The organism is Pyxidicoccus fallax (assembly GCF_012933655.1).
Taxonomy (GTDB): Bacteria; Myxococcota; Myxococcia; order Myxococcales; family Myxococcaceae; genus Myxococcus; species Myxococcus fallax.
Window position 1 is genome coordinate 1 of the sequence record NZ_JABBJJ010000063.1, and the last position, 44579, is coordinate 44579.

Consider the following 44579-nt stretch of genomic DNA (forward strand, 5'->3'; position numbering starts at 1 on the left):
GACCCACAGGCTCACATGCCCCGGCATCGTCGGATGTGTATGAGGTGCATCGCCGCCTCCCGGTGCGCTCCGTTGTACAGCTCCACCCTCCCCGCAGCCGCCGCGTAGCTGTTCATCGCGTAGTGGCACGCCGTCTTCCCCCACCCCGGCGCGTGCCTCCACACGCACCCGTACTCCTCTCCCCGGTGCCACTCCTTCCCCTCCTCCCACCTCACGTGCCTCCTCTCTCCTCCGCTCATGGCGCGCCCTCCGACGGCTCCACGGGCGGCAGCGCCTCCGGCGGCACGTACCGGGACGGCACATCCGGGCGGAGGCCCCGCGCGTGCGCCAGGTGGAACAGCGCCACGGCCTCCAGGCACACCCGTGCCTCGGTGTTCGCCGCGTCTGGAGGCAACGCATCACGCAAGCGCTGCTGCTCCAGCTCGCCGTGCCAGTCCTCCACCCGCGCCTCCAGCGCGGACTCGAACGCGCGCACGTCCCCCGCCACCAGCGCCTCCAGCACCTCGAAGCGCGCGGAGGACACCCCGACCCGAGACGCCTCCTCGAGCACCGGCGCCAGCGCCTCGCCCTTCACCTCGCACGCCAGCGCATGGAAGAAGAGGAAGTCCGCCCGAGGCTCCATCCGCCGCGTCCACCGCGGTGTCACCCGGAGCGCCACGGCTCGCGCCAGCGCCCCATGGCCCGCCGCCAGCGCGTCCATCAGGGGCAGCGCGCGGCTGGCGCAGAGCGCGTACGGGTCCAGGTCCTGCCGCCGCTCGCGCGCCACGAGCAGGCCGAGGTACGCCTCCGCGCCTCGCGCCAGGCTTCGCCGGAAGCCCTCCACGTCCAGGTCCGCCAGCAGCAGCCCGCAGGCGAGCCGCCGGTGGCTCTCACACAGCGTGAGCACCCGCCCCGCGTCCAGCGCGCCTTCCGCCACGCTCCGCCCGTCCCGCCCCAGCGCGTGCAGCAGGTTGGCCAGCGTCAGCTCCAGGTCCAGCATCGTCATGCGGCCCCCAGGTGCTTCTGCTTCCTCCATCCAGGCTACGGTTACGGTCCGGTCACCCTCGCCGCCGCGAGATGCCCCGCGTCACCCTGCGAGAACACGAGCGTCGAAGGTCCCCGCGCATCGCCGCGGACGAACGCACGCGCCGCCGCGCACAGCGCCACGGCCCCGCTGGCCGCCCCCGTGTCCCCCAGGCTGGACGCGGGCAGGTGCATCGCCGCGGACACCCCGGGCCGCGCCTCGCGCACCGGGACACAGGCGTAGCCCCACGCCGCCGCGCGGTGCTCCTGCCCGTTCAGGTCCCCATATACGTCCCCGACCTCCACGTCGGCCGGCCACACCGCCAGCAGCAGCTCCGCCAGCCGGCGTCCCAGGGCCGGAGGCCCGTCGCCCTCGGGAGTCCCGACCTCCACCGCCTCGACGTAGCCCTGGACCGACGCCTGCCTTCGCTGGGCCCCGCGCTCCGTCTCCAGCACCACGGCCGCCGCGGCCTCGCCAGGCATGAGCCCCACCGGCCGGTCCGGCGTCTTCAGCCAGCGTCGCGCGCTCAGCCACGCCAGCGACTCGGGCGTCACCAGGCTGTCCACGCCCAGCACCACCACCCGCTCCGCCTCACCGGACTCCAGCAGCCGCGCCGCCTCCTTCACTCCTGCCAGCGCCGCCGCATGGCCCCGCCAGAGTGGCGCGTGCCACCGCACCGGAAGACCGGACAGCACCCGCGCCATGAGGCCATCACGGAGCCGCTCCGCCAGCCACGTGTCGAAGACGCCCTCGTCCTCCACGCGCACCGGTGACAGGCAGGGCAGGAGGACGGTGCCACCCCATGCCTCGGGCGCGGAGCTCTTCATCCCCGACGCGCCCGCCGCCTCCTCGAGCGCCCAGCCCCCCAGCCGCACCAGCCGCGACGGCAGCGGCAGGCCCGCGAGGAGGCGCAGGGGATGCCCCGTCACCCGGTACGCCTCGGGTGTGTCCTCGTCCACGCCCTGCCACTCCACGGGAGCGGGGCGGCTGACTCCCGCCCGCAGGGCCGCGCATGCCGGCGCCGCCCCGTATCCGATGGCCGACATCAGCCCCAGCCCGGTCATCGCCAGGCGCATCCGCGACCTCCATGCCGCGGGAAAAGCCTATGGGCGGGGCGGGGACGTCCACCACTCAGTGCACCGTCGAGCCGCCCCCACCGTCCGGTCCACCACGTTTCGGCCACGGCGCCATCCCAGGCCTCCACAGCCCCATCGACTGGGACTCCTTCATCAGCCGCTCGGTCAGCTCACCCGCCATCTCGAGCACCGGCCCGCAGACCGCGTCGCCCCACAGCTCCTCCAGGAGGCCCTCGCGCATGCGGAGCCCCGCGGGAGTGAGCACGGTGAGGCGGCAGCGCGTCCCGGAGGGCGGCGGCGGCCTGGGATGGCGCAAAGGGCCGGTCGCCTCCACCAGCGGCCCGCAGACGCGCAGCAACCGCCGCATCTCGTCCACCATGAAGGGGGCGGGGTCCGTGAAGCCCGTGAAGTCGCCCCTCCCATCCAGCCACCGCGCGGTGCCGTCCCAGTAGGCGCACACCACCTCCGGCCGGCCCTGGCGCGAGTGCTCGATGACGAGCCCCAGGATGCGCGCGGCGACCTCCGGCCCCGGCGCCTCCCCGAGCTGCCGCAGGTAGTTCCAGAACTGGAAGCAGGAGCGCGCGTCGTGTCCCTCGTCTTCCAGGAGGCGGTACAGCTCCTCGATGGCGAGCGCCCGGTGCTCCCGCGCCACCCACGCGGCCACCCGCGCGAGGCGCCGACAGTCGGAACTCACCTGCCCGCCCATCGCCTCCTGCTGGAGGACGAAGCGGGCCACGGACTCCAGCGACTCATCCGCGAACAGCTGCTCACGCAGCGAAGCGTGCGGGTCCCACACCACCGCCGACCCCAGCGCTCCGTTCTCGCGGCCGGTCCGCCGCCTCAGCAGCCGCCGCAACCCATTCATCCAGCGCATCATGCCCCGCGAATCCAATGAAACCTCCGGACACCGTAGACCGGCCCCCACGCCGAACGCGACCCCAGTGGTTGCCTCGGAAACGCCCCACCCCGCAGAGCCTCCTGCTCCGGGGCCCTGCCTGACACGGACGGAGACCCGTGCCAGGGGAGCGGACGTGGACCGGGCCCCTCCGCCGACACGCCGCGGCAATCCCGGAGTCGAGCCCTCGCCCCTCCCGTCGACGCAATGCATTACAGGCGCGCCATCCCCCAATAGGCATGGCGCCATGCGTGAATGACGCAATGCATTGTCACCCCCTGCCCCGTGACTCATGGGGTCTGAATGACACATGACGCACGGCACAATGCGATAACACGGCGCACTGTATTGACTCAGAAATCAATCCCCGGCACTAGCACCCCCGGTGTTCGGGATTCGCCGCGCCGTGGGGAAGATTGAGACACGTCTTGGATTAACTTCACGCGCGGCTCCCGGGCCTTCTGTCTCCCCTGCTCGAAGGAGCTCTCATGAAGCAGCTGCGTACCGTGGTCCCGGCACTCCTGGCCCTGGGTCTCCTGGGCCTGTCGCTCCCCGCCTCCGCCGCGGCGGAGCGCACGACGTACCCCGTGGTGTTCGCGCACGGCCTGGGCGGCTTCGACGACATCCTCGGCTACGACTACTGGGGCGACGACTTCGGCACCTTCGTCGGTGACCCGTGCAACGAGTTCCTCGAGACGAGCTGCAACGGGGACCTCCACAGCGCGCAGCGCTCCTTCATCGCCCAGGTGCAGCCCCTGCAGAGCTCGGACCTGCGTGGCCTGGAGCTGGCCAACGACATCGAGGGCTACATGGCCACCGCGGGCGTGTCCCATGTGAGCATCGTGGGCCACTCGCAGGGCGGCCTCGATGCCCGCAAGGCGGCGCGCGTGCTGCGCGAGCGCAAGGGCTACTCGGTGGTGAAGGTGCTCCTGAGCATCGCCTCGCCCCACCGTGGTTCGCCCGTGGCCAAATACATCCTCGACCTGGGCCCCGGCATCACCAGCGTCATCGACGCGCTGTTCCGCATCTACGGCAGCGTCGTCTACGGGCCGGGCAATGACGGCTACGCGGCCACCAAGGCGCTCGTCTACAACGACTACGACCCCAACGACGGCAAGACGACGGGCGCCAGGGTGTTCAACACGACCTTCCCCGTCAGCGCGGACTACGCGGCCCACTACGTGTCACTGATGACGGCCCAGTCCGGCCTCAGCGTGAACCCCGCGCTGTTCCTGCTGCGCAGCTTCCTCTACGACATCGACGGCGACGGCTACTGCGTGGACGACTGCGACAACGACGGCGCCGCGGGCAGGGGCGACGGCATCAGGGCCGAGGACGATGACGACGGCCTCGTCGGCATCAACTCGCAGCAGATGGGCTACCGGCTGCGCTACACCGAGCAGCTGTTCAGCCTGGACGCCCTCTCGGTCGACGCGGCGCTGGGCTACGTCTCCAACCTCAACGCGCCCAACGCCGCGCAGATGACGTCGCTGTCGTCCGTCATCAACCAGGACCACCTGGACGTCATCGGGCTGGGGCCGGACACCTTCGACGAGATGGAGTTCTACGCGTCCATCTTCAACTACATCGCGAAGAACGACTAGCAACGCCAGACATCAGGGGATGGGGGCTGAATGCGTACGCGGATGAAGATGATGCTGGGAGGCGCGGCGACCCTGCTCGGGCTTGGTGCCGGTCTGTGGCTCTACGCTCCGGGGCAGTCGGTCGTGAGCGCGGCGTCCTCCTCCCGTCAGCCCCCCTCGGGCGCCTCGACGCGCGCGGCGCCCCTCCCCTCCTCCGGGCCGCTGGCCGCTGCCAGCGCGCCCGCCCCTTCCACGCCCCTGGCCTCCGGGCCGGACGCCGGGGACGCGGAATGGGAGGCGCTCGCCACCGCGCTGCGCGAGCGCTACGGCGCGCGGCTGGACGAGCCCTCCGTGCAGATGCGGATGGTGGAAGAGCTGATGCGCTACTTCCAGAAGCGCAACCCGGACCGCTGGCGCGAGGAGCTGCTCGACTTCCTGAAGAAGTCCTTCCCGGAGCGCTACGAGGAACTGGCCGCGCTGCTGCGCAACCGCGAGGACTACGAGAAGTGGGTGAAGGACAATGACGCGTACCTGCGCGGCCTGGGCGACAAGGAGCGCCGCGCCGCCCTGTGGGACGCGCGCAACCGGCTCTTCGGCAAGGACATCGCCGAGCGCCTCTGGGCCTCCGAGCTGAAGACGCAGGCCCTCGCGGACACGCTGCGGGCGCTCGACACGACGGAGGGCGCCAACCTCCAGCAGAAGCTGTCCGCGTACAAGCAGAAGCTCCAGGAGGTGCACGGCCCCGCGGCCGACGCGTACGTCGCGCGCCACCAGCAGGAGCTGATGAACCGCTTCCTGGACCTGTCCTCCATCCAGCGCGAGCTGGGCGCGATGACGCCCGAGGAGCGCTCCGTCAGCCTGCGCGCCGTCCGCAAGGAGATGGGCCTGGACGACGAGGCGCTCGCGCGCTGGGACACGCTGGACCGGACCCGTGACACCCGCTGGGACGCGGGCGCCCGGTACATGGCGGAGCGCGCGGCCCTGGCGAAGGAACACTCCGGCGCGGAGCTGGAGACGAAGCTCCAAGAGGTGCGCGCGCGCTACTTCGGCACCGAGGCCGACATCATCGCGCAGGAGGAGTCGAGCGGCTTCTTCCGCTTCGAGCGCCCGCGCGTGTGGGGCCGTAACTGAGCGGAGCCGGGTCGCGGCCACCCCATCCCGGGGCCACGAACAATCCTGGCTTCCGCGCTGGTAGGAGACATAGCCTCCGCGGCACGGTTGTACCGGGGGGCGCCGGGTTCTTCATCCGAGCGTGTCTGTCATTGCGCGCCCTCCCTTTCACCCGGGAGATCCATGCCCCCCGCCCCCTCACGCGTCGCCGTCCTGCCGCTCCTCGTCGCGCTCGCCCTGGCCTGCGCGCCCGACGCGAGCCCGCCTCCAGCACCCGCCTCCGAGGCACGCCAGCCCCAGGCGCTGTCCTCCTCGGAGCCCTTCCTGGTGCAGGACCTCCAGCCGGGGAACCACAGCTCGAATCCGTTCGAGCTGACGCGGGTGGGCAACACCGTCTACTTCAGCGCCAACGATGGCCTCCATGGCCGCGAGCTGTGGATGAGCAACGGCACCGCGACGGGCACCGTCCTGGTCCGGGACATCACCCCTGGCGAGGCGTCCTCGGATGTCGTGCCGTGGGGCACCGTGGGCGACGTCTTCTTCTTCATCGCCAGCCGCCAGCAGAACCCTCGCCAGTACCAGCTCTGGAGGACGAACGGCACTCCGGCCGGGACGTTCCCCCTCCAAGCGGACACGCTCACGGGACTGCGCGGCTGGTATGGCCCCGCCGAGCCCGTGGCCGAGTTGGACGGTGCCCTCCTGTTCCTGGGCAGCGGGAAGGACACCGGGGGCTACCAGCTCTGGAGGAGCGATGGCACGGAGGCGGGCACCTTCGCCCTCTCCGGCAATCTGCCCTACACGGAGCCCTACTTCCTCTCGGCGGTGAACGGGCAGGTGCTCTTCCTCGTCAAGAATGGATTCGGCGCCCACCAGATCTGGAGGAGCGACGGGACGGCGCAGGGCACCCGCCACATCGGTGACACCTCCGTGGACATGACGAACGCCATGACCTACCCGCACTACGAGCACGTGCCCCAGGCCATTGGAAGGCTGCTGTACTTCGTGGTGCCGGACTACCAAGGCGCCCAGCTCTGGCGGACCGATGGGACGGCGGAGGGAACCCAGCTGCTCGCCCGCCAGGGGTCGTACAGCTCCATGCGCGCGCTGACGGGGGTCGGCGAAACGCTCTACTTCCTCCTGGGCTCCGAGCTCTGGCGGTCCGACGGCACCCCTGGAGGCACCGTCGCCGTTCAAGGGGTTCCCCCCATTGGCATTTCCTGGTTGCTCGAGTGGCGCGGAGCGCTGCTCGTGGGCGGGCACAATGCGCTCTACCGGCTCGACGGTACCGGTACGTGGACCCGGCTCCTGAAGCTGGATTCCGGCTCGGGCCACGCCGTCCGGGCGGACTCGCACGTCTACTTCACGGCGTCATCCACCGACGAAGGCGGCAACACGCTCGCGGGGCTCTGGAAGACCGACGGCACGACAGAGGGCACCGTCCATGTCTCCCCCATTGCCCGGGGCATCCTGAGCAGCGAGGACCCCACCCTTCCCTTCCGTTGGAACCTGGATGAGTGGCGACCGGCCACCGCTGGCGACTTCTTCTTCTTCTGCGGGACGGAGAACCCCGTGGACCAGGAGTTGTGGCGCAGCGACGGAACGCGGGCGGGAACCGTGAAGCTCCGCGACATCAATGCCATCGGCTTCGACGCCTCGCCCCGGACCCTGACGGCCGTGGGAGACACCCTCTTCTTCTTCACCTCTTTCGTGAGGGAGCCCTACTCGTGGCTGTCGCTCTGGAAGACCTCAGGGACGGGAGCCACCCTGGTGCACGCTCTCGGTGAGAAGCCCCCCCTTCCGCCCCCAAACCTGCTCGCGCCCTTCAACGACAGGCTGCTGATTTCCTCCCATGCGGGGCTGTGGCTGAGCGATGGCACGGCGGAGGGAAGGGTGATTCTTCGCGGTCAAGGCACCTCCGCGCTCCTCGTCCGCGATGGCACCCTCTCCTTCACCCATGGCGAGTCCCTGCTCTACCGGAGTGATGGCACCCCGAGCGGAACGGTGTTGCTCAAGGAAACAAGCCAGCCCAATGACCTGGACTGGCTGGACCAGCAGCTCGTGGACGTGAACGGGACGCTCTTCTTCGTGGGCAGGGACGTCACGGGGTCAGAGCTGTGGAAGAGCGACGGCACCGGAGCGGGCACCGTGAAGGTGAGGGACATCAATCCCGGGGAGCAGGGCTCCAGCATCCATGGAATGATGTCTTTCAATGGCCGGCTCTTCTTCACTGCCGTGGACGTCTCGCAGACGCGACGGCTCTGGACGAGCGACGGCACCCTGTTCGGGACGAATACCCTGGGCGTGGAGGCCAACACGCTGACTGCCGCGGGCGGGAAGCTCTTCTTCGTGTCCGGACCGAGCCTGGCGACGAGCGATGGCACGACGCCTGGAACCCGGATGGTGAAGCGCCTGTCCACGGGAGAGACGGCCCGCATCCAGGAGCCGACCGAGCTGGGCGGCAGCCTGCTCTTCGTCACGAATGACGGCACCTCGGGCGAGGAGCTGTGGAGGAGCGACGGCACGGAGGCGGGCACCGTGCGCGTGAAGGACATCCACCCGGGCCCGGGCGGCTCCAGCCCCCAGTCGCTGACGAACGTGGACGGGGTGCTCTACTTCCTGGCCGCCGCGGACGGGACGGAGTTCGAGGTGTGGCGGAGCGACGGCACGGAGGCGGGCACCTTCGCGGTCTCCACGCGACTGGACGCGCGGAGCCGGCGCCAGTTGGAGCCGGGCGAGGCCGCGCCGCGCATGGCGCGGGTGAAGCGGACGCTCTACTTCACCGCGCGAGACGCGGCTCACGGTGAGGAGCTCTGGGGCCTGCGCCTGCCACCCCTGACGTGTCCCCAGCCCCAGGTGGTGGAGGCAACGAGCACCGCGGGGGCCGAGGCCCGCTACCCGGCGCCTGTCATGACGCCCGACGTCACCGGGACGCCGAGCATCACCTACGAGCCTCCCGAGAGCCGTCCGCTCCCGCTCGGGACGACGCAGGTGCGGGTCAACGCGAACGTTCCTTCCGAGGGGGACTACTCCTGCGGCTTCAGCGTCACGGTCCGGGACACCACGCCGCCCAGCGTCACCTGCCCCGGGCCCCAGGTCGTGGAATCCGCCGCCGCGAACGCCGCCGTGTCCTTCCCCGCCGCCACCGCCACGGACAGCGTCACCGCCGCGCCCGCGCTCCACTACAGCCACGCCTCGGGGAGCAGCTTCCCGCGTGGCGGCACGGAGGTGACGGTCTCCGCCACGGATGAAGCCGGCAACACCGCGACGTGCGCCTTCACCGTCACGGTCCGGGAGGCACCCACGACGCCCCCGCCCGATGGCGAGGAGCCGAAGACGGACACGAGTGGCTGCGGCTGCGGCGCGACGTCCCCGAGCGCGGTGGCGCTGGGGCTCCTCGTCCTGCTGGCGCCGTTCACCCGGGCTCGGCGGCGCGAGTCGCGCCGAGCCTCACGGTAGGCAGGCGGGCCGGAAGACGGCGTGCTCCAGGCGCGGTGGCCCGGGGCACGTCACCGCGAGCGGGAGACACGGGCGGCCGGGCGCCAGTGCACGAAGCCCGGCCGCATCGCGCGCTGCTCACGCCGCCTTGTTCAGCCACTCCTCGTAGGCGCGGAAGTCGTAGTCGCGTCCGAGGAAGGCGTGCACCAGCTTCGCGGCGTCGGCGGAGCCACCCGGCTCCAGCACCTCGCGGCGGTAGGCCTGCGCGGGCGCGGGGTCCAGCAGCCCCTTGCGCTGGAACACCGTGAAGAGGTCCTTCGCGATGACCAGCGACCACATATACGTGTAGTAGTTCGACGAGTACCCGTCGAGGTGGCCGAAGGACAGGTGGAAGTACGTGCCCTCCACGTACGGGAAGGGCGTGTACTTCCCCTGCAGCTCGCGCACGAGCGCGGTGGCGTCCACGCTGCCCGGCTCGCGCCGGTACAGCTCCAGGCTGAGCGCGGCGTAGAACATCTGCTGGCGCACCCACAGGCCCTTTCCGAACTCGTCCGCGCGGCGCATCTTCGCCACCACGTCCGCGGGAATGGGCTCGCCCGTCTGGTGGTGCCGCGCGAACGTCTGAAGGCTCGCCGTGTCGCGCGCCCACTCCTCCAGCATCTGCGAGGGCGCCTCCACGAAGTCCCACTCCGTGCGCACGCCGGACACGCCCGACCAGCGCGTGTGGCCGCCGAAGATGTGGTGCAGGAGGTGGCCGAACTCGTGGAAGAAGGTCTCCACGTCGCTGTGCTGGAGCAGCGCGGGCTCGGCGCCGGGGCGCGGGAAGTTGCAGATGAGCACGCCCTCCGGCAGCCGGCGTCCCGCCTTGCCGCTCGTGAGGGTGAACTGGGCCGCGTGCTTGTACTTGTCGTCACGCGGGTGCATGTCCAGGTAGAAGCGGCCCTTCAGCGCGGAGCCCTCGAAGACGTCATAGGCCTCCACGTCCGGGTGCCACACCGGCGCGTCCGGGACGCGGCGGTAGGTGACGCCGAACATGCGCGCCGTCAAATCCAGCACGCCCTGCTTCACGCGCGTGTACTCGTAGTAGGGCCGCACCACCTGCGAGTCGAAGGCGTACTGCTCCGCCTTCACGCGGTCCTCCAGGAACGCCTGGTCCCACGGGTTCACGCGCGTGGCGCCGGGCACGTCGCGGCGCTTGCGCTCCAGCAGCACCGCGTAATCGCGCTTCATGCGCGCCTCGGAGGCGGCGGCAATCCTGGCGATGAAGTCCGCGGCGGCCTGCTCGTCGCGAATCATCTTGTCCTCGGTGGCGTAGGCCGCCCAGTTCCGGTAGCCCAGCAGCGTGGCCAATTCGTGGCGGCGGGCCACCATGCGCTGGAGGACGTCCTGGTTGGCGGGGTGCCCGCGCAGGCGGAACAGGCGCCACATCGTCTCGCGGGCCTCCGCGTCGCGCGAGTACGTCATGAAGGGGACGATGTCCGGGTAGTCCGTGGTGATGCGCACCTTGCCGTCCGCGCCGGGCGGGTGGGCGCGCACGTAGTCGTCCGGCAGCCCCTCCAGCGCGGAGGGAGGCAGGGCCTCGCTGCGCGTGTCCTGTCGGATGTTGCGGCTGAACTCCTGGCCGATGCGGACCAGCTCCTCCTGCAGCTCCTTCACGCGGGCGCGGGTGGCCTCGTCGCGGTCCACGCCGGCGCGGCGGAACTCGCGCAGCACCTTCTCCATCCACTTGCGCGTGGGCGCGTCCTCCCTGGACAGGTCCAGCGAGGCGAGCACGTCATAGACGGCCCGGTCCATGCGGATGTCGTTGCTGAGCGTCTCCAGCGCCTGCTCGGCGGCCTCGCCGGCCTCGCGCATGGCGCCGTCCGGGTGGGCGTGGCGGGCCACGGAGGCCCGAGAGCTGGCGTCGTCGAGCGCGCCCATCGCCTCGTCGTACAGCTCCAGCACCTGGCGCGTGCCGTACGGCGCGCGCAGGGCCTTGAGGCGGGCGATTCCATCGCGGGCGGCGGCCATGGCCTCGTCGCTGGAGCGGCGGAACTCGGCCGGCGAGCAGGTAACGAGGCGGGCGGCGTCGGGAACGAGGGTCTCTGCTGACACTGTCTGCTCCTGAACCTGGAATGAGGGGTGCCAAAGGTAATGCGCACGGCGCGCCGCGGCAGCAGGCTTGTGAGGCGGAAATGCGAGAGGCCGCCCCGGCGTGGGTGCCGGATGCGGCCTCCTGGACGTCTCAACGGTTCAGTGGGCTACGGCTGCTCCGTCCCACTCGCCCGGTTCTGCGGCTGGCGGGCGGTCCGCGGCACGAAATCCACTGAGTTGTTGTCCGTGTCGGAGCCATTGCCACGCCCCGCGTCCGTGCCCCCCGGGGCCATGGAGGCCTGGGTCGAGGAGGGCAGCGCCTTGCGCTCGATGCTGCCACCATTCGCGGGCGGCGCCGGCGCCGCAGAGCCTTCCGGGACGACGCGGCCCGAGCCGTACGCCAGGGTGTCGACGACCCCGGTGGTGTTGCTCGGGCTGTCTGTCATCGCCGCCATCCCCAGCCGCAGGTTGCCGGCCGAGTTGGACAGGTTGACGGCGACGGTGGTCGTCCACGTGAGGTCCGCCGCCACGGCCGGGGAGCTGTTCGTGTAGGCCGGGCTCGCGATGAGGTAGTAGCCGTGGGCGGGAATGGAGGTGTTGTTCGGGATGGTGACGACCACGGTGTAGTTGACCGTGCTGCTGGTGGTGCTCGCGGTCCGGTACTGGAGCTTCCAGCCTCCGATGTTGACGGGAGCGTCCGTCGGGTTGTGAAGCTCGACGAAGTCCTGGTCAGTGGAGGGGGAACCGGAGCCCGAGGCCGCGCCGGACACCTCGCTGATGACGACGTGGTCGGCCACCGGAGGCGGCGGCGGCGCATTCACCGTCACCGTGCCGAACTGCGCCGGGTTGTTCGGCCCGACGACGCCGTCCCGGTCGCAGTACACCCAATCCAGGTTCCCCGTCCCGCCAGTGAAGCGGTAGCGGAAGCCGTAGTAATAGGCCCCCGGCGCGGTGATGCGCAGGGTGCCCAGCATCTCATCATCGTTGCTGCCTCCCGGCACGCTGTAGCTCGCGTTGAGCGTGGCGGGCTCCCAGCGCCAGGTCTCCGGAGCGCTGGCATTCGAGCCAAAGCCCACCTCGGCGACGACGAACGGGAAGTGGTCATTGCCATACGGATTGCGGGTGGTGACGTCGCCATCGAAGAAGCGGCTGGAGACGGTCTGCGGCGTGTTGACGAGGATGGGGGCGGGGAAGTCCACCGGAGGCTGGATGTTGCAGAAGTCCACCGGCGGGTGGACCTCCATGAGGCACGTCTCGTTGGGCAGGCCCGGCGTGCCCCGGTCACCGCCCGGGAGGAACTCGCTGGCGTCGCACCAGTACCAGGAGAGCTCCCGCGCTTCCGAGGCCCCCAGCATCATCGGCACGAGGTTCATCGCGCGGCCCGGCGAGCGGGGGAAGGCGGTCGTGTAGACCAGCTCGTCCACCACGGTGGTGCCGGCCTGCACGGTGAGCCGCCCCGTGTTGTCCATGGCGAACGACCCTCCGGCGTAGCTGTAGTCGGCCGGCACGCCGCCGTTGGTGGCCACGTCCGCGTTCTCCGCCATGACGAACGTCCCGCCGCCCGGAACCAGGACGGGCAGGCCGCTGGAGTTCACCATGAAGCCCTCCTGGCGCCCCGCGCCGTTGTCGTAGCTGATGAGCAGGTTCGCGACGTTGAGCAGCCGGCCGGTGGTGCTGGTCAGCTCGATGTACTCGGTCGTCCCGAAGCTGGGGCTGTGCATCACCTCGCTGATGGCCAGCTCGTTCATCATCGGCGCCGAGGCCGTGGTGCACGCGCCCTGGAAGCAGACCGCTTCCACCCCGGGGCAGACCTCCTCGGTGGAGGTGTACTCGCACCGCGGCTCGCCGGCCCGCACCACGCACGCCCCCGTGTACGTGATGAGGCTCAGCCGGGTGGACGAGCACTCCGCCGGCCGGGGCGCGCAGACGACCCCGCCACACGGGCCGGGGACCTCGATGGAGGCCGTCACCAGCGTGCTGGCATTGCCGACGCTGTCGATGACGCGGAGGCCGAAGTACCAGGTCGCCTGCGCGGGCGGGAACTCGATGGTGGCCGACTCGTCCGCTCCCGGCGCCTGGGGCTGGCCGGTGGGCGCCTCCGTGGCACTCCCGAAGTTGTCCGCGGTGAGGGGCTCGGTGCTGAAGCGCAGCTCGTAGCGGGCCGCCCTGCCCTCGTCGTGGTCATCGCCCGTGGCGCGCCAGCTCAGGCGAACGGTGCGGTTGTCCACGAGGCTCGCGGCGAACGCGGGCGCCGGGGCCGGTGGCTGGTGGTCCTCGATGGTGAGCCGGGTGTCCACCGAGGTAATGCCGGGGTCGTCCGTGGCCGCGAGGAGGACGAAGTCGCCCTCCTGGTCCACGGTGAGGTTGGAGAAGGTGGCCACGCCGTCCACCGGGGCCACCCTGCGCGTGCCGCCCAGGGTGGTACCGGCCGGGCCGCCAGACAGGGACAGCGTCACCTCCGGCATGGAGACCCGGGCGGTGTTGCCGAACGCGTCGCGCAGCTCCACCCGCGTCTGGGCGAGCGGCTGGCGCACCTCGCCGCTCGCCGGCGCGGTGGCGAAGACGAGCCGCGTGGGCGGCGCCGAATCGACGGTGACGTCCTCCGAGCCGGACACGCCAGCCGCGGCGTCCGTGAAGGTGACCCGCTGCGCGCCCGCCGTCTGGAGGTACACGCGGAACGTGAACTCGCCCTGGTCCGCCTCCGTGTACACGTGGGACTCCAGCTCGCCCGGATTCGGGTCCGTGGTGGTGGTGACCACCGAGCCGGTGTAGTCCGTCTTCACGTTGCCGAAGCGGTCCCTCGCGGTGACGACGAAGAGGTTGCCCTGGCCCGCGACGACGGGCCCCGGCACGCGCGCCACGCCCAGCGCCGAGAGCAGGCCCGGCCCCACCGTGACGGGCGCCTCGATGCGCGGAAGCGTGCCCGCGGTCTCCCGCGCCTCGACGGCGCGGTCCCCCACGGCGGCCAACGTCACGCTGAAGGTGTACTGCCCAGCGTCCTCCTCGGTGAAGGCATGGCTCTCCGGCGCGATGACGGCCTGCGCGTCCCCTGGGACGTGGAGGCCCACCGTGCCCCGGTAGCCGGTGGCCACGTTGTTGAATGGGTCGAGGACGGCCACCGTCGCATTCACGGCCTGACCGGCGCTCGGGGTGGTGTTGGAGAGCACCAGTGTCATCCGCGTCGCATCCGCGGCCGCCACACGGGTGCTCGCCGTCACGCGCCGCCCCGTGCCCCGCTCCTCCACGGTGATGGACCGCGAGCCCGCCGTCCGCAGCTCCACCGGGAACTCATGCTGGCCGGCGTTCGCCTCGGAGAAGGTGAAGTCCGCAGGCAGCTGCGCCAGCGGGTCCGTCGACGTGAAGCGCACCGTGCCGGAGTACCCCGTGACGAGGTTGCCGTGGCGGTCCCTCGCGCTGACGGTGAGTCGTTGGGAGACGCCCGCCGTCACGTCCTCGGGCAGCCCGGTCAACTCCAGGTGGTCCGCCGTGTCGCTGGCCACCTCCACCTGGAGGTCATCGGTGAGCAAGGCATTGGCCACGTCCACCACCTCCACCCGCCGGGGCCCCGCGGTGCGCAGCACCACGTCCTCGAAGGAGCGCTGCCCCTCGTCCGTCTCCAGGAAGGTGAAGTCGTCCGGCAGGTCCGCCTGGAGGTCGTCCGACGAGAAGCGCACCGTGCCCCGGTAGCCGGTGGCCACGTTGCCGAAGCGGTCATACGCCGTGACGGTCAAACTGCCCGCCACTCCCGCGGTGACGGGGCCCACCAGGCCGGTGAGCGCGAGCCGGCTCGCCGCGTCCGCCTGGATGGTGATGAAGTCGCTCGTCACCGACAGCCCGCCAATGCTGGCGACGAACTGGTACCGGCCCGCCACGTTGACGCGCAGCGTGTCGAAGCGGGCCACGCCGTTGACGGCGGCCACCTGCACCGGCTCGAACTCGGGGTGGTCCACGAGGCCCAGCGTCACCGGCGCGGTGGCCGTGGGGACGACGTCGCCATTCTCGTCCCTCAGCTCGACGTGGACCGCCGGCAGCAGCGCGCCCGCTGTCCCACTGACGGGCGGCACGGAGAAGGCCAGCTGCGTCACCCCCGCGTCCTGCGTCTGCACCATCACGCTGGCGGAGCGGGCGGAGTTGCCGTGGTCGTCCGTCACCCGCAGCGCCACATGGTAGGTGCGGCGCGGGCGCAGTCCGGTGAGCGTCGCGGACTCGGCGACACCGGGCTCGGCGGGACGGCCGAGCGCCGGCCCCTCGGAGGCCGCGTCGAACTCGGCGTCGCTGGTGATGGGGCTGTCCGAGATGCGCAGCACCTGGGACTGGGCCCGGCCCTCGCCGCCATCATCGCCCACGGCGGTCCACGTCACGGTGGCGCTGTCGGAGGTGGACGCACCCGCCCGGAGCGACGGTACCGCCGGAGCCACGTCATCCACGATGTCGATGGCCGCGCTGGTGGCGTCGGCAAGCCCCTGCGCCGAGGCGACGAGCTGGAACGGGCCCTCCACGCTCAGCCGCAGGTTCGTGAAGGTGGCCACGCCGTCCACCGGGGCCGCGCTGGTGACACCCTCCAGCCCCTGGCCCCGCACCAGCCGCATCGTCACCAGGGGCGTGCCCACGGCCGTGCGGTTCCCGAAGGCGTCCCGCAGCTCCACCGTCACCGGAGCCAGCGTCGCGCGCACGGAGACCCGCGCCGGAGGCGCCTGGAGGAAGGCCAGCCCCGCGGCCTCACCGGCCAGCACGCCCACCTCCTGGCCGGCCGTCAGCGCCGCGCTGGCGCCATCCCGGACGGTGACCTGATGGGTGCCCGCGCGCTTCAGGGTGATGCCCGAGAAGGTGAAGCGGCCCGCGTCCGCCGCGGTGAAGACGTGGGAGGCCGGCAGGTCGGCGGTGGCATCCGTGGACGTCACGGCCAGCGTGCCGGTGTAGTTCGTGGCCACGTTGCCGAACGCGTCGCGCACCGTCACCTGGGCGCTCCCGGCGGCGCCCGCGGTGAGGACGGTGGGCAGGCCCGACAGCTCCAGCGAGGCGGCCAGGGCCGGAGCGACGGTGAACACCGGGCTGGTGGCGCCCTCCAGGCCGGGGGCCTCCACCTTGAGCTGGTAGCCGGTGCCCGCCTTCTTCAGCACCACCTCCGGGAAGCGGACCACGCCGTCCACCGCGCGCGCCTTCAACGTGCCCTCCAACACGGCGTCACCCGGCCCCGTGGCCAGCGACAGCGTCACCTCGTCGGTGGCGCTCGTCACGGTGCGGCCTCGCGTGTCCCGCAGGCTCACCTCCAGGCCGCCGATGGGCGCGCCGGCCGTGGCCGTCAGCGCGGTGGCGGCGAAGAACAGCCGCGTGGCGACGGGCGCGGTGAAGGCGATGTCCGGGCGCGAGGCCAGCACCACCGCGCCGCCCTCGGCGTCCACGGAGGCCGTCACCCGCTTCGTCCCCTCGCGCGTGGACACCACGGAGGCCGTGGCCCGGCCCTGCGCGTCCGTCACGCCCGCCGGCTGCGTCACGGTGTTGCCCTCGCCGGACACCTCCACGCGCACCGTGCGGCCCTGCATCGCCGAGCCGTCCGCCTGCTTCACGGTGACGAGGATGTCCACCCGCTCCTCGCCATCGGCCAGCACCCCCGACGCGCGGCTCACCTCCACCGTGGAGCGCGACGCATCCGGCAGCGGCTTCAGCGGCGACGGAGGCTGCGGCGTGGACTCACCGCCACAGGCCAGGGATAGACCCAGGCACAGCACACTCAGCCCGAGCAGTCGGGCGAGCGACAGGGGACGACGGGACATGGATGTCTCCGGGAGCAGGTCCACCCCGCGCGAAGAACACCACTCGCGGGGTTGCACTGCTTTCTACCAGACATCCCCATCCAGGACGTAGCCCACGGCCGGAAAGTTGCGGTGCCAATGAAACATGACCGAGCCGTGAGCGTCCCGTCAGCTCCTCGTCACGGAGCTACATGAGGGCGGCCATGATGGCGCCGCCGCCGAGCAGGGACTGGCCGCCGTCGCAGACCATGATGGAGCCGGTGATGTACGAGGCGGCGGGCGAGGCGAGGAAGAGCGCCAGTTGGGCGATGTCGTCCTTCTTGCCGAAGCGCTGCAGCGGCAGGGCGTCGATGATCTTCTGCTTGCCCTCCTCGCTGGGCGCGAGCCGGCGCATGCCCTCGGTGTCGTCGATGGGGCCGGGGGTAATCGTATTCACGCGCACGCCGGAGCCGCCCCACTCGAGGGCCAGCACGCGGGTGAGCATGTCCACGCCGGCCTTGGCGGCGCACACGTGGGCCTGCATGGCCATGGGCAGGTAGGCCTGGGGGGCGGAGATGTTGATGACACAGGCGCCCGGCTTGCGCAGGTACTCGAAGGCGGCGCGGCTGATGTTGAAGGTGCCCAGCACGTCGATGTCCATGACGGCCTTGAAGCCGTTGGAGGACATGCCCACGGCGGGGGCGGGGAAGTTGCCGGCGGCGCCGCACACGAGGATGTCGAACTCGCCGTACGCGTCGCGCACCTTCTGGAGGGCCTGGGAGACGGCGGCGTAGTCCCGCACGTCGGCGGCCACGCCCATGGCGGTGCCGTGGGCCTGGAGGCTCTTCACGGCGGCCTCGAGCTTCTCCACGTTGCGGCCGTTGATGGCCACCTTCGCGCCCGCCTTCACGAAGGCCTCGGCGATGCCGAGGTTGATGCCACTGCTGCCGCCGGAAATGAACGCCACCTTGCCCGCGAGCAGCCCGTCCCGGAACACGCCATCTGCCATTGACTCGTCTCCTGTGGAAGCGACCAGGCGGCGACTTGACCAGAACACGCCGCGGTGCGCCATGGCCTTCACGTGGTGGACGGCGAGGGCGGGGGCGCTGTGTTAGAGGACGCGACATGACCCGCCGCCCCGAAATCCTCGCCCCCGCGGGGGACCTCGACTCGATGAAGGCCGCGCTGGCCAGTGGCGCCGACGCCGTCTACTTCGGGCTGGACGAGGGCTTCAACGCGCGCGCCCGCGCGGAGAACTTCTCGCTCGCCACCCTGCCCCAGACGCTGGCGCTCGTGCACCGCGCCGGGGCCCGGGCGTACCTGACGCTGAACACGCTGGTGTTCGAGCCGGAAATGCCCGTGGTGGAGGACATCCTGCGCCGGGTGGCCGCGGCGGGGGTGGACGCGCTCATCGTCCAGGACCCGGCGGTGGCGCTGATTGCGCGCGCGGTGTGCCCCCAGATGGAGGTGCACGCCTCCACGCAGATGACGATTTCGAGCGCGGAGGGTGCGCGCTTCGCGCGGGGCCTGGGCGCCACGCGGGTGGTGGTGCCGCGCGAGCTGAGCGTGGCGGAGATTCGCCGGCTGGCGTCGGAGACGGACATCGAGCTGGAGGTCTTCATCCACGGCGCGCTGTGCATGTCGTGGAGCGGCCAGTGCCTCACGAGCGAGGCCTGGGGCGGGCGCTCCGCCAACCGCGGGCAGTGCGCGCAGTCCTGCCGGCTGCCTTATGACCTGGTGGTGGACGGGCAGACGCGCGAGCTGGGGGACGTGCAGTACCTGCTCAGCCCCAAGGACCTGGCCGGGGTGATGGCCGTTCCGCAGCTCGTCAACATCGGCGTGCACTCGCTGAAGATCGAGGGGCGGCAGAAGGGGCCGCAGTACGTGGCCACGGCGGTGCAGGGCTACCGGCGGTGGGTGGACGGCGTGGCGGCGGGGAAGCCGGACGCGGGGGCGCTGAAGCGCGACCTCGCGGACATGACGCTGTCGTATAGCCGCGGGTTCTCGCACGGGTTCTTCGCGGGCTCGGACCACCAGACGCTGGTGGAGGGCCGCTTCCCCAAGCACCGCGGCATGTACCTGGGGCGCGTGGAGTCGGTGCACGGGCGCGACGTGCGCGTGGTGGATGACCCGGAGGGCCGTCCGTGGACGGGGGGCCTGGGGCAGGAGGACGCGGAGAAGCGTCCGGACGCGCCGCAGGGCAAGGTGTCCTCTCCGCTGGAGGGGGACGCGCCGGTGTCGGCCGAGGTGTCGCCGCGTCCGGGCATGGGCGTGGTGTTCGACGCGGGGCACCCGGAGGACAAGCACGAGCCGGGCGGGCCGCTGTTCCGCGTGGAGCGAAAGGGACGTGGCTGGGTGCTGGGCTTCGGCAACCCGGGGCCGGACCTGGCGCGGGTGGCGCCGGGGCAGCGCGTCTGGGTGACGAGCGATCCGGCGCTGGCGAAGCGCACGGAGGAATTGCTGGCGCAGGGCGAGCCCGAGGGCCGCGTGCCGCTGGAGCTGACGGTGTCGGGCGCGGCCGGGGCGCCGCTGGTGGTAACGGGGCGGGCGCGCGGTGGGCTCGAGTTCACCGTGTCCAGCGAGGTGATGCTGGCGGAGGCGCGCGGTGGAGGCATGGACGCGGCGCTGCTGCGGGACAAGCTGGCGGCGCTGGGCGGGACGCCTTTCCACCTGGCCGGGCTGGACGCGGCGGGGCTGGCGCCGGGGCTGCACCTGCCGGTGTCGGAGCTGAAGGCGCTGCGGCGCAGGCTGGTCGCGGAGCTGTCGGAGCAGGTGGCCCGTGGGCCGGTGCGGACGGTGAAGGAAGGCTCCGTGCTGGACGAATTGCGGACGTCGCTGCGGGAGCGCGTGAAGCCGGCGCCGGTGCCGGAGGCCGCGCGGCTGCTGCCCCTGTGCCGGACGGACGAGCAGCTGGAGGCGGTCATCGCCGCGGGGCTGCCCGAGGTGGAGCTGGACTGGATGGAGCTGGTGGGCCTGCAGCGCGCGGTGGAGCGGGCGCGCGCGGCGGGGCTGAAGGTGACGATTGCGACGGTGCGCGTGCAGAAGCCGGGCGAGGAGGGCTACGACGCGCGCATCGCGAAGCTGAAGCCGGACGCGGTGCTGGTGCGGCACTGGGGCGCGATGATGCACTTCCTGGAGAAGCCGCCCGCGCCTGGGGAGGCCCGCCCCGCGCTGCATGGGGACTTCTCGCTGAACGTCACCAACTCGATGACGGCGCTGCACCTGTTGGGGCTGGGGCTGGACACGCTGACGTTCGCGCACGATTTGGACGCGGTGCAGCTGGGCGCCATGCTGGAGCACCTGCCGGCGGAGCGCTTCACGGTGGCGGTGCACCACCACATCTCGACGTTCCACACGGAGCACTGCGTGTATTCGCACACGCTGTCGCACGGGCGGGATTACCGCAGCTGCGGACGGCCGTGTGAGAAGCACCGCGTGTCGCTGCGGGACCACAAGGGGCTGGAGCACCCGGTGGTGGTGGACGTGGGGTGCCGCAACACGGTGTTCAACGCGCAGGCGCAGAGCGCGGCGTCGCTGGTGCCGCGGCTGCTGGAGCGCGGGGTGCGGCGCTACCGGGTGGAGTTCGTCCGCGAGTCGCGCGAGGAGGCCACGCGGGTGCTGGCGGCGTACCAGGACCTGCTGGCGGGCCGCATCTCCCCCGCGGAGACGGTGCGCCGCGCGGCCGTGCACGAGCAGTTCGGCGTGACGAAGGGCACCATGAAGGTGCTCAACCCCACCTTCACCGTGCAGCGCTGACGCACGGCCGGTCCGAGGCTCCGGGCACGCCCGATACAGGCTCTCCTGTATCGGGTTTGCTTGTATGTACGGGCAAGCCCCCGTTCAGTACAAGCCATTGAAGACGGGACAGCTCCGCGGACCGTGCCTTGGAGGGTCGGGAGTGTCCCTGTCTGATTTCACGCTGACTGTCCGTCCCGGAGCAAGGCAACCAGATATCACCCTGTCTGGCAGGCGTGGGCCCACGCCTGCGGGCATCGAATCCTGACGTCGGCTCGGCCGTGTCATGGATGGCGGATGCCCTCGCGAGCCACTCGCGACGGCGGCGTGCACATCGCGCATCTCCAGACGGCGTCCGCAGACACAACGCGACCCCGAGACTCCTCCTTCTGGAAATCAGCCGATGAGCGCATTCCCCGGTATGTCGTTGCCCTCGCTCGTGGACCTCCTCCAATACCGCGCCAGCTCGGAAGGCGCGCGGCGGCTCTTCACGTTCCTGGGGGACGAGGAAGGCGAGGAGGAGACGCTGAGCTTCGCGGAACTGGACGCGCGAGCGCGGCGCATCGCCGTGGCGCTGCGGGAGCGGGTGCCCGCCGGAGAGCGGGTGCTGCTGCTCTATCCGCCGGGGCTGGAGTACGTGGCGGGCTTCTTCGGGTGCCTCTACGCCGGGGTGGTCGCCGTGCCCGCCTACCCGCCGGACCCGGTGCGGCTGGACCGCACGCTGCCGCGGCTCCGCGCCATCATCCAGGACGCGCAGGCCTCGATGGTGCTCACGACGTCCGGCATCCTGTCGATGACGGAGTTCGTCTTCGAGCAGGCCCCGGACTTCCGCGCGCTCCATTGGCTCGCGACGGACGAGCTGCCCGAGGAGCTGGGCTCCCGCTGGTCCCGCCCGGAAGGACTCTCCGGGCAGAGCCTGGCCTTCCTCCAGTACACCTCCGGCTCCACCGGCACGCCCAAGGGCGTCATGCTCACGCATGACAACCTGCTGCACAACCTGCGGCTCATCTCCCAGGCCTTCCAGGTGCGCCCGCGCGAGAGCGTGGGGGTCATCTGGCTGCCGCCGTACCACGACATGGGCCTCATCGGCGGCATCCTGGAGCCGCTCTTCGCGAACATCGAGACGGCGCTGCTGTCGCCCTTGTCCTTCCTCCGCCGCCCGATGCGCTGGCTGGAGGCCATCTCCCGCTTCCGGGGCACCATCAGCGGCGGCCCCAACTTCGCCTTCGACCTGTGCGTCCGCAGGAGCACCCCCGAGGAGCGCCAGCGCCTGGACCTGAGCCACTGGCAGGTGGCCTTCTGCGGCGCCGAGCCCATCCGGGCGGAGACGCTGGAGCGCTTCACGGAGGCCTTCGCGCCAGGCGGCTTCCGCGGCGAATCGTTCTATCCGTGCTACGGCCTGGCGGAGGGCACCCTCATCGTCACCGGCGGCGAGGCGGCGCGCGCGCCCGTGCTTCACACCCTGGATGCCGGGGCGCTGGTCCACCATCAGGTGGTGCCGGCCACGCCGGGCGCTCCGGGGGCACGCACCCATGTGGCGTGCGGCCGGGTGCTGCCGGACCAGGAGCTGCTCGTCGTCGACCCCGAGACGCTCGCGCCCTGCGCGCCGGGACGGGTGGGTGAGCTGTGGGTCAGCGGGCCGAGCGTGGCGCGCGGCTACTGGCGCAAGCCGGAGGAGACGGCACGCACCTTCCACGCGCGCCCCACCCAGGGAGGCACCGCCCCGGCGTACCTTCGCACCGGAGACCTGGGCGCGATGATGGAGGACGGCGAGGTGCTCGTCACGGGGCGTCTCAAGGACCTCATCATCCTGCGCGGGCGCAACCTCTACCCGCAGGACCTCGAGCTGACGGTGGAGCGGAGCCATCCCGCGCTGCGGCCGGGCTGCGGCGCGGCCTTCTCCGTCGAGGTGGACGGGGAGGAGCGACTGGTCGTCGTCCAGGAGCTCGACACCCGCAAGCAGGTGGAGCCGGCCGAGGTGGTGGCCACCGTCCGCCAGCGCGTGTCCGAGGAGCATGAGGCGCCCCTCGACGCGCTGGTGCTCGTCGAGTCCGGCAGCATCGCGAAGACATCGAGCGGCAAGATTCAGCGGCATGCCTGCCGGGCGGCGTTCCTCGCGGAGGAGCTGCGCGTCGTGCACGCGTGGCGGCGCACGGACGCCCCCACCCGGGGAGAGGCCCCCACGCCCCCCGCGCCGCGCCAGGAGCCCGCGCGGACCGACCCGCGCTCGTTGAGCACGGCCCAGGGCATCGAGGCCTGGCTGGTGGACCTGCTCGCCGAGCGACTGAAGCTGGGGCGCGAGCACATCAACCCGCACGTCCCTGTCACGAGCCATGGCCTCGACTCGCTGTCGGCCGTGGAGCTGGCCCACGGCATCGAGCAGGGCCTGGGCGTGCCCTTCCAGATGGAAGTGCTCCTCCAGGGCCCCACCCTGTCGCAGCTCGCGTGGCAGCTCTTCACCTTGAAGTCGATGGTGAAGCCGGCCATCCCCGCGCTGGCTCCGCCCTCGTCCCCCCGACGCACGCCGGAGCGACGGGAGCTGCCGCTGACGTCCGCCCAGCAGCGGCTGTGGTTCTTCGAGCAACACGCACCGGGCAGCGCCCTCTACAACATCCCCGGCGCGCTGCGGCTGGAGGGGCCGCTCGACGTGCGGGCACTGGAGCGCGCCTTCGAGGAGCTGGTCCGGCGACACGAGTCCCTGCGCACCACCTTCGAGGTCCGGGACGGCCAGCCGGTGCAGGTCGTCTCGCCCGTGGCGCGCTTCTCGCTGGAGGTGGTGTCGCTCGACGTGCCGCCCGGCGCCTCCAGGGAGGCCGAGGCGCGGCGGAGGCTGGAGGAAGCGGCGCGACGGCCCTTCGACCTGGCCCACGGCCCGCTGCTGCGAGCCACCCTGCTCCGGCTGGGCGAGCGGGAGCACCTGCTGCTGGCGACGCTGCACCACATCATCTCGGATGGCTGGTCCATGGGCGTCCTCCTCCGGGAGCTGGCGGCGCTCCATGGCGCCTTCTCCGCCGGGCGGCCCTCGCCCTTGAAGGAGCTGCCCCTCCAGTACGGTGAGCATGCGCTCTGGGAGCGGGACTGGCTCCAGGGCGGAGCGCTCGACGCGCAGCTCGAGTGGTGGCGCCAGCGACTCGCGGGCGCGCCGCCGGCGCTGGAGCTGCCCACGGACCACCCGCGCCCGGCCGTGCAGACGTTCCTCGGCGCCACCCGGCCGGTGCGGCTGTCACGGGAGCTGTCGGCGGCGGTGAAGGCGCTCTGCCAGCGCGAGGGCGTCACGCCCTTCATGCTGCTGCTGGCGGCCTTCCAGACGCTGCTGCACCGCCACTCGGGCCAGACGGACATCAGCGTGGGCACGGCCATCGCCGGCCGCGCCCGCGCCGAGCTCCGTGAGCTCATCGGCTTGTTCTTCAACCTCGTCGTGCTGAGGGCGGAGCTCTCGGGAGAGCGGACCTTCCGCGAGCTGCTGGGCCAGGTGCGCGAGGTGGCGCTGGGGGCGTACGCCCACCAGGAGGCGCCCTTCGAGAAGCTGGTGGAGGCGCTGCGTCCCAAGCGCAGCCCGCGCCACTCGCCGCTGTTCCAGGTGCTGTTCGTCCTCCAGGGCGACGCGGGCACTCCGGCGCTGCCCGGGCTCCAGTCGAGCCGTGTGGAGGTCCACACGGGCACGGCGGCGTACGAGCTGAGCCTGCTGCTCGACGACACCGCGGAGGGCTTCACCGGCGTGCTGGAGTACAACCGCACCCTGTTCGAGGCGGCCACCGTGGACCGGTGGGTGGGCCACTTCCGCACGCTGCTGGAGGGCATCGTCACCGCGCCGGACCGACGCCTGTCGGAGCTGCCGCTGCTGACGGACGACGAGCGGCGGCTGGTGCTGCGGGACTGGAATCAGACGCGCCTCGACCACCGCGACGACGTCGGCGTGCCGGTGCTGTTCCAGGAGCAGGCGCGGCGCACGCCGGACGCGGTGGCCGTCTGCTTCCAGGAGGCCTCCCTCACGTACCGTGAGCTGGACCTGCGCAGCGACCAGGTGGCGGCGCGGCTCACCGCGCTCGGGGTGGGCCCGGAGGTCCGGGTCGGCCTCTGCGTGGACCGCTCGCTGGACATGGTGGTGGGCCTGCTGGGCGTGCTGAAGGCGGGCGGGGCCTACGTGCCGCTCGACCCGACGTACCCGCGCGAGCGACTGGCCTTCATGCTGAAGGACTCGGGCGCGGCGGTGCTGGTGACGCAGCAACACCATCTGGGAGAGCTCCCCCACGAGGGCGCGGTGGTGTGCCTGGACGCGCTGGAGGTGTCCGCTGGCGAGGCGGCGGCCATGCACGGCGGGGCGCGGCCGGACAACGCCGCGTACGTCATCTACACCTCGGGCTCCACCGGCCGGCCCAAGGGCGTGGTGGTGCGGCACCGGAACGTCCTCAACTTCTTCGCGGGCATGGACGCGAGGCTGGACACGTCCGAGGCGGGCGTCTGGCTGGCGGTGACGAGCATCTCCTTCGACATCTCCGTGCTGGAGCTGTTCTGGACGCTGAGCCGGGGCTTCCGGGTCGTGGTGGCCGACGCGGGCGCGGTGGATGGCCTCGCCTCGGAAATCCGGCGGCACCGCGTCACGCACCTGCAGTGCACGCCCTCGCTGGCGCGGGCTCTGGTGCGCGAGCCCTCGTCGCGGGAGGCACTCTCCACGCTGAGGCAGCTGCTGGTCGGCGGTGAGGCGCTCCCACCCGCGTTGGCGACGGAGCTGGCGCGCACCGTGCCGTCGGTGCTGAACATGTACGGCCCGACGGAGACCACCGTCTGGTCCTCCACGCACCGGGTGGAAGCGGACGGGCCCGTCACCATCGGCAGGCCCATTGCGAACACCACGTTCTACATCCTGGATGCGCAGCTGCAGCCCGTGCCGGTGGGGGTGGCCGGGGAGCTGTACATCGGCGGCGCGGGCGTGGTGCGTGGCTACCTCGGCCGGCCGGAGCTGACCGCCGAGCGCTTCCTCCCGGACTGGCTCGGTGGCGAGCCAGAAGCGCGGCTGTACCGGACCGGGGACCTGGCCTGCTGGCGCGCGGACGGCACGGTGGAGTACCTGGGCCGGGTCGACCACCAGGTGAAGGTGCGGGGCTTCCGCATCGAGCTGGGTGAAATCGAGGCGGTGCTGGGCCAGCACCCGGCCGTGTCGCAGGCGGTGGTGGCCGCCCGGGACGATGCGGGCGGGGACAAGCGGCTGGTGGCGTACGTCGTCCCCCGGCCGCGACAGACGCTGGACGTGGGCCTCCTGCGGCTCCACGCGCAGCAGCGACTGCCCGGGTACATGGTGCCGTCCGTCTTCGTCCGGCTGGAGGCGCTGCCGCTGACGCCCAACGGAAAGGTGGACCGCAAGGCGCTTCCCGAGCCCGACAACGCGTGGCTGGAAGAGGCCACGCCCTTCGTCATGCCGCGCACCCCCACCGAGGAGCGCATCGCCGCTGCGTGGGTCGAGCTGCTCGGCGTGAGCCGCGTGGGCATCCACGACGACTTCTTCGAGCTGGGGGGCCACTCCCTGCTCGCCACCCAGGTGCTCTCCCGGATTCGCGGCGCGTTCCAGGTGGAGCTGCCCCTGAGCGCGCTCTTCGAGGACTTCACGGTGGCGGGGCTGGCGGCCCGCATCGACGCCGCGCTCCACCAGCGGGCGCGGCTGCCGGAGGCACCACCCCTCCGCCCCGAGCCGCGTCCGGAGAAGCTCCCCCTGTCCTTCGCCCAGGAGCGGCTGTGGCTCTTCGAGCAGCTCCACCCGGGCTCTCCGGCCTACAACATGCCCTGCGCGGTCCGGCTGCGCGGCCCGCTCGACATCCGCGCCCTCGAGCGCAGCCTGGAGGAGTTGGAGCGGCGCCACGAGGCCCTGAGGACGGTGTTCCCCCAGTCCGACGGGCAGCCGTTCCAGCACGTCCTGCCGCCCCGGTCCCGCCCTCTGCCCCTGGTGGAGCTCGGCGCGCCCTCCGAGCCGGAGCTCGAGGAGCGCATCCACCGTCTGGCCCGGGAAGAGGCGTCGCGGCCCTTCGACCTGGTGCGTGGACCGCTCATGCGCGCGCTGCTGCTGCGGCGGGACGCCAGCGACCACGTCCTCTGCGTCACCCTGCACCACATCGTCGCGGACGGCTGGTCCATTGGCGTCTTCGTGCGCGAGCTGGCGGCGCTGTACGAGGCCTTCTCCCGCGGCGGGTCCTCGCCCCTGCGCGAGCTGCCCATCCAGTACGCGGACTACAGCCAGTGGCAGCAGCGCTGGCTGGAGGGGGGCGTCCTCGAGCAGCAGCTCGCCTACTGGACGCGGCAGCTCGATGACCTTCCCCGGCTCCAGCTCCGCTCGGACCTCCCGCGCTCCGCGAGCGGTGCGCGCCGGGCCGAGACGCGGCGCTTCGGCCTGCCCCCGGAGCTGCTCCGCGAGCTGGAGGCCCTGAGCCGGCGCGAGGGCGTCACGCTGTTCATGTGCCTGCTCGCGCTCTTCGACGTCCTGCTGCACCGCTACACCGGCCAGAGCGACCTGGCCGTGGGCACGGACATCGCGAACCGCACGCGGGTGGAGACAGAGGCGCTCATCGGCCTCATCACCAACCAACTGGTGATGCGGACCGATGTCTCGGGCGGCCCCACGTTCCGCGAGCTGCTCGGGCGCGTGCGCCGGGTGGCGATGGAGGCCTACGAGCACCAGGACGTCCCCTTCGAGAAGCTGGTGCGCGCGCTCAAGGCCGAGCGCGACGCCGGCGGCCAGCCCCTCTTCCAGGTGAAGTTCGTGCTGGAGAACGCGCCCCTGCCCGCGCAGCAGCTCGCGGGGCTCCGGCTCACGCCCATGGAGAGCGAGGGCATGGGCACCGCCCGGTGGGACCTCCTCGTCATCCTCTTCCCCGGTGAGGACGGGCTGTCCGCCACGCTCGAGTACAGCACGGACCTCCTCGATTCGGCCGGGGCCTCGCGCCTGTGGGCGCACTACCTGAATCTGGCGCGCGCGGTGGTGAAGGCGCCGGACCAGCGCATCGCCGCGCTGCCGCTCGTGACGGAGGAGGAGCGGAGGCGGTTCCTGGACTGGAACACGACGCCCACCTCCCCCGACCGGGAGACCGGCGTCCACCGCCTCTTCGAGGACTGGGCGGAGCGGACCCCCGACGCGGTGGCGGTGTCGTTCGAGGGCAGCCAGCTCACCTACGCGCAGCTGAACCAGCGGGCCAACCAGCTCGGGCACCACCTGCGCCAGCTGGGCCTGTCCCCCGGGGGACGCGTTGGCATCTGCCTGGAGCGGTCGCTGGAGATGGTGGTGGGCCTGCTGGCCATCCTCAAGGCCGGCGGCTCCTATGTCCCGCTCGACCCGGCCTACCCGGCCGAGCGGCTGGCGTACCTCATCGAGGACGCCCGGCTGCCGCTGATTGTCAGCCAATCCGACCTGGCCGACGCCATGCCCACGCAGTGGGCGCAGGTGGTGTGCCTGGACCTGGATGAGCGCGCCGTGGCGCGCCAGCCCGTGGAGAACCTGGGCGTTGGCGCGGGCGGAGACACGGAGGCCTACGTCCTCTACACCTCGGGTTCCACCGGCAGGCCCAAGGGCGTCTCGGCCACGCATCGCGGCGTCGTCCGACTCGTGCGCGAGGCGAACTACGTCCGCCTGGGGCCCGACGAGACGCTCCTCCAGCTCGCGCCGCTGGCCTTCGACGCGTCCACCCTCGAAATCTGGGGCGCGCTCCTCAACGGTGGCCGGCTCGTCGTCTTCCCGCCCCACGCCCCCTCCCTGGAGGAGCTCGGCCAGCTCATCGAGCGGGAGCGCGTGAGCACGCTGTGGCTCACGGCCGGCCTGTTCCATCAGGTGGCCGACGCGGACCTGCCGGGCCTGGACTCGGTGCGGCAGCTGCTCGCGGGAGGCGACGTCCTGTCCCCGCCGCAGGTGCTCAAGCTGATGGAGCGCTACCCCCGCTGCACGGTCATCAACGGCTACGGCCCGACGGAGAACACCACCTTCACCTGCTGCTACCCGGTGAGGGAGCCCGCCGCGCTGCGGACCACCGTGCCCATCGGGCACCCCATCTCGGACACGCGGGTGTACCTGCTGAACGAGGCCCTGGAGCCGGTGCCGCTGGGTGCCCCCGGCGAGCTATTCACCGGGGGGGCCGGCGTGGCGCTCGGGTACCTCAACCAGCCGGGCCTCACCGCCGAGCGCTTCCTCCCGGACCCGTTCAGCCCAATCCCCGGTGCGCGCATGTACCGGACGGGAGACCTGTGCCGGTACCGGAGCGATGGCGGCCTCGAGTTCCTCGGCCGCATGGACCAGCAGGTGAAGATTCGCGGCTTCCGCATCGAGCCGGGAGAGGTCGAGAGCGCCCTGAGGCAGCACCGGTCCGTCGGCGAGGTGGCGGTCGTCGTGCGGGAGCTCGCCGGCGAGAAGGCCCTGGTCGCCTACGTGGTCCTCTCCGAGGGCGCGTCGCTGGCCATGGACGAGGTGCGCCTGTTCCTGCGGGAGAAGCTCCCTGTCTTCATGGTGCCCTCCGCCCTGGTCCTCCTGGAGACGCTGCCGCTGACACCCAACGGCAAGGTGGACCGGCGCGCGCTGCCCGAGGTGAGCGCGGAGCGGCCCCAGCTGTCCGTGGCCTTCGAGCAGCCGCGCACGGAGACGGAGGAGGTCCTGGCCGCGGTGTGGGCGGACGTCCTGGGCCTGGACTCGGTGGGCAGTGACGACAACTTCTTCGCGCTCGGCGGGGACTCGCTCCGCAGCATCCAGATTGTCGCCCGGTGCCGGGCCCGGGGGCTGGAGCTGTCCGTCGGCGAGCTGCTGGAGCACCAGACGATTCGCGAGCTGGCCCAGCGGCTCGGGCGGGGCGGCAGCGAGGTCCCCGAGCCGGGCAGCGAAATGCCCTTCGCGCTCCTCACCCCGGCGGACAGGGAGCGCCTGCCGGAAGACGTCGAGAACGCCTACCCGGTGTCCATGCTCCAGGCGGGCATGCTCTTCCGCAGCGCGTACAGCCCGGAAGCGGCGCTGTATCACGACGCGTTCAGCTTCCACCTCGGGCTCGACCTGGACGAGGACGCCTTCCGCGAGGCGGTGCGCCGGCTCGTCGCGCGCCACCCGGTGCTGCGGACCTCGTTCAACCTGGCCGACCATGACGAGCCGCTCCAGCGCGTGCACCGGACGGTGGAGGTCCCCCTGCATGTCGAGGACCTCCGGCACCTGGACGCCGACGCGCAGCGGACGTTCCTGCCGGCGTGGCTGGAGCAGGAGCGGTGCCGGCCCTTCGACTGGGCCCGGGCCCCGCTGCTGCGGCTCGCCCTGCACCGGCGCACCGACACCACGGTCCAGTTCTCGGCCGTCTTCCACCACGCCATCCTGGACGGGTGGAGCGTGGCGTCGATGTTCACCGAGCTGTTCGAGCGGTACCTCGCGCTCCGGACCGGGTCGGCCGCGGAGCCCCCCGAGCTGGCCACCTCGTTCCAGGCCTTCATCGCGCTCGAGCGCCAGACGCTGCGCTCGGAGCAGAGCACGCGCTACTTCGGGGAGCTGCTGGAAGAGCTGCCCCGCTCGCGGCCCTCGTGGCGGGAGTCCCGCGCTTCCGGAGGCGCGGCGGCGCCCGCGTCCCACGAGCAGTGGCTCGCGCTGCCCGAGCACGTCCACCAGGGCCTGAGACGGCTCGCCCGCACCACCGCGGTGCCGCTCAAGAGCGTCCTCCTGGCCGCGCACCTGCGAGTGATGGGCTGGGTGGAGGGGAGCACGGACGTCGTCACCGGCCTGGTGTCGAACGGGCGCCCCGAGGTTCGCGATGGCGAGCGGGTCCTCGGCCTGTTCCTGAACACGGTGCCCTTCCGCCTGCGGCTCTCCAGGGGGACCTGGAGCGAGCTGGTCCAGGCCACCTTCGCCCGTGAGCAGCAGCTGGTGCCGCACCGGCGCCATCCCCTGGCCCGGCTGCAACAGCAGCACGGCGGCGCGCCGCTGTTCTCCACGCTCTTCAACTACGTCCACTTCCACGTCTACGGAGGGCTGTCCCAGCTCGAGGGGTTGGAGCTGCTGGAGCCGCCCCAGGTCATCGAGCGGCTGGAGCTGCCGCTCTCCGCGACCTTCAGCGTCGACCCGCGCACCTCGCGGCTGCACCTGATTCTGCGCTCCACGGGCGTGGACCCGGCGCGGGTGGAGGAGCTGGGCCGGTACTACACCCGGACCCTGGAGCGCATGGCCCTGCGGCCCGAGGAGCGCTACGAGCAGGGCGGCCTGCTGAGCGAGGAGGAGCGTCACACGCTGCTCGTCGAGTGGAACGACACCCGCGCGGCCTCCCCCCACGACACCTGCGTCCACCGGCTGTTCGAGGCCCAAGCCGCGCGGACTCCGGACGCCATCGCGGTGGACTTCGAGGGAGCCCGGCTGACGTACCGCCAGCTCGACCACCGGGCCAATCAGCTGGCCCACCACCTGCGCGCGCTCGGCGTCGGGCTCGAGGCGCGGGTGGCCCTCTGTGTCGAGCGCTCCCTGGAGATGGTGGTGGGCCTGCTCGCCATCCTCAAGGTGGGCGGCGCCTACGTCCCGCTCGACCCGGGCTATCCGCCCGAGCGCCTGGCCTTCATGCTCCAGGACGCCGCGCCGCCGGTGCTCCTCACCCTGCGGCGGCTGCTCGCGCTCCTGCCTCCGGGGAGCGCCCGGGTGCTCTGCCTGGACTCGGACTGGGAGGCCATCTCCCGTGAGCCGGAGACCGCCCTCCACGTCCCCGTCTCCGCCGACCACCTCGCCTACGTCATCTACACGTCGGGCTCGACGGGCCGGCCCAAGGGTGTGCAGGTCACCCACGGTGCCCTGGCCAACCACATGGACTGGTTCACCTCCGAGTTCGGCCTGGGTGAGGCGGACCGCGTGGTGCAGAAGACGCCGCTCAGCTTCGATGCCTCCGTCTGGGAGTGCTGGGCCTCGCTGATGACGGGTGGGCGGCTGGTGGTGGCCGCGCCCCACGCGCACCGGGACTCCGCCGCGCTGGTGGAGACGGTGGTGCGGCACCAGGCGACGGTGCTCCAGCTCGTTCCGTCCCAGCTCCGGGTACTGCTGGAGGAGGACGCGCTCTCCCGCGCCACGAGCCTGCGCTGGCTCTTCTGCGGTGGAGAGGCGCTGCCGCCCGAGCTGGGTGAGCGTCTGCGCTCGCGGCTGCCCTCGGTGACGCTGGTCAACCTCTACGGCCCCACGGAGGTGACCATCGACGCCACCTTCGCGCGGTACGCGGCGGGGAACGACGCGCGGGCGACCGTCCCCATCGGGCGGCCCGTCGCCAACACGCAGGCGTATCTCCTGGATGGGTGGATGGAGCCCGTCCCCGTGGGCGTACCGGGCGAGCTCTACCTCGGAGGAGCGAGCGTGGCGCGCGGCTACCTGGGCAGACCGGAGCTGACCTCGGAGCGCTTCCTGCCCAATCCCTTCGCGCGGGAGCCCGGGAGCCGGCTGTACCGCACGGGAGACCTGGCCCGGTACCTGCCGGACGGCAGCCTCGAGTACCTGGGCCGGGTGGACCAGCAGGTGAAGGTGCGGGGCTTCCGCATCGAGCTGGGCGAGGTGGAGTCCGCGCTCCGCGCCCACCCCGAGGTGCGGGACGCGACGGTGGTGGCTCGCGACGACGGCACCGGTCCGCGGCTGGTGGGCTACTTCGTGGCCGCCGAGACACTGACGGAGGACGACCTGCGCGTCCGCGTCGAGCGGACGCTGCCCGAGCACATGGTGCCCTCCGCCTTCGTCCGGCTCCAGGCCCTGCCCCTGACGCCCAATGGCAAGGTGGACCGCCGGGCCCTGCCCGCGCCTGGCGCCTCCGAGCAGGCGCGGGAGAAGGCGTACGTGGCGCCTCGCACCTCCACCGAGCAGCGGCTCGCTGACCTCTGGGCCGGGCTGCTCCTGCTGGAGCGGGTGGGCCTGGACGACCACTTCTTCGAGGCTGGCGGCCACTCGCTGCTGGCCACCCAGGCCGCCTCGCGAATCCGCTCCACCTTCAAGGTGGAGCTGTCCGTGCGCGACGTCTTCGAGTTCCCCACCCTGGAGGCGCTGGCTGGGCGAATCGACGCCCTCCGCGAGGCCCGCGAGGGGCTCTCGGTCCCCGCCCTCCAGGCCCAGGCGCATCCGGGCCCGGTGCCCCTCTCCTTCGCGCAGCAGCGGCTGTGGTTCCTCCAGCAGCTCGCGCCGGGCGACACCTCCTACAACCTTCCCGCGGCCCTCCGGCTCACGGGCCCGCTCGACGTCGTGGCGCTGGAGCGCGGCTTCACCGAGCTGGTCCGCCGGCATGAGGCCCTGCGCACCACCTTCGTCACCGTGGAGGGCCAGCCGCTCCAGGTCATCGCCAGGCCGTCCACGGTCCCCCTCCCCTTGGTGGACCTGACCTCCATGACGGCGGAGGGCCGTGACGCCGAGGTCCGCCGCCGGGTCCTCGAGGACCAGGAGCGTCCCTTCGACCTGGGCGCCGGTCCGCTGCTGCGCGCCCAGCTGCTGAAGCTGAACGACGGCGAGCACCTGCTGCTCGTCTGCATGCACCACATCGTCTCCGACGGCTGGTCCATGGGCGTGCTGGTGCGGGAAGTCGCCGCGCTCTACGAGGCCTTCACCCAGGGCCGCCCCTCGCCGCTGCCGGAGCTTCCGGTGCAGTACGCCGACCATGCCCTCTGGCAGCGCCAGTGGCTCACCGGCCCCGTCCTCCAGGCCCAGCTGGACTACTGGCGCCAGCAGCTGCACGGCGTCCCCACGCTGGAGCTGCCCACCGACAAGCCCCGCCCCGCCGTCCGGGGTACCGCGGGCGCTTCGCTCGGCTTCGCCCTCTCGCGTGAGCTGCGCGAGGCGCTGGAGACGCTGGCGCACCAGGAAGGCGCCTCGCTCTTCATGGTGCTGCTGGCCGCGTGGCAGGTGCTGCTGGCCCGCTACTCCGGCCAGTCGGACCTCGGCATCGGCTCGCCCATCGCGGGCCGCACCCGCCAGGAGACCGAGCCCCTCATCGGCTTCTTCGTCAACACGCTCGTGCTTCGCGAGCGGGTGGATGGCGAGGAGGACTTCCGCGCGCTGCTGCGGCGGGTGCGCGGCACCGTCCTCCGGGCGTACGAGCACCAGGACGTGCCCTTCGAGAAGCTGGTGGAGACGCTGCAGCCCGGGCGCAGCCTGAGCCACACGCCCCTCTTCCAGTCACTGCTGGCCCTGCAGAACACGCCCATGGGCGAGCTGCGGCTGCCCGGGCTGACGCTCTCGCCGCTGGCGTATGAGGGGCGAACGGCGAAGTTCGACCTGAGCGTCTACTTCACCGAGACACCCCAGGGGCTGAGCGCGCTGCTGGAGTACAGCACCGAGCTGTTCGAGGCGGCGACGATGACCCGCCTGGTGGGACACCTCCAGCGGCTGCTGGAGGGCATCGTCTCCAGGCCCGGGGAGCGGCTCGCGACCCTGCCGCTGCTGGGTGACGAGGAGCGCCAGAAGCTGCTGGTGGAGTGGAACGCCACGGCCTCCGGCCACCCGCTGCACCGCTGCGTCCACGAGCTCTTCGAGGAGCAGGCCGCTCGCACTCCGGAAGCCACCGCCCTGGTGGCGGGCGACGAGCGCCTCTCCTACCGGGAGCTCTCCCGTCGCGCACGCGTGCTGGCCGGCTACCTCCAGTCGCAAGGCACGGGGCCGGAGTCCGTCGTCGGCCTGTACCTCGAGCGCTCGGCGGAGACCGTCATCTGCCTGCTGGCCATCCTGCACGCCGGTGGTACCTACCTGCCGCTCGACCTGGCCGCGCCGCGCGAGCGCCTCGCGTTCATGCTGGAGGACGCACACACGCGGCTGCTGCTCACCACCTCCTCGCTCCGCGCCCGGCTGCCGGAGACCTCGGCGCAAGTCGTCTGCCTGGACACGGAGGCCGCTGCGATTGCCGCCTGTGAGCCGGCCTCCCCCACCGCTCGCGTCCCCGCCGAGCAGCTGGCCTACATCAACTACACCTCCGGCTCGACGGGACACCCCAAGGGCGTCTGCATTCCCCATGGGGCCGTCGTCCGCCTGGCGCGTGCGACCCGTTACATCCACCTGACCGCGGACGACGTGCTGCTGCAGTTCGCGCCCGTCTCCTTCGACGCGGCCACCTTCGAAATCTGGGCGGCCCTGCTCAACGGCGCCACTGTCGCCGTGGCGGATGCCGGCGCGCTCTCCCTCGAGGAGCTCGGCCAGCAACTGCGGCGCCACCGGGTCACCACGCTGTGGCTGACCGCGCCCCTCTTCCACCAGATGGTCGACCACCACCTGGCCGCGCTGAAGGGGCTGCGTCACCTGCTGGCGGGTGGCGACGTGCTCTCCCCCGTGCACGTGCGGCGCGCGCTCCAGGCGCTCCCGGGCTGCCAGCTCATCAACGGCTACGGACCGACGGAGAACACCACCTTCACCTGCTGCGAGCCGGTGAGGGAGCTGCGCGACGGGGCCCCGGTGCCCCTGGGCAGGCCGCTGGACGACACCCAGGTCTACCTGCTGGACGAGCACCTGCGGCCGGTGCCGGTGGGAGTCTCGGGAGAGCTGTACACGTCCGGCGCCGGCCTGGCGCGGGGGTACCTGCACAACCCGGCGCTGACGGCCGAGCGCTTCATCCCGAATCCCTTCGGCCCCGCGGGCAGCCGGCTCTACCGGACAGGGGACCTCGCGCGCTACCTGCCGGATGGGCGCGTGGAGTTCCTGGGACGCATCGACCACCAGGTGAAGGTGCGGGGCTTCCGCATCGAGCTGGGTGAGGTGGAGACGGCGCTGCGTCGGCAGGAGGCGGTGAAGGACGCGGTGGTGGTGGCCCTCGGGAGCGGCGGCGACAAGCGCCTGGTGGGCCATGTCGTGCCGCGGCAGGGCCACGCGCTGGACGTGGACACACTCAAGCAGTCCCTCCGCCGGGCGCTGCCCGAGTACATGGTGCCCTCCACCTTCATGGTGCTGGAGGCCCTGCCCCTCAACATCAACGGCAAGGTGGACCGCAAGGCCCTGCCTCGGCCCGAGGCGCCTGACTCCACCCAGCCGTACGTGGCACCACGCACGGACGTGGAGGCGAAGCTGGCCGCGCTCATGGCCGAGGTGCTGCGGCTGCCGCGCGTGGGCGTGCAGGACGACTTCTTCGCGCTGGGCGGCCACTCACTCCTGGCCACGCAGGTCGTCTCGCGCGTGCGCTCGGAGCTGGGCGTGGAGCTGCCCCTGCGCGCCTTGTTCGAGGCGTCCACCGTGGAAGCCCTCGCGAAACGGCTGGCCCGGGAGGAACGAACCGATGCCGCGCCGCTCACGCGCCAGCCGCGAGAGGGCGTGCTGCCACTGTCCTTCGCCCAGCAGCGCCTGTGGTTCCTCGACCAGCTCAAGCCCGGCAGCGCCTCCTACAACATCCCCGCCGCCCTGCGTCTGTCCGGCCCTCTGCACGTCGAGGCCCTTCGCCGTGCCTTCGAGGAGCTCGTTCGCCGCCATGAGGCCCTGCGCACCACCTTCTCCACCTCTCACGGCGCTCCCCAGCAGCTCATCCACCCGCCTCCCGCCTGGAGCCTGCCCGTGGTGGACCTCTCCTCCCTGCCCGACGACCAGCGCGAGCCCCAGGCCCGCGCGCTGGCGGCCCAGGCGGCCCAGCGCCCCTTCCACCTGAGCTCCGGCCCGCTGCTGCGCACCGAGCTGCTGAAGCTGGGCGACAGCGAGCACCTGCTGCTCCTCTGCATGCACCACATCGTCTCCGACGGCTGGTCCACCGGCGTGCTGGTGCGCGAAGTGGCCGCGCTCTACGAGGCCTTCCTGCACGGCCAGCCCTCGCCGCTGCCGGAGCTGCCGGTGCAGTACGCCGACTACGCCCTCTGGCAGCGCCAGTGGCTCGCCGGCCCCGTCCTCCAGGCCCAGCTGGACTACTGGCGCCAGCAGCTGCACGGCGCTCCCACGCTGGCGCTTCCCACCGACAAGCCCCGCCCCGCCTTCCAGAGCCACCGCGGCGCCGCTTTCTCCTTCTCCCTCTCCGCCTCGCTGACCGACGCTCTCACCCAGCTGGCTCACGAGTCCGGTGCCACCCTCTTCATGGTGCTGATGGCCAGCTGGCAGGTGCTGCTGTCGCGCTACTCCGACCAGACGGACCTCTGCGTCGGCACCCCCATCGCCGGTCGCACCCGCCAGGAGACCGAGCCGCTCATCGGCTTCTTCGTCAACACGCTGGTGCTCCGCGCGCGCCTGGAGGGAGACCCCACCTTCACCCAGCTGCTGGCCCAGGTGAAGGACTCCGCCCTGGCCGCCTTCGCCCACCAGGACGTCCCCTTCGAGCAGCTGGTGGATGAGCTGGGCGTGGTACGGGACCTGAGCCGCTCTCCTCTCTTCCAGGTCGCCTTCGCCCTCCAGAACGCACCCGTGCCACCGCCTGCCCTGTCCGGTGTACGCGTGGAGCCGGTGCTCGCCGATTCGGGCACCTCCAAGTTCGACCTCAACCTCGTGATGATGGAGCAGGACGGAGCCCTGGAAGCCAGCTTCGAGTACTGCGTCGACCTCTTCGAGCCCGCCTCCATCCAGCGCCTGGCCAGCCACTTCGTCTCGCTGCTGGAGGGCATCGCCTCCAATCCCTTCCGCTCCCTGAGCCAACTGCCTCCGGAAGCGCCCCTCCAGCTACCGCCACTCCGGCCCCAGCCGCTCACCGCCTCCGAGGCTCCGCCCTCCGAGTTCCTCGCCCCACGCACTCCCGTGGAGCAGTCACTCGCCGCCATCTGGTCCGAGGTGCTCGAGGTGCCCGCCCCCGGCGTGCATGACAACTTCTTCCAGCTGGGCGGCTCCTCCCTCTCCTCCGTCCTCATGCTCGCTCGCGTCGAGGAGTCCTTCGGCACCGAGGTCCGCCTCGAGCGCTTCTTCCAGTCCCCCACCATCGCCTCGCTCGCCGCAGCCCTCCAGTCCGAGGCTCCGCGGCAGGGCCCCCGTGCGCCTCCTCTCACGCCTCAGCCGCGTGAAGGCGCGCTGCCACTGTCCTTCGCCCAGCAGCGCCTGTGGTTCCTCGACCAGCTCAAGCCCGGCAGCGCCTCCTACAACATCCCCGCGGTGCTCCGCATCGAAGGGGCGCTGGACCGGGAGGCGCTGGACAAGGCCCTGACCTGCCTCGTCCAGCGGCACGAGTCGCTTCGCACGCACTTCCCCTCCGACGAGGGGAGGCCCGTGCAGGTCATCTCCCAGGAGCCGCCGCGCCTCACCCGCATCGACCTGAGCGGGCTCTCCGCGAGCGCGCGTGAGGCCGAGGTGTCGCGACTGACGGCCGAGGACGCGGCGCGGCCCTTCGACCTGGCTCACGGTCCGCTGGTGCGCATGATGCTGCTGGAGCTGGGGCCTCGTGAGCACGTGCTCCAGTGCACCATGCACCACATCATCTCCGACGGCTGGTCCACGGGCGTGATGATCCGGGACATGGTCTCGCTGTACCAGGCCTTCGCGGCCGGGCAGCAACCGTCGCTTCCGCCCATGCCGGTGCAGTACGCCGACTACGCCCTCTGGCAGCGCCAGTGGATGCAGGGCGACCTGCTGGACACCCAGCTCGCCTACTGGCGCCAGAAGCTGGCCGGGGCTCCCGCCCTGCTGGAGCTGCCCACGGACAAGCCCCGCCCGGCGGTGCTCAGCTTCCAGGGCGCCCGGCTCCAGGAGCACTTCCCCCTCGAGGTGATGGAGCCCCTGTACGCGCTGGCCCACCAGGAGAAGGCCACCCCGTTCATGGTGCTGATGGCCGCCTTCCAGCTCCTGCTCTCCCGCTACAGCGGCCAGGACGACGTCTGCGTCGGGTCTCCCATCTCCGGTCGCACCCGTCCCGAGATGGAGCCCCTGGTGGGCTTCTTCGTCAACACGCTCGTGCTGAGGGCGCGCATCGACGAGCGCTCCAGCTTCCGCGAGCTGCTGCGGCATACCCGTGACAGCGCCCTGGAGGCCTACTCCCACCAGGACATTCCCTTCGAGCGGCTCGTGGAGGAGCTCAATCCCCTGCGCAGCCTCGGCCACACCCCGCTGTTCCAGGTCATGCTCGTCCTGCAGAACCAGCCGCGGGCCCGTCTGGAGCTGCCCGGCCTGGACTTCCACGTCCTCGATGCCGACAGCCTCGCCACCAAGTTCGACCTCACCCTGACGCTCGATGAGGAGCCCACGGGCCTGGCTGCCTCGATGAGCTACAACGCCGAGCTCTTCGACGCGGCCACCGTGCAACGGCTGCTCGGCCATCTGCGGGGGCTGCTCGTGGCGGCCGCCGCGCGGCCGGACGTCCCGCTCGGTCACCTGTCCCTGCTCACCGAGGCCGAGCGCCACCAGCTCCTGGTGGAGTGGAACAGCCCCCGGCGGGAGGCGCCGCCCCAGGCCACCCTCCCGCAGCTCTTCTCGGAGCAGGCCGGACGCACGCCCGACGCCCTGGCCGTCATCCGCGGCGAGGCCCACCTCTCCTTCCGGGAGCTGGAGGCACGCGCCAACCAGCTCGCCCACCGGCTGCGGGCGCTCGGCGTCGTCCCTGACGCCCCCGTCGTCCTCTGCCTGGAGCGCTCCGTCGAGGCCCTCGTCGCCATCCTCGGGACGCTCAAGGCGGGCGGCGCCTACGTGCCCGTGGACCCCTCCTACCCTCACGAGTGGAAGGCCTTCGTGTTCCGGGACACCGGGGCCCGGGTCATCCTGACGCAGCGGCACCTGCGCGACTCACTGCCCACGGGCGACGCCCACGTCCTCTGCCTCGGCGCGGATGGCGACGCGCTCTCGGCGGAGAGCACCCAGGCGCCTCCCCTGTCCGTGCGGCCGGACCACCTCGCCTACGTCATCTACACGTCGGGCTCCACCGGGCGTCCCAAGGGCGTGATGATTTCCCACCGCTCCGCGCTGCACCTGCGCGAGGCCCTCGCCGCCACCGTCCACGCCGGCAGCCAGGGCGCCGAGCGCGTCAGCGTCAACGCGCCGCTGTCCTTCGATGCCTCCGTCAAGCAGCTCATCCAGGTGCTGGATGGCCACACGCTGTGCATCGTGCCCGAGGAGGACCGTGGCGACATCGCGCGGATGCTGCTGCGCATCGAGCGGGATGGACTCAACGTGCTCGACTGCTCCCCGGCCCACCTGCGGCTGCTGGTGGCCGAGGGGCTCCTCCAGCGCACGGAGCACACGCTCCGGCGCGTGCTGGTGGGAGGCGAGGCGGTGGACGTGTCCACCTGGGCCCAGTTGGCCCGGCACCCGCGCATCCACTTCTTCAACGTCTACGGTCCCACCGAGTGCACCGTCGACGCCACCACGTGCGCCATCCACACGTCCCCTGACGCGCCGACCATCGGCCGGCCGCTGCCCGGGGTGCCCGTGTACGTGCTGGATGCGGCACTGAGGCCCGTGCCCGTGGGCATTCCGGGAGAGCTGTTCATCGGTGGCGTCCAGGTGGCCCGCGGCTACCTCAACCGCCCGGAGCTGACGGCCGAGCGTTTCATCCCGGATGCCATCACCGGCATCCCGGGAGCGAGGTTGTACAGGACGGGAGACCGGGTGCGCTGGCGCGCGGACGGCCAGCTCGAGTACCTCCAGCGCATCGACCATCAGGTCAAGGTGCGTGGCTTCCGCATCGAGCCGGGAGAGGTGGAGGCCGCCCTGCTCCAGCACCCCGCGGTGAAGGAGGCGGTGGTCATCGCGCGCCAGGACGCGCCGGGCGACACCCGGCTGGTGGCCTACGCCGTCACTCACGAGTCCCGGGAGCAGGCACCGGACACGGGAACCCTGCGGGACTTCCTCCGCCAGCGGCTGCCCGAGCACATGGTGCCGTCGGCCTTCATGCTGCTGGACGCCCTGCCCCTCACCGCCAACGGCAAGGTGGACCGCCGGGCGCTCCCGGCCCCGGGCACACTCCGGGGAGAGGGCGCGAACTTCATCGCGCCACGGACACCGGTCCAGCAGGCCCTGGCGCGAATCTGGGAGCGGGTGCTGCACGTCGACCGCGTGGGATTGAGCGACGACTTCTTCTCGCTGGGCGGCCACTCGCTGCTGGCCACCCAGGCCCTGTCGCAGATCCGCGGCACGTTCCAGCTCGAGCTGTCACTGCGAAGCCTCTTCGAGGCACCGACGCTCGAGGAGCTCGCCAGGCGCATCGAGCAAGCCCGGTCCGAAGCAGGCGCGAGCGACGTGCTTCCGCTCACGCGCCAGCCGCGAGAGGGCGTGCTGCCGCTGTCCTTCGCCCAGCAGCGCCTGTGGTTCCTCGACCAGCTCAAGCCCGGCAGCGCCTCCTACAACATCCCCGCCGCCCTGCGGCTGTCCGGCCCCCTGCACGTCGAGGCCCTTCGCCGCGCCTTCGAGGAGCTGGTCCGCCGCCACGAGGCCCTGCGCACCACCTTCTCCACCTCCCACGGCGCTCCCCAGCAGCTCATCCACCCGCCTCCCGCCTGGAGCCTGCCCGTGGTGGACCTCTCCTCCCTGCCCGACGACCAGCGCGAGCCCCAGGCCCGCGCGCTGGCGGCCCAGGCGGCCCAGCGCCCCTTCCACCTGAGCTCCGGTCCGCTGCTGCGCACCGAGCTGCTGAAGCTGGGCGACGACGAGCACCTGCTGCTCGTCTGCATGCACCACATCGTCTCCGACGGCTGGTCCACCGGCGTGCTGGTGCGCGAAGTGGCCGCGCTCTACGAGGCCTTCCTGCACGGCCAGCCCTCGCCGCTGCCGGAGCTGCCGGTGCAGTACGCCGACTACGCCCTCTGGCAACGCCAGTGGCTCGCCGGCCCCGTCCTCCAGGCCCAGCTGGACTACTGGCGTCAGCAGCTGCACGGCGCTCCCACGCTGGCGCTTCCCACCGACAAGCCTCGCCCCGCCTTCCAGAGCCACCGCGGCGCCGCCTTCTCCTTCAGCGTCCCCGCGCACCTCTCGGACTCCTTGCGCCAGTTGGCCCACGAGTCCGGCTCCACTCTCTTCATGGTGCTGCTGGCCGCATTCCAATCCCTGCTCGGCCGCTACGCGCAGCAGGACGACATCTGCGTCGGCACGCCCATCGCCGGCCGCACCCGCCAGGAGACCGAGCCGCTCATCGGCTTCTTCGTCAATACGCTGGTGCTCCGCGCGCGCCTGGAGGGAGACCCCACCTTCACCCAGCTGCTGGCCCGGGTGAAGGACTCGGCCCTGGGCGCCTTCACGCACCAGGATGTCCCCTTCGAGCAGCTGGTGGATGAGCTGGGCGTGGTGCGAGACCTGAGCCGCTCTCCTCTCTTCCAGGTCGCCTTCGCCCTCCAGAACGCACCCGTGCCACCGCCCGCCCTGTCCGGTGTACGCGTGGAGCCGGTGCTCGCCGATTCGGGCACCTCCAAGTTCGACCTGTCGCTCACCCTGGTCGAGCACGCCGGCGCCCTCGAAGCCAGCTTCGAGTACTGCGTCGACCTCTTCGAGCTCGCCTCCATCCAGCGCCTGGCCGGCCACTTCGTCTCGCTACTGGAGGGCATCGCCTCCAATCCCTTCCGCTCCCTGAGCCAACTGCCTCCGGAAGCGCCCCTCCAGCTACCGCCACTCCGGCCCCAGCTCCTCTCCTCCTCCGAGGCTCCTCCCGCCGAGTTCCTCGCTCCGCGCACTCCCGTGGAGCAGTCACTCGCCGCCATCTGGTCCGAGGTGCTCGAGGTGCCCGCCCCCGGCGTGCATGACAACTTCTTCCAGCTGGGCGGCTCCTCCCTCTCCTCCGTCCTCATGCTCGCTCGCGTCGAGGAGTCCTTCGGCACCGAGGTCCGCCTCGAGCGCTTCTTCCAGTCCCCCACCATCGCCTCGCTCGCCGCAGCCCTCCAGTCCGAGGCTCCGCGGCAGGGCCCCCGTGCGCCTCCTCTCACGCCTCAGCCGCGTGAAGGCGCGCTGCCGCTGTCCTTCGCCCAGCAGCGCCTGTGGTTCCTCGACCAGCTCACCCCTGGCAGCGCCTCCTACAACATCCCCGCTGCCCTGCGTCTGGCGGGCCCTCTGCACGTCGAGGCCCTTCGCCGCGCCTTCGAGGAGCTGGTCCGCCGCCATGAGGCCCTGCGCACCACCTTCTCCACCTCCCACGGCGCTCCCCAGCAGCTCATCCACCCGCCTCCCGCTTGGAGCCTGCCCGTGGTGGACCTCTGCTCCCTGCCCGACGACCAGCGCGAGGCCCAGGCCCGCGAGCTGGCGGCCCAGGCGGCCCAGCGCCCCTTCCACCTGAGCTCCGGCCCGCTGCTGCGCACCGAGCTGCTGAAGCTGGGCGACAGCGAGCACCTGCTGCTCGTCTGCATGCACCACATCGTCTCCGACGGCTGGTCCACCGGCGTGCTGGTACGCGAAGTGGCAGCGCTCTACGAGGCCTTCCTGCACGGCCAGCCCTCGCCGCTGCCGGAGCTGCCCGTGCAGTACGCCGACTACGCCCTCTGGCAGCGCCAGTGGCTCGCCGGCCCCGTCCTCCAGGCCCAGCTGGACTACTGGCGCCAGCAGCTGCACGGCGCCCCCACGCTGGCGCTCCCCACCGACAAGCCCCGCCCCGCCTTCCAGAGCCACCGCGGCGCCGCCTTCTCCTTCAGCGTCCCCGCGCACCTCTCGGACTCCTTGCGTCAGCTGGCCCACGAGTCCGGCTCCACTCTCTTCATGGTGCTGCTGGCGAGCTGGCAGGTGCTGCTGTCGCGCTACTCCGACCAGACGGACTTCTGCGTCGGCACGCCCATCGCCGGCCGCACGCGTCAGGAGACCGAGCCGCTCATCGGCTTCTTCGTCAATACGCTGGTGCTCCGTGCGCGCCTGGAGGGAGACCCCACCTTCACCCAGCTTCTGGCCCAGGTGAAGGACTCGGCCCTGGGCGCCTTCACGCACCAGGATGTTCCCTTCGAGCAGCTGGTGGATGAGCTGGGCGTGGTGCGGGACCTGAGCCGCTCTCCCCTCTTCCAGGTCGCCTTCGCTCTCCAGAACGCACCGATTCGTCCGCCGGCCCTCTCCGGCCTGCGCGTGGACGGCGTCGCCGCCCCCACCCAGACCTCCAAGTTCGACCTGTCGCTCACCCTGGTCGAGCACGCCGGTGCCCTCGAGGCCAGCTTCGAGTACTGCGTCGACCTCTTCGAGCCCGCCTCCATCCAGCGCCTGGCCGGCCACTTCGTCTCGCTGCTGGAGGGCATCGCCGCCAACCCCTTCCGCGCCCTGAGCCAGCTGCCTCCGGAAGCGCCCCTCCAGCTACCGCCACTCCGGCCCCAGCTCCTCTCCTCCTCCGAGGCTCCTCCCGCCGAGTTCCTCGCTCCGCGCACTCCCGTGGAGCAGTCACTCGCCGCCATCTGGTCCGAGGTGCTCGAGGTGCCCGCCCCCGGCGTGCATGACAACTTCTTCCAGCTGGGCGGCTCCTCCCTCTCCTCCGTCCTCATGCTCGCTCGCGTCGAGGAGTCCTTCGGCACCGAGGTCCGCCTCGAGCGCTTCTTCCAGTCCCCCACCATCGCCTCGCTCGCCGCAGCCCTCCAGTCCGAGGCTCCGCGGCAGGGCCCCCGCACGCCTCCTCTCACGCCTCAGCCGCGAGAGGGCGCGCTGCCACTGTCCTTCGCCCAGCAGCGCCTGTGGTTCCTCGACCAGCTCAAGCCCGGCAGCGCCTCCTACAACATCCCCGCCGCCCTGCGTCTGTCCGGCCCTCTGCACGTCGAGGCCCTTCGCCGTGCCTTCGAGGAGCTCGTTCGCCGCCATGAGGCCCTGCGCACCACCTTCTCCACCTCCCACGGCGCTCCCCAGCAGCTCATCCACCCGCCTCCCGCCTGGAGCCTGCCCGTGGTGGACCTCTGCTCCCTGCCCGACGACCAGCGCGAGGCCCAGGCCCGCGAGCTGGCGACCCAGGCGGCCCAGCGCCCCTTCCACCTGAGCTCCGGTCCGCTGCTGCGCACCGAGCTGCTGAAGCTGGGCGACAGCGAGCACCTGCTGCTCGTCTGCATGCACCACATCGTCTCCGACGGCTGGTCCACCGGCGTGCTGGTGCGCGAAGTGGCCGCGCTCTACGAGGCCTTCCTGCACGGCCAGCCCTCGCCGCTGCCGGAGCTGCCGGTGCAGTACGCCGACTACGCCCTCTGGCA

General features: G+C 71.8%; 12 protein-coding genes. 5 read left to right on the forward strand and 7 right to left on the reverse strand.

Going from position 1 to position 44579, the window contains the following annotated elements:
- Positions 1 to 11: 11 nt before the first annotated feature.
- The 4 genes from HG543_RS15770 to HG543_RS15785 are packed head-to-tail and all read right to left on the reverse strand — an operon-like array spanning position 12 to position 2956.
- On the reverse strand, positions 12 to 239 hold the full coding sequence (locus HG543_RS15770; protein ID WP_169345590.1) for a hypothetical protein: 228 nt from the start codon (positions 237 to 239) through the stop codon (positions 12 to 14).
- Entirely contained in the window at positions 236 to 985 is a 750-nt protein-coding gene (locus HG543_RS15775) for an Imm49 family immunity protein (protein WP_169345591.1), read from the reverse strand. Before HG543_RS15775 ends, HG543_RS15770 begins: the two co-directional genes overlap by 4 nt.
- A 41-nt stretch (positions 986 to 1026) precedes the next feature.
- On the reverse strand, positions 1027 to 2079 hold the full coding sequence (locus tag HG543_RS15780) for a beta-ketoacyl synthase N-terminal-like domain-containing protein (protein WP_169345592.1): 1053 nt from the start codon (positions 2077 to 2079) through the stop codon (positions 1027 to 1029).
- A gap of 55 nt (positions 2080 to 2134) precedes the next feature.
- Positions 2135 to 2956: a hypothetical protein gene (locus tag HG543_RS15785; RefSeq protein WP_169345593.1), complete on the reverse strand. Its 822-nt coding sequence runs from the start codon at positions 2954 to 2956 to the stop codon at positions 2135 to 2137.
- 506 nt (positions 2957 to 3462) lie between these two features.
- On the opposite strand from HG543_RS15785, the gene HG543_RS15790 reads away from it, so the two are divergent.
- The 3 genes from HG543_RS15790 to HG543_RS15800 all read left to right on the forward strand — a co-directional run bounded on the left by HG543_RS15790 (position 3463) and on the right by HG543_RS15800 (position 9123).
- Positions 3463 to 4578, forward strand: a complete 1116-nt coding sequence (locus HG543_RS15790; protein ID WP_169345594.1) for an esterase/lipase family protein — start codon at positions 3463 to 3465, stop codon at positions 4576 to 4578.
- Between the two features lie 30 nt (positions 4579 to 4608).
- Positions 4609 to 5688, forward strand: a complete 1080-nt coding sequence (locus HG543_RS15795) for a lipase secretion chaperone (protein WP_169345595.1) — start codon at positions 4609 to 4611, stop codon at positions 5686 to 5688.
- Between the two features lie 162 nt (positions 5689 to 5850).
- Entirely contained in the window at positions 5851 to 9123 is a 3273-nt protein-coding gene (locus tag HG543_RS15800) for an ELWxxDGT repeat protein (RefSeq protein ID WP_169345596.1), read from the forward strand.
- A gap of 117 nt (positions 9124 to 9240) precedes the next feature.
- Here the strand turns inward: HG543_RS15800 and HG543_RS15805 are convergent, their stop codons facing one another.
- From HG543_RS15805 to HG543_RS15815, 3 genes are all read right to left on the reverse strand, one after another.
- Positions 9241 to 11196: a M3 family metallopeptidase gene (locus HG543_RS15805; protein WP_169345597.1), complete on the reverse strand. Its 1956-nt coding sequence runs from the start codon at positions 11194 to 11196 to the stop codon at positions 9241 to 9243.
- A gap of 146 nt (positions 11197 to 11342) precedes the next feature.
- Positions 11343 to 16949: a lamin tail domain-containing protein gene (locus tag HG543_RS15810; RefSeq protein WP_169345598.1), complete on the reverse strand. Its 5607-nt coding sequence runs from the start codon at positions 16947 to 16949 to the stop codon at positions 11343 to 11345.
- Positions 16950 to 17115: 166 nt separating this feature from the next.
- Positions 17116 to 17916, reverse strand: coding sequence for an SDR family oxidoreductase (locus tag HG543_RS15815; RefSeq protein WP_169345599.1), 801 nt, complete (start codon positions 17914 to 17916; stop codon positions 17116 to 17118).
- A gap of 116 nt (positions 17917 to 18032) precedes the next feature.
- On the opposite strand from HG543_RS15815, the gene HG543_RS15820 reads away from it, so the two are divergent.
- On the forward strand, positions 18033 to 20663 hold the full coding sequence (locus tag HG543_RS15820; protein WP_169345600.1) for a U32 family peptidase: 2631 nt from the start codon (positions 18033 to 18035) through the stop codon (positions 20661 to 20663).
- A 382-nt stretch (positions 20664 to 21045) separates the two neighbouring features.
- Positions 21046 to 44579 (forward strand): non-ribosomal peptide synthase/polyketide synthase (locus tag HG543_RS15825; RefSeq protein WP_169345601.1); only part of this gene is annotated, 23534 nt, incomplete at its 3' end.

Bases quoted from the DNA above. Each gene is read 5' to 3' on its own strand.
- HG543_RS15770 (WP_169345590.1), bottom strand. From the start codon at position 239: ATGAGCGGAGGAGAGAGGAGGCACGTGAGGTGGGAGGAGGGGAAGGAG.
- HG543_RS15775 (WP_169345591.1), bottom strand. From the start codon at position 985: ATGACGATGCTGGACCTGGAGCTGACGCTGGCCAACCTGCTGCACGCG.
- HG543_RS15780 (WP_169345592.1), bottom strand. From the start codon at position 2,079: ATGCGCCTGGCGATGACCGGGCTGGGGCTGATGTCGGCCATCGGATAC.
- HG543_RS15785 (WP_169345593.1), bottom strand. From the start codon at position 2,956: ATGATGCGCTGGATGAATGGGTTGCGGCGGCTGCTGAGGCGGCGGACC.
- HG543_RS15790 (WP_169345594.1), top strand. From the start codon at position 3,463: ATGAAGCAGCTGCGTACCGTGGTCCCGGCACTCCTGGCCCTGGGTCTC.
- HG543_RS15795 (WP_169345595.1), top strand. From the start codon at position 4,609: ATGCGTACGCGGATGAAGATGATGCTGGGAGGCGCGGCGACCCTGCTC.
- HG543_RS15800 (WP_169345596.1), top strand. From the start codon at position 5,851: ATGCCCCCCGCCCCCTCACGCGTCGCCGTCCTGCCGCTCCTCGTCGCG.
- HG543_RS15810 (WP_169345598.1), bottom strand. From the start codon at position 16,949: ATGTCCCGTCGTCCCCTGTCGCTCGCCCGACTGCTCGGGCTGAGTGTG.
- HG543_RS15815 (WP_169345599.1), bottom strand. From the start codon at position 17,916: ATGGCAGATGGCGTGTTCCGGGACGGGCTGCTCGCGGGCAAGGTGGCG.
- HG543_RS15820 (WP_169345600.1), top strand. From the start codon at position 18,033: ATGACCCGCCGCCCCGAAATCCTCGCCCCCGCGGGGGACCTCGACTCG.